This is a genomic window from Arthrobacter psychrolactophilus (assembly GCF_003219795.1).
GTDB lineage: Bacteria > Actinomycetota > Actinomycetes > Actinomycetales > Micrococcaceae > Specibacter > Specibacter psychrolactophilus.
On sequence record NZ_QJVC01000010.1, the window covers coordinates 1 to 56,014 of the forward strand.

Sequence of the window (56,014 nt, forward strand, 5' to 3'; positions counted from 1 at the left end):
ACCCCTCACCGTCTGGCGCGCAGAAACCCGACTCTACGCCGACAACTGCTTCCAAAACCCCACAGGAATCGGCTGCTGAATCCCCGCGCACGCAGCTCATACAGCAGAAGCGCCGGGTTGCCCCGACGCTTCCGTGTCATTCGACAGACTATTTACTTTTAGTGGGCTGCCATGCCTCCATGGTGCCCTTCTGCGTGCTGATGCATGCTCGGCTGCAGCGCCATGACTCCAGCGATAACTGCCACGCCGCCTGCAATCCACGATGTCCAGGACGCACCCATGAGGGATGTATACCCGGCAAACCACGGTGAAAGCACCAGTACCGCGCCGAGAATCATCTGGACCCATTCAGCGACGGGTTGCCCTGGGCTCATCAGATTCCACACGCCTGTTGCCATCAGCAGGACGCCGCATCCAATCATCATGACCATGGAGCTGTCCTGCTGCACGGTCCACAATGTCGACAGGGCGGCAAACATACCCGCAATCACAGCAACATAGTCTTGCCAACGATTCCACTTCTTCATTGATAACAACCTCCTTAAAGGTGGCTCCCAACAGTGGGGGTCATCTATAAATATACGTCCGCGTTGGCATCGTCACTAGGGGCTCAACATTGCATTCGTGCAGCATTTCACTGCAGCACCAGAGCCATCGCCGGATCCGACATGATCGCCCCGATATCCGCCAGGAAGCGGGAGCCTTGTTCGCCGTCGACCAACCTGTGATCGAAGGACAAGCTCAGCGTCATGACCTGCCGCAACGCCACCTGTCCCTGATACTCCCACGGCGTCCTGCGCACGGCTCCGAGCGCCAGAATCCCGGCCTCGCCTGGGTTGAGAATCGGCGTCCCGGCATCGATCCCAAATACCCCGATGTTCGTGATCGAAAAAGTTCCGCCCGCCAGATCCGCCGGAGGTGTCTTGCCCGAGCGCGCTGTCTCCGTGAGCTCGCCCAGCGCCGCCGCCAGCCCGCGAAGCCCCATATTTTGTGAGTCCTTAATATTGGGCACCAGCAGTCCCCTAGGCGTCGCGGCCGCAATCCCCAGATTCACGTACTTGAACGTCACGACCTCCTGCCGAGCCTCGTCCCAGTGCGAATTCAGCGCCGGATAGCGCCCAATCGCCAGAATCACCGCCTTCGCCGCCAGCGTCAACGGGGTGATCTTGACGCCGGCAAATTCCTTCTGCGAGCGCAGCTTCTCCAAGAATTCCATGCCAGCGGTGACGTCGACGGTGAGGAATTCGGTGACATGCGGCGCCGTGAAGGCGCTCTCCACCATGGCCTGGGCCATAAATTTCCGCACCCCCTTGATCGGAGTCCGCTCTTCCCGCACCCCTGTTTCCGGTGCTTTCACCGGAATGGACGACGGCGTATCCCCCACCGCGCCCCTGTCTCCTTGAGTGGCGTTCCCGGCAAAGCTGAGGACATCTTGGCGCGTGATGATCCCTCGCTCCCCCGAGCCACTGAGGATTTCAAGATCAATCCCCAGATCGTGGGCGAGTTTGCGCACGGGAGGTGTGGACCTTGGTCGCTCTGCCTGGACCTGTACCTGGCCCGAGGCGGATGGTTCCGCTGGCACTGGCGTGAGTGCCGCCGTCGTGCGTTGCCTGCGAACGGGGGCCGACGACGATTCCGGATCGGCCCCATAACCCACGAGGGTGGGGACGCGAACGGCTGCGGCTTCCCCCTCATCGGCCACGTCGAAGGCAATGATGACCTCACCGACCTCGACGACCGTGCCGGGTGCATGGGTAATGGCGGTGACGACGCCGCTGTAGGGAGACGGTAATTCCACGACGGCCTTAGCCGTTTCCACTTCGCCAATGATCTGGTTGAGCTCGACTGTGTCGCCGACAGCTACCTGCCAGCTGACAATCTCGGACTCCGTGAGGCCCTCACCCAAATCGGGGAGCTTAAATTCTGCAAGCATGCCTAGTCTTCCATTCCAGAGTGCGAGTTAGGGCGCCCCAAGGCGCGGTCGACGCCGTCGAGTATCCTGTCCAAATCAGGCAGGTGATGCTTCTCCACCTTGGAGGGCGGATAGGGAATGTCAAAGCCGGTGACGCGGACCGGCGCTACCTCGAGGTAGTTAAAGCAGCGCTCGGTGATCGTGGCGGCAATTTCGGCGCCAAGTCCCAGGGTTTGACCTGCCTCGTGGCTGATCACGAGGCGGCCCGTGCGCCTAACCGATTCCATGACGGGGAGGTAATCGATGGGTGAGAGCGAGCGCAGGTCAATGACCTCGATCGAGATACCCTCTGCCGCTGCTGCGCTGGCCGCGTCGAGGGCGGTCCGAACGAGCGGGCCATAGCTGACTAGGGTGACATCCGTTCCGGCAGCAACCACACGAGCAGCACCCATAAGCGGGGCCGTCGAGAGCGGGGCATCGAGCATGACCTCATCTTTGGCGTGGTAGCGGCGCTTGGGCTCGAAGTAAAGGACGGGGTCATCGCTGGCGATCGCCTGGCGCAGCATGGTGTAGGCGTCCTGCGGATTGGAGGGACTGATGACGCGCAGACCCGAGGTGTGCACAAAGTACGCCTCCGGTGACTCGGAGTGGTGCTCGGGAGAACCGATGCCACCACCAAAGGGAACCCTGATGGTGAGCGGCATGCGAACGGCCCCCCGAGTGCGGGCATGGAGCTTCGCCACCTGGGAGACGATCTGGTCAAAGCCCGGATAGATGAAGCCGTCGAACTGAATCTCGCAGACGGGTCGGAAGCCCCGATAAGCGAGCCCCACGGCGGTGCCGATGATGGCAGATTCAGCCAGCGGCGTATCGATCACCCGGTGCGATCCGAAGTCCTTCATGAGACCGTCGGTAACGCGGAAAACGCCACCCAAGGTCCCAATATCCTCGCCCAACAAGACGACTTTGGGGTCATCTTCTAGTGCACGGCGCAGACCGGCGTTGATTGCTTGGGTCAGGCTCAGCTTCATGATGCTCCTCCTTGTGCCGCCGGGCTGCTTCCCTCGAAGAGCGATAGATACGCCAGGTAGTGATCGCGCTGACGCGCCAGAATCGGATGGTCGTCAACGTAGACGTGCTCAAACACGCTCAGGGGTTCCGGATCCGGGAAGTTGATACACGCTGCCCGAAGCTCGGCGGCCACAGCGTCAGCCTTCGCCGCCATGGCTGACTCGGCCTCGTCGTCGAGCTTTCCTGCATTAGTTAGGAAGGTGCGCATGCGCGTCAGTGGATCCTTGGCACCCCATTCCTCCAATTCGGTGACGCCACGATAGCGCGTGGGGTCATCGGCCGTGGTGTGCGCGCCCATGCGGTAGGTGACGGCCTCGATGAAGCTCGGGCCACCACCGGTGCGGGCCCGATGGGCGGCCCAGCGCGTCGCGGCAAGCACGGCCAGGACGTCGTTGCCGTCCACCTGCAGGCTCGGAATGCCATAGCCCGGGGCTCGCCCGGCGAGGGGAACATGCGATTGCAGGCCCACCGGTTCGGAAATGGCCCAGTGATTGTTCTGGCAAAAGAAGACGACAGGAGCCTGGAAGCTTGCGGCGAAGACCATGGCCTCATGGACATCGCCCTGGCTCGTGGCGCCGTCGCCAAAGTAGGCCAGCGACAGGGATTCCTTGCCGTCTAGCACTAGCCCCATGGCATATCCGGTGGCGTGCAGCGTTTGAGAACCAATGATGATCTGCGGTGTGGCCATATTGAGCTCATATGGATCCCAGCCGCTATTGCTCACCCCGCGCCACACGCCCAAGACACTTCCCATGGAGGCGCCGCGGCAATAAGCCACACCGTTCTCCCGGTAGGTGGGGAAAATGAAATCGTCGTGCTCTAGCGCGCGAACGGATCCGATCTGTGAAGCTTCCTGCCCCAGCAGCGGCGGCCAGAGGGCAAGTTGTCCCTGACGCTGCAGGGCGGTGGCCTCGGCATCGATGCGGCGGACGATGAGCATATCTTCATATAAATTCCGGAGCGTTTGATCGTCGAGATCGCTCACAAATTCGTCTAGCAGCTCATCGGCGACCCGGGTTCCGGATGCCGTAACGAGCTGATGAAGGGGCATGGCGGAGTGAGCCATAGGGTCTTGGCGTGAGTGGGTCAAGATGTTCGCCTCCCAGCAGGGTAATGCGGATGGTTCCTATGAATGTGACCCTACTCACACCAGTCATTCGGCGCAATCACCTGCAAATAAACTAATCAATTTGCCCTGTGGGGAATGATTTGACCGTGCTAGTCTGCGCATTATGCCTACTTTTGACGGAACCGACGCCCGCATCCTGCTCGCCTTGATTAAGGATTCCCGGCAAACCGTTGTGGCCATGGCCGAACGCCTGGGCTTATCCCGCAATACCGTTCAGGCCAGGATGGCCGCCCTCGAGAAGCGCGAGGTCTTCCTGAACTTTGATCACCGGGTCAATACGGCGGCACTCGGTTACCCCTTGACGGCCTTTATCTCCGTCCACGTTCAACAGCAAAAACTCCAACAACTAGGCACGGCGCTTGCCGCCATTCCAGAAGTTGTGGAGGCTCATGGGCTCAGCGGGCGTGCCGACTTACTGGTCCGAGTGGTTTCCAAGGGTGCCGAGGATCTCTTTCGTGTCAACGGCAAGATCCTGGCCTGCGAGGGTGTGGAGCGCACCGAAACCTCGCTGGCCATGAACGAGTTGGTTCCATTTCGCCTCACTCCGCTCCTTGAACGGGAACTGGATAAATAGTTAGTCCAACACCCAATCCAGAAGCCCAGCCGGCTCCGAAGCACTGTCATGGGTTCACATCGAACCCTGTCAGGACACGACGAAGGGGATCATTATTCGTCGTCAGGAAAAGGACTAGTCATCATGCGCACTTCACCAAATAGATTGCTTGCCACCGTTTTCGGCGCTGTTTACCTCTTGGTTGGCATCGTGGGATTCTTCGTCACCAGTGGGATCGGCTTCTTCGCTACCGAGGGCCGGAACTTGATCATTTTTGAGGTCAACCCACTGCACAACATCATTCACCTTGCCATCGGCGCAGCACTATTGACGGCTGGCTTGTCCTCGGTGGCAGCTGCCAAGACCATGAACTCCACCGTGGGTTCGGTTTACCTGCTCGTGGGAATCGTGGGGCTGTTCCTACCCGGGACATCGTTGAACATCATCGCCTTGAACGGCGCTGATAACGTACTGCACCTTGGCAGCGCGTTGGTTCTGCTGGCAGTGGGTCTCTCTCAGGACCGCGCCGTAGCCGCTCGAACTATCTGATCATGACAAGCGCCCAGCACACGGGAGCCCCGTCCCTTAACGGACGGGGATCTTCCAAGTTTGCAACCACGAGTACGAAATCAGTGGAGCGCATGAGCCAAACCGGAACCCAGTTGTCTTCGCTGTACATAAGTTTGGCTCTGCTGGGCATCGCTGCCTTGGCGAGCGCCGCCACATCGAGTTTGCTCCCCGGACTAAGCGGCGATATGACAGTTCTCGCAAGCGCCGCAGAAACCACAAGCTGGATCTTCGCCGCTTCTTCATGGGCTGCAGGAATTCTCTCGGGTGTCTACTGTTTGGCCTCGCTTGCCTACGCATTTGTGTCGTTCCGGAGAGGAGCCCTACCGAACACCGCAACACTTCGGCTGGTAGTTGGCTTGGCAGCTGGCGTGCACCTAGCTGGTTTACTGGAGGGCCTGTGGCGCGCTCCATCGTCGACGCGAACCTTCGATGTCACCTTGGCCTCACTGGTGATCCTGGAACTGTCAGTGATAGCCGTTCTTGGTTGGCGCAAGAACTCTGAGCTGCGGGTGAGTCGGTCCATCAAGGTTCACAAGGAGCATTCTGCCATGGCCGTAGTTGGCACCCTATTTGTGGCCGCGATTCTTGTTGCCACGATCACCACGGTGGGCATGGCAGCATCTACGGCAGGGGAACTTGCGGTGCCGCACTCCGGACACACGGGCACAGAAAACGGTCCCGCCGTTCCTAGCAATATAGAGCAATTGAAAAACCAAGGCCACCACCACTAGGGCGGAAGCCTCCACGGTGCTGGCAGATAGAAGGCCCTGTTCCTGCGCGTCAGCGCAAGGACAGGGCCTTCTTGTCTCAAAGAGTACGACGGCGCCTCCCACCATGGTTGGCGGGCTAGGCCGGCGTGGGTGGGACCCACAGCTGCGAGGAGCCCCGAGGGGAGACGCGCCAGCGGATCCCCTCGGGGCCCGGGACTAGTGGTCCACTGCTTTCTCTGCACCAATGCCGGTCAGGGATCGAACGTCCATCTCGGCCTGGATCCGCGGATCCTCGGTGTTCTTATCGAGCACGGTACCCAACCAGCCAAGGAAGAAGGCCAGGGGGATGGAGACGATGCCGGGGTTAGCCAGCGGGAACCAGGAGAAGTCGACGCCGGGGATCATGGCTTTGGCGTTGCCAGAGACGACCGGCGAGAAGCTGATCAGCAAGATGGCCGAGGCCAATCCGCCGTACATGCTCCAGAGCGCGCCCTGAGTAGTGAACTTCTTCCAGAACAGCGAGTAGACGATCGTGGGAAGGTTGGCTGACGCGGCGACGGCGAAGGCCAGGGCGACAAGGAAGGCGATGTTCTGACCGTTGGCCAGGATACCGCCGCCGATTGCGACAACGCCGATGACGATCACGGTGCGACGAGCAACCTTGACTTCCATCTCCGGCTTGGGTTCGCCCTTGACGATGACGTTGGAGTAGATGTCGTGGGCGAAGGACGCTGCGGCGGTGATGGTCAGGCCTGCCACAACGGCCAGGATCGTGGCGAAGGCTACGGCGGAGATGAAGCCCAGGAGTACCGGTCCGCCGATCACGAAGGCCAGCAAGGGGGCCGCCGAATTCACGCCACCCGGAGCGGCAAGGATGGTTTCCTTACCGATGAGTGCGCCTGCGCCGTAACCGAGAACCAGGGTGAAGACGTAGAAGCCACCAATGAGCCAGATAGCCCACACCACTGACTTACGAGCTTCCTTGGCCGTGGGGACGGTGTAGAAACGCATGAGCACGTGGGGCAGAGCCGCGGTGCCAAGGACCAGGGCAATAGCCAAGGAAATGAAGTCCAACGGAGCCTTGCCGTACTGGGCGCCCGGGTTCAAGAGCGCCTCGCCCACGCCGCCTTCATTGATGGAGGTCTGAACGGCCGCATCCATGAGGGTTGAGAGGTTGAAGCCGTGCAGGGCCAGCACAATGATCGTCATGATCGCCGCACCGGTGATCAGCAGGAACGCCTTGATGATCTGAACCCACGTGGTGCCCTTCATGCCACCGATGAGTACATAGACAATCATCAAGACTCCGACGACGGCAATGACCACGTTCTGTCCGGCCTTGTTGGAGCTATCCAAGCCCAGGAGCAAGGAGACGAGACCACCGGCACCGGCCATCTGGGCCAGCAGGTAGAAGAAGCAGACCACCAGTGTCGTGGTGGCCGCGGCAATACGCACGGGGCGCTGCTGCAGACGGAAGGACAGCACATCGGCCATGGTGAACTTACCGGTGTTGCGCAACAGCTCGGCCACGAGCAGGAGGGCAACAAGCCAGGCGACCAGGAAGCCGATGGAGTACAGGAAGCCGTCGTAACCATTGACGGCGATGGCTCCGGTAATGCCCAAGAAGGAAGCTGCGGAGAGGTAGTCACCGGCGATGGCGGTACCGTTCTGGCCGCCGGAGAAGGATCGGCCGGCAGCGTAGTAATCATCTGCCGACTTGTTGCCGCGACTGGCCCGGAAGACCACAATCATGGTGATCGCCACGAAGCCGACGAAGATCAAAATGTTAATCCACGAATGCTCCTTGGTTTGCTCGCTCAGCGTCGTTGCGAGCGGTGCAAGCTGGTGGAGTGCAGAGGGAAGGCTCATGGTTTAAACCTCTTCCTTGTTCATGTCGGCTTCTTCGATCTGCTGTTCCAAGCGCTGGCGGATGACTGCCGCCTGCGGATCGAGCTTCCGGTTTGCGTAGGTGACGTACCACGTGGTGATGCCGAAGGTGGAGACAAACTGCAACAGACCCAGGATCAGGCCAATGTTGATGTTGTCCCAGACCTTGATGGACATGAATTCATGGGCGTATGCGGCCAGTAAAACGTAGGCGAAGTACCAAACCATGAATCCGATGGCCACGGGGAAGACGAAACTGCGGTGAGATCTCTTGAGCTTCTTGAACTCGGGTGAGTTCTGTTCGGCTATAAAGTCCACCGGATTCTCGTGACGTGCGTGGGCTGAATTACCCATCATTCCTCCTTGAGTGATGTGATCCCTTTCACTATGAAGTGTTGTAGCTCACATTAAGCACGCTTGGCAGCCCTGCCGCGGTGAACGGCATGCAAGCTGCGCCGAATGGCACATTCCCCCGCTAGTCTTGTCTCCATGTCCTCTGCCGCCCTCAGTGATTCCACGCTTCTGCTCATCATGGCCATTGCCGCAGTTGTCGCCGCCATAGCCATCGTGGCCGCGATTGGATTCCGTTTGTCCCGCTCCCACCGCGAGCTCGGCACGGAAGCCGAACACGCCACCTTCGCGGCCCTTCACTCAGCGGCCGTCGCCGGGGAACAACTCCGCAATGGGCTAGAGCCGGCTGGCGCCTTGAAAGCCAGTAAGCAACTACGTGCCCTCCTGAATTGCGCGGCCTTCGCCATGACCGACGACGCCCGTCTCCTCGCCTGGGACGGCTCAGGTACCGCTGCCAAACAACCCGAGTCCGCCGTCGTTATGAAGTTGGCGGCCAAGGCGCTGAGCAATGGCCGCACCCAGGTGGCGACCCTTGATAGTTCGCTCCGCGTAGCCCTAGGCCTTCCCCTGCACGACAACGACCTCAAGGCCGCCGTGATCTCGCCGCTAAAGATTGATTCCCGAGCCGTCGGGGCCGTCATCATCTTGTCGAAATCCCCCACGGCGGGGCTGATTCGGGCGACGAATGAGGTGGCGGCGTGGGTGTCGGCACAATTGGAAATCGCCGAGTTGAGTTCCTCACGAACGCTCTTGGCCGAGGCTGAGGTCAAAGCTCTCCGCGCCCAAATCAGCCCGCATTTCATCTACAACTCGCTCAACGCCATCGCCTCGTTCATCAACACCGATCCGCAACGGGCCAGGGACCTCGTGGTGGAATTTGCCGATTTCACGCGCTATTCCTTCCGCCGCCACGGCGATTTCACAACCCTTGCGGAGGAGCTCCGCTGCATCGATCGTTACCTCCTGCTCGAGAACGCCCGTTTTGGCGACCGGCTTCAGGTGAGTTTGCAGATTGCCCCCGAGGTCCTCAGCACTGTCATTCCGTTCCTAAGCCTGCAGCCGCTCGTGGAGAACGCGGTGCGTCACGGTCTCGAGGCCAAGGTCGGCAAAGGGCTGGTGCAGATCTGCGCCCGCGACCGCGGCGCCTATACAGAGGTGACCATCGAGGACGACGGCGTGGGCATGGACCCCGAGCAGCTGCGGTTGGTCCTGGCTGGCCAACAAGAAGGGCACCACGTGGGGCTCCGCAACGTCGATGCCCGGCTGCGGCAGGTCTATGGCGAAGAACACGGGCTCACGGTCGACACCGGAGTGGGTCACGGCATGCTCATCACCATGACCGTGCCGAAGAACCAACCCGACCACGACGCCTAGCACCTAGCCGCCTCCCCAACTCGCTTCGCGAGCTTGGGGCCCCTCGGCGGCTAGGCTTAGGCTCATGATTAATGTCCTTGTCGCTGATGACGAGCTCCCAGCGGTTGCAGAGCTGGCTTTTTTATTGGGCCAGGATCCCCGTATCGGCCAGATTCACCGTGCGTCAAGTGGCGCGGAAGCCCTGGAACTGCTGGAGGAAAACACCGTTGACGCTGTTTTCCTCGATATCCATATGCCCGGACTCTCCGGTTTAGAACTTGCCGAAGTCATCGGGAAACGCACGAGCCCGCCTGTCGTCGTCTTTGTCACCGCCGACGATGATCGCGCATTGGAAGCCTTTGAGCTGGCCGCCGTGGATTACCTCCTCAAGCCGCTGCGCACCGAACGCCTCACCCGTACAGTGGACAGGGTCGTCGAGCTGGTCGCGCACCCCGCCGCCGTCGACGAAGTTGAACTGATCACGGTCGATCAGGGCGGGATCAGCCGCATCATTCGCCTCGATGAGGTGAAATTTGTTCAGGCTCAAGGCGACTACGCGCGGCTGCATACGGCCGAGGCAAGCTACCTCATCAGGGTTCCACTCTCTGATTTGGAACAGCGCTGGGCCGACTCAGGGTTCATCCGAATTCATCGCTCCTACCTTGTCTGCATGGGATTTGTGACCGCCTTGAAGCTCAGCGCAGCCAAGCCCACCGTCTCGGTGGGCAACGCCGTCCTGCCGGTCAGCCGCCGCCACGTTCCCGTCCTACGCGAACGCCTCCAAGTCACCCGCGTCCGGCCGCAGACATGAGTTGCGGATCTGAGCCATGAGCATCGGCCCCTCTCGGCCTCCGGCCCATGGCCGCGTGCGCGTGGCCTCGCCACGAAGCCAGGTCCACAGGGCAACCTCCGGCGTCAGTGTATCGCAGGAGGTCGCGGAGCAAACCGCGGTGGGTGAGGTCATGGTGCGCTCCTTGATTCGCTCCCAGCTGCGCCTAGCCTTGGTGGTCTCCGCCGGATTTATAGCGTCCATGTTGTTGTGCTGGATCGCAGTGCGCTGGGTTCCGGCCGTCGCGGATTGGCGCATCATGGGTATTCCAGCACCCTGGATTGTCCTCGGCGTCGGGGTTTACCCCATCATCGTTGCCTGCGCGTGGCTGTATGTCCGGGCGGCAACGAAGAACGAGGCCGCGTATCGAGACCTGGTGGATGAAAAATGAATCCGGCCATTGGCTACTCCGCCCTCATCCTAGTCTCCCTGACAACCACCATCATCGGTTTCTACGGTCTGCGCATCTCCCGAACCACAAGTGATTTTTATGTGGCCTCACGCACCGTACGGCCGTGGTGGAACGCCTCAGCCATCGGCGGCGAGTATCTCTCTGCCGCCAGCTTCCTCGGCATTGCCGGTCTTATCGTGGTGTCTGGCATCGATGCCCTGTGGTTCCCTATTGGTTACACGGCCGGCTACCTGATGTTGCTGTTCTTTGTTGCCGCTCCCCTGCGTCGTTCCGGAGCCTATACGATCCCTGACTTCGCTCAGGCCCGCCTGGAATCAACCACGGCCCGCTCCATTACGAGCCTGTTGGTCGTCGTCGTGGGTTGGTTTTATATCGTGCCGCAATTGCATGGGGCAGCCCTGACGATCCGCACCACAACCGGCTTGCCGTCCTGGGTGGGCGCGGGCGTGGTGGTCGTGATTGTCTGCCTGACCGTCGTGACGGGTGGAATGCGCTCCATCACCTTCGTGCAGGCCTTCCAATTCTGGCTCAAGCTCACGGCGCTGGCCGTTCCGGCCGTCTTCATGTTGCTCGTTGTCACGGGCGACCCCGATGCGGCACCAGCCGTCCCCGCGGCCGTTGAGCTCTTCCCGCCGGCCGATCCCTTCACAGGCGGTTCCACGTACCAGACGCTTTCCCTGATGATCGCACTGTTGTTTGGCACCCTGGGCTTGCCCCACGTCTTGGTGCGCTTTTATACCAACCCCGACGGCACCGCAGCCCGCCGTACGACCCTGATCGTCTTGGGGCTGCTGTCCGTCTTTTACCTCTTCCCCACTATCTACGGTGTGCTGGGAAGGGCCTACCTGCCGGAGCTCGCGGCAGCCGGATACCCCGATGCCACGGTGTTATTGCTGCCAGGGCGACTCATTGGTGGAGTGGGCGGCGATATGCTCTCGGCCTTGGTCGTGGCAGGCGCCTTCGCGGCATTCCTGTCAACCACCTCTGGGCTCGTGGTGTCCCTAGCCGGTGTCATTAGCCAGGATGTCATGGGCGGCAGCGTCCGAGGATTTCGCATTGCGGCAGTCTTCGCCGCCGTCGTGCCTTTTGGTGTTGCCATGATGACCGACTCGCTGGCACTGGCCGGGAGCGTGGGTCTCGTGTTTGCCTTCACGGCGTCGACCATTTGCCCGTTGCTATTGCTGGGGATCTGGTGGCGCGGGCTCACGGATGCTGGTGCTATCGCCGGCATGCTGACCGGTGGGGTGCTTTGCGGCACGGCCATCTTGGCAGGGGCTCAGATAGGAGCGGACTCGCCGTGGCGCGATATGTTGACTCAACCGGCTGCATGGACGGTTCCGGCAGCGTTCCTGGTCACGATCATCGTGTCCAAGGCAACGCCCCACCGCCGCAGTTCCACGGTGGCGCGCTTCATGAGTAAGCTACATGTTCCGGAGCGTCCGCTGGCTGTGGACAATCCGCGGAAGTAAGAACTACTTCGAGGTCAGCGGGTCAATGGCCGCCATGAGTTCAACGACACGATCCAAGAAGGCATCGACCTGGCTCTCGTCATATCCATTGGCACCCTTTTCCGCGGCAAAGACGGCACGGCGCACCACATCAACACTCAGCTCGCCGTTGTCCTCGATGTACACGAGCAGCTCACGGCACAGCACGTCGACGTCGTTGACGTTGTAGCTCTGGACGCTCTTGCGGCTGGGGCGGCGGAAGCGTTCGCCGTCGGGACGGTGCAGACGGGCGCGCAGCACGGAGGCCGTCTTGCCGATCTTCATCATCCACGCTTTTTCACCTTCGGCGGCGATTAGCAATTCCTTCTCGCGCAGAACAAACTCGTCCTCGATGCGGTCCATAGCGGCATCGACAGCCTGGGCGCTGTAACCGCCGCGGGCTGGATCGAAGGATGCCGTGCGTACATCAAGGCTCGTGATGGCCTTGCTGTTGCTCTCGGCGTTCAGGAAGTACGCTCGGGCGCGCTCCAAGAACACGTCAACCTGCTTGACGTTATAGCCAACTTCCTTGGGCCCAACCAATTTGAACTTGGAGTTGGTCCGGGGTTTCTCATCCACTGTCACAGTCATTCCTTGAACATTTCTCTACGGGGTGCACTCAACGACGCCAGGCACCTGGATGCGGCGGTCAGAGCTGACCCACAACGGTAAAGATGGCGTAGGCCACCGGTGCGGCAAACAAGATTGAATCAAGCCGGTCCATGACCCCGCCGTGGCCGGGCAACAAGTTACTCATGTCCTTGATGCCGAGCTCGCGCTTGACCATCGATTCGGCAAAGTCACCGCCGGTTCCAGCAAGAACCAGGCCGATGGCTAGGGCTAGGCCCACCCACCATTCCTGATCCAACAGGAACATAGCGGCCGGAATAGCGACCAGCGTGGCCCCGCCGAGGGAGCCGGCGAATCCTTCCCAAGATTTCTTGGGACTTATTTTTGGCGCCATGGGGTGCTTACCAAAGATTACGCCCACCAGGTATCCGAAGGTGTCATTAGCGACCACCAGCAGCAACATGATGAGAACCTCGAGGACACCGGGACTGATATTCGTCAGATCCAGGGTGAAACCAAGCGTTGGGCCGGCCTCGCCGCGCAGCATCAAGAACACGAAGCTGAGCAGGAAGGGAATCCACATGAGCGTGAAGACGCCCGCCAGAATGCTCTTGACGGCACCTGGCTCGGCGTCGAGGGAGCGCCAGAGCACCGTGGCTCCGGCGCTGGCCACGAGGGCGAACAGCAATCCCTCGGCCCCGGCAAAGTACGCCGACATGGGCATGGCCAGGGCACCCACCATGATGGGTGTCATCGGCGCCTGGATACCCTTTGTGGCGATGGCACGATGAACTTCCCACACACCAACGCAGGCGAAAGCCGTGGCCACGACCACGAAGCCTGCGGGGAAGAACAGCATGGATCCGATCACCAGAATCAGCAGACCCAGGCCCACCCCGATAGCTGCGGGAAGGTCCCGGCCTGCCTTCGGAGTGCGGGGGGCCTTGGGCGTGGTGGCCCCCTCCGGCATGGCTCCGACGGGGCCATCCGGCAGCGGAACCACGGGAAGCCCGGTCACCTTTACGGCCGACACGGGACGCGGGGCGACTGTCGCTTCGACTTCGGCGTCCGGCGTAGCTTGTTGTGCGGCAGGCTCGACGGCGGATCCCTCGCCTGACGGTGTGGCCAGGGAAGCATCCGGCGTGGCCGGCGCCTGCTCCGCTGGCTTTGCGTCCGCCTCTGTCTGTTCCACAGTGTCGGTGGGAAGAACGCCGGGATTGGTGACGCCGTCGTTCTTCTGATCCTTCGGCTCAGACTTAACCGGCTCCGGGGATTCCTTCGCGGCCGCGTTTTTGGGCACGATAATGGGAATCATGCCCGTCAGCTCGGCCTGACGGCGAGCCTTACGCGAGGCGAATTGGTAATCTTCCGGAGCCGGAATGAGCCCGCTCGTTGCACTGGACGCAGCCGGCTCCGGGGAGGAATCGGCCAACGTACTCTTGGGGTCTTTCATTAGACCTCGAGTAGCTCGGCTTCCTTGCGCTTGAGCAATTCGTCAATGTTATCGGTGTGCGACTTGGTCATCGCATCCAATTCCTTCTCGGCGCGGTTGCCTTCGTCTTCTCCGGCTTCGCCATCCTTGACGAGGCGATCCAGCTGCTCCTTGGCCTTACGGCGGATGTTGCGAACAGAGATCTTGGCGTCTTCACCCTTCGTGCGGACCACCTTGACGTATTCCTTGCGACGTTCCGTGGTCAGCTCCGGCATGATGATGCGGATGACGCTGCCGTCGTTGGACGGGTTGGCACCCACCTCGGAGGAGCTCAGGGCGCGCTCGATGTCGTGCAGGGAAGTCTTGTCGAACGGTGCGATCAGCAAAGTGCGAGCTTCCGGAACGGAGAAGGAGGCGAGCTGCTGCAGGGGTGTCGGGGAGCCGTAGTAATCCACCATGACCTTGTGGAACATGGCGGGGTTGGCACGGCCCGTGCGGACCGCAGAGAATTCCTCTTTGGCAACCTCAATGGCCTTGTCCATCTTTTCCTCGGCCTCGAGCAATGCTTCTTCGATCACGCGCTTCTCCCTCAATTAAATATCGATACTTCTGTTCCGCGGCATAGCTCACGGCAATTCTGTGACCATCTTACCGTGATCAACACGCAGTGACCGCCTAGCCACACGGCTAGGCGGTCACGACAGCTTGGTTACGGCGTAACCAGGGTGCCGAGTTCTTCGCCGAGAATGGCGCGGGCAACGTTGCCTTCACCTTCCATGCCGAAGACCAGCATCGTGACGTTGTTGTCCTTGCACAGGCTGAAGGCGGTCTGGTCCATGACACGGATATCACGGGCCATGGCCTCGTCGTAGCTCAACTTATCAAGCTTGACAGCGGTGGGGTCCTTCTTCGGGTCGGCCGTGTACACGCCGTCAACACCGTTTTTGGCCATGAGGACCACGTCAGCGTGAACCTCCAAGGCGCGCTGGGCGGCGACGGTGTCGGTGGAGAAGTACGGCAAGCCGGCACCGGCGCCGAAGATGACCACGCGGCTCTTCTCGAGGTGACGGATGGCACGCCGCGGGATGTACGCCTCGGCAACCTGACCCATGGTGATGGCACTCTGGACACGGGTGTCAACGCCGGCCTGCTCGAGGAAGTCCTGAAGAGCCAGGCAGTTCATGACGGTGCCCAACATGCCCATGTAGTCGGCGCGTGAACGGTCCATGCCAGACGCGGAGAGCTCGGCGCCACGGAAGAAGTTTCCGCCGCCAACAACGATAGCAACCTCAACGGTGTCCACGGTGCTTGCGATCTGCTTGGCAATGTCGCGAATGGTGTCCGGGTCAACGCCCAACTTGCCAGCGCCAAAGACCTCACCTGAGAGCTTCAGCAATACACGACGGCGCTTGGTCGCTCCTGCTACTGGGGTGACGGGCGCGTTCTGCGAAGTGTTCGTGGTCATGGTGCCTTCCGTGGGTACCGGCGTTTCTATGGGTCCGAGCGTCAATGATTGACGTGCAGTTTTGCAGTATTTAGCCAGCCTGAGGCCAGAAAAATGGGTGCGTCTAAAATCTTAGTCGACGATATGCGCGAAGAAGGGGCAACCGCAGTTTGCGATTGCCCCTTCTTCGTCACATCTTTTTAGAGCATTTAGTCTTACTTATGCTCCGACGCGGAAACGTGCGAAGCCAGCAGGCTTGACGTTGGCTTCCGCAAGAACAGCGCCAACGCTCTTCTTGGAATCCTTAGCGAAGGGCTGGTCAACCAGAACGATTTCCTTGAAGAAGCCGGTGAGGCGTCCTTCAACGATCTTCGTCATGGCAGCTTCCGGCTTGCCTTCTGCCTGTGCGGTTTCGGTAGCAATGCGGCGTTCGCTTTCAACAACGTCGCTTGCAACTTCGTCGCGGGTCAGGAACGTCGGGGACATAGCAGCAATGTGCACAGCTACGTCGTGAGCAACTTCCTGGTTGTCGCCGTCAACTGCGAACAAAACGCCAACCTGGGCCGGGAGGTCCTTGGAGGTCTTGTGCAGGTAAGCGTCAACAGCTGCGCCTTCAACGCGAGCAAGGCGGCGGATAGCAACCTTTTCGCCCAAGAGTGCGCCGGCTTCGATGACAACCTCAGACATGGGCTTGCCGTCTACGTCAACAGCCAACAGTGCTTCAACATCGGCTGCGCCGGAGGAGATGGCCGTGGCCAGAACCTTCTTGGAGAATTCGATGAAGGGAGCAGCCTTGGCAACGAAGTCAGTTTCGCAGTTAACTTCAACCATGACGCCAACGCCGTTTTCAACAGCTGCGGCAACGAGGCCTTCAGCAGTTGAGCGGCCTTCGCGCTTGGTGGCGCCCTTGAGGCCCTTGATGCGGATGAGCTCCATAGCCTTGTCGGCGTCGCCGTTGGCCTCGTCGAGAGCCTTCTTGACGTCCATCATGCCAGCGCCTGTGCGCTCGCGCAGAGCCTTAATATCAGCGGCGGTGTAGTTCGCCATATGAACCCCTCAGAATAGATATTTCAGTATGTAAATCAGTATTAGGCCAGCTCTGGCAGGACCGCTGTGCCTTGTGAGCGGTGCGATCCTGCCAGCATCTGGTTCCCTAACGTGGCTACTATCTACCGGCGTGAACCGTGCACATAGCTAGCCAGGAAAGGATGTTACTTCTCGGTTGCAGCTTCAGCCGGAGCTTCAACAACTGCTTCTGCCGGGGCAGCAGCCTTGTCGCCTTCGAGGAGTTCGCGCTCCCACTCAGCCAAGGGCTCAGCTGCGGCTTCGGTGTTGCCGGTTGCCTTGTTGTTGCGGGCGATGAGGCCTTCTGCAACAGCATCGGCGATAACGCGGGTCAACAGTGCAACGGAGCGGATGGCGTCGTCGTTACCCGGGATCGGGAAGTCAACTTCGTCAGGGTTGCAGTTGGTGTCCAAGAGGGCAACAACCGGGATGTTCAGCTTGTGAGCCTCGTCGATGGCGAGGTGTTCCTTCGGGGTGTCAACAACCCAGAGCACGGACGGTGCCTTGGTCAGGTTGCGGATACCACCGAGGTTGGTCTGCAGCTTGGTGAGTTCACGCTTGAGGAGCAAGAGCTCCTTCTTGGTGTGGCCCGAGCCAGCTACGTCTTCGAAGTTGATCTCTTCGAGTTCCTTCATGCGAGAGATACGCTTGGAAACCGTCTGGAAGTTGGTGAGCATACCACCCAACCAGCGCTGGTTTACGTAAGGCATGCCAACGCGAGTAGCCTGCTCGGCAATTGCTTCCTGAGCCTGCTTCTTGGTACCAACGAAGAGTACGGTGCCGCCGTGTGCAACGGTAGCCTTCGTGAACTCGTATGCGCGGTCAATGAAAGACAGTGACTGCTGCAGGTCGATGATGTAGATGCCGTTGCGCTCCGTGAGGATGAATCGCTTCATCTTCGGGTTCCAACGACGGGTCTGGTGTCCAAAGTGGACGCCGCTGTCAAGCAGCTGGCGCATTGTTACGACGGGCATGCCGACGCTCCTTTAATATAATTTAACGGTTATTTAGCGTATAGAACCATTCAGTCACCTGAGTGATTCATTAGCTCCTAGCACCCATCGTGCATTCCATAAACCGCAGTCAAGCGGACCGTATGGGCGCGATCCATCAGCAGTGTCTAAGAAAATTCTTAAGACCTCATCAGGGTGGGGTGCGCGTAGTCAGTGCACAAACAGCACACTGCTCTGTCAATGTTACTACAAGTGGGCAACAGTGGCTGACCATAGAGTGCCCTCCACAGGGATGACACCTGGCCTCCTTGTTCACAATTTCATTCAAGAGCCCGCCGTCAGGATGTTCGCGGTCAAGCTGTAGCTATGAATGACTTCGCGATTCGCCGATACTCACGCGTTTTCACCGTGGCCCTAATGCTTGTGGCTGGGCTCACGGGGCCTATTGGGCCAGCGGCGCCTTCGGAGCCGAGCACCAGCAATCTGCCCAAACTCTTCCTATCTACTGCCACTCCCCTGCCCGCATCCTTGGCATGGGGTTGGCCACTTACCGGCACTCCCGAGGTGGTTCGGGCCTTCGATCCACCTGCTCAACCCTGGCTCAGCGGACACCGTGGCGTGGATTTGCTGGCACCACAGGGTGTGGAGGTCCTCTCGCCAATTGCCGCGGTGGTGACCTTTTCCGGCGTCGTGGTTAATAGGGAGGTCCTGACACTCATGACCGACGAGGGGCTACGGTTGAGTTTTGAACCTGTCGTCTCATCGCTGAGGGTTGGTGATCTGGTGGCTCGGGGTCAGGTCATCGGGCAGGTGCACGGTCCCACTCATTGCGAGAACTCCGTCGTAACCAGCTGCCTTCACTGGGGAGTGCGACGTGGGGAGGTGTATCTAGATCCGCTGCAATTCATCCTGGATCAGCGCCCGTCGGTGCTACTCCCACTCCCCTAGCTCTCGGTCAACAACAAACCCGCCGTAGCTGGCAAGTTTCCTTAGCTAACTACAGCGGGTCCGTTCAATGGTGCGTTGTGGCTAGACGATGGCGGAGATTCCCGTGATGGCGCGGCCCGTCACGAGGGTGTTGATCTCGTAGGTACCTTCATAGGAGTAGATGGCCTCGGCATCAGCAAAGATTTTTGCCATTTCATAGTCGGTCACGATGCCGTTGCCACCGAGGAGGTTGCGCCCCATAGCCACCGTCTCGCGCATGCGCGCCGTCGTGAAGGCCTTAGCCAGGGCGGACTGCTCATCCTTGGCGACGCCCTGATCCTCCAGCTGCGCGAGTCGCACCATCATGCCCATGGAGCTGACGGTGTTGCCCAGCATCTGCACGAGCTGATCCTGCACCATCTGGAAGGAGGCGATTGGGCGACCGAATTGCTGACGCTCCACGGCGTAGCGGCGGGCCACATCGAAGGCGGCCAACTGCTGGCCGACAGCCTGCCAGGCTACGGCTAGGCGGGTGACCTTGAGAACCTTATTCGTATCGCGGAAGCTATTGGCGCCCGCCAGCTTGAATTCATGCGGAACCACCACGTTATCTAGGACAATGTCAGCGTTCTGCACGGTGCGCAGTGAGATCTTGTTTTCAATCTTGGTGGCGGTGTAGCCCGGAAGCTTGGTGTCGACCATGAACGCCTTGACCTGGTTGTCGGCAAGATCGCGAGCGTAGATCACTACCCAGTCGGAGAAGGTGGCGTTGCCGATCCAGCGCTTGGCACCATTGAGGATCCAGTTGTCACCATCGCGCACTGCTGTGGTACGCGTACCGCCAGCAACGTCCGAACCACCCAGCGGTTCCGTCAGGCCAAAGGCGCCGATCTTCTTCATGGCGTAAATATCCGGCAACCAGGCAGCCTTCTGCTCCTCGGACGCCAGCGCCTCGATGGAACCCGTGAACAGTCCATCGTGAACACCCATGAAGGTGGCAATGGAGGCATCGGCACGCGTGAATTCAGCGTGAACAATGCCGGCGAAAACATTGGAGTAGCCCTGGTTGCGCACCGGGCTCATGAGATTGGCTTCGGCGAGCTTGGGAATCAGTTCCATGGGGAATTCGCCACGGTTCCAGCAATCGACGGCAATCGGCTTGACTTCCTTGGCGAGGAAATCACGAATTTCCTGCAGGCGTTCCCGCTCCTTCTCGGAGAGCAGCTGCTCAAATCCATAGAAGTCACCGTCGGCGTAAGGAAGGTTGTTGAGGTCTACTGCTGCCTTGGACACGGGCATTCCTTTGCTTGAAATCATCATTGACAGTCATGGTCCGACCGCGATCGAATCATGTTACTCATCAGTAACATACCGTAGCTACGTGATCTGAGCAACATTTCGCCCCTTGTCCCCGCTGCGCCCACCGAGATGGGTCCGCGCCAAGGCAAAACTCCCACCAAACACGAAAAAGCCGCAGGCCAGATTCCCTCGAAAGGGTCTCTGACCTGCGGCTTTACATGTAGGGCCACTCGGACTTGAACCGAGGACCTTAGGATTATGAGTCCCGCGCTCTAACCAGCTGAGCTATGGCCCCATGCAAGGTGCTTCCCTAATCGCAGCACGAAAAATGCTACATCCAGAAAAAGCACTTCACCAATCCTAAGGGGTCAACGCTCAAACTGCGTGATCTTCGTAGCTTCCGCCACGATAAATGTCCTCAAATGTATCCAGGGTCTTCTGCAATCCATGACGGGCAACCATGTCGTGGCTGGCTGCACCCATCGCGGCACGATCCTCAGGAGACAAGCTCATGATGGTCGTGATCTTCTCCGCAAGGTCAGCCTTGTCATTAGGCTTGAAGAGATAACCGTTGACGCCATCCTCGACAAGGTGCGGCAGAGCCATGGCGTTTGCCAAGACCACCGGGGTGGAGGCGCTCATGGCTTCCAAGGTCACCAGCGACTGAAGCTCCGCGGTGCCCGGCATGACGAATAGATCCGCCTTGAGGTAGACCTCGCGCAACTCCTCATCACTGACGAGTCCTGTGAACTCCACTCGAGATTCCAGTCCGAGCTTCGCGGCCTGGGCCTTGAGAGCGGTCTTTACCTCGCCACCACCCACGACGACGAGGTGCAGGTCTAGTTCCTTCGGCGTTGCGGCGATGGCATCGATCAGGACGTCGATGTGCTTCTCTTCGGCCAGGCGGCCTACGAAGGCGACCGTGGGGTAAGGATTGCGTGGCGTTTCTTCGCCGGCAGCCAGTTCATAGTTGCCTGCTTCGATGCCATTGGAGAGCGGCAAGACGCGGCGCAAGAATGCGTGCTCGTGCATGGCCTTTGCGGCAAGCGGAGTAGGCGTTGTCACAACGTCGGCCCGGCTCATGACCTTGCCCATGTCGCGCCAGGACACGCGTCCCACGATGTTCTTGAACCACTGCGGGAACGGCAAGAATGGATTTAGATTTTCCGGCATGAAGTGATTCGTCGCCACGATGCGGATTCCGCGGCGGGCTGCCTCATACACAACGTGTTCACCGATCATGTAGTGGCTTTGCACGTGCACAACATCCGGCTTGATCTCATCAAAGATCCGGACGATGTCTTTCTTGATTTCCCACGGGAGGGAAATCCTGAAGTATTCGTGGGTCGGCACGGCCCGTGAGCGCAATCGGTGGACGATTGCCTCGGAACGCTTTTCGGTCACCTTGGGACCGCTGTCCGCGCGGCACGCTGCGACGTGCACCTTATGCCCGCGTGCAGTCATACCGGTGGCCAAGCGAAAGCAAAACTGTGCGGCACCGTTGATATGGGGAGGATAAGTGTCGGCCGCGATCAAGATGGTGAGCGGCTTTGAGGCACTATCGCTCGGCGTGGATGTCACGTTTAGAAACTCCTGAAGGCTGGTTTGCCGGCCTGTGCGCGGCTTTACTTACGTTGCTCTTTCTTCGCAGCTTTTCGCTGCTTCACCACATCCGGATGATGTCTGGACAACGCGATTACCCCAACGATAGCAAGTAACGCTGCTCCCGCCATGGCAATCGCCACGACAGGCGGCACATCGTCGCGAAGCTCACCCAAAATAACAATGCCGATGGCGACACCCACCATGGGATCGATCACGGTCAGGCCAGCGATGACCAAATCCGGGGGCCCGCTTGCATAAGCGCTCTGCACAAACCAGCTGCCCAATCCTCCCGCCACGGCAATCGCAAGAATCGAGTACCACTGAACATTCAGTAGGAACAGTCCATTGTGATCGAAGATTTGCTTGGCGATGATGCGTGTCAGGACGGCCACAAATCCAAAAAGCACTCCGGCACCCAGGATATAAAAGAAGGCTTTGAGACGGTGTTTGAACAGGACCAGGCAACCACCAAAGACAATCACGACGGCGGCCAGCAGCATGACAACTGTCAGCTCCTGGGTGGCATCGACGTGAGTATTTTCACGCACGACGCTCACTGCCATGAGGACAAATAGGGCACTTCCGGCGACACAGGCGGTGATGGACACCACCGTTGCCCGGTTCAGGCGAATGCCTTGGTCCCGCGAGTTCACCACTGTCGTAATGACGAGGGCGATGGCACCAATGGGCTGAATGACGGTCAAGGTTCCCAGCGTCAGCGCGACAACGTTGAGGAGGGTACCCGCACCCAGGAGCAGGAGCCCGAGGACCCAGCGGGGATTGCGCAAGAGCCGGACAAACCCGGATCCGCCGAGGGCAAGGCCACCGGTGTTGTTTTGCACGGCGCTGCCTTGACGCTGTGCACCAAAGGCCAGGAAGAAGGCACCAGCCACGGCACACAACACGGCAAGCCACATCATGGGCGGCCCTGTTCGGGCGAGTGCTGCCCGAAATCATCGGAATCAGCAGCCCCGGGGTGGTGGAGTGCTCGGTGTTTTGCCGTCACCTTGATGAAATACTGCGTAAAAGCAATGACGTGCAAGACCATGCCAGCGCCAAGGAACACCCAGGCGAGGACGGCCACGAGCTCAGAATCCATGGCCTTGGCCAGGAGCAGCATCGGCGTGCCGATCATGAGCGCCGCTGTCCGCGTCTTGCCCAGCATCGTGACCTTCAGATTTGCGTCTCCGCGAAAGAGGTACAGGGTGACGCTCAGAAGCACGACGTCGGGAATCACCAAGAGCAGGAGCAGCCATAATGGCAGCAACTTAGCCACGACTAGGGTGATGGTCACTGCAACGAGCGCCACCCGGTCAGCGAGCGGGTCCATAATGCGCCCGAGCTGAGAGGTCTGGTTCAATTTGCGGGCAACGTACCCGTCAATCCAATCCGTACAGCCCATGAGCGCCAGAACAAAAACGCCCCAACCATATTCGTGCTCAGAGAGCACCAGCCACACGAATAACGGCGTGCCAAGAAATCTCACGACAGTGATGAGATTGGGGATGGTCAGGATCGCAGTGGAATTCTCCGGGCGGGTACTGGAACTGCCGGACATCTCGGTCACCTCCCTGCTCATTGGTCGTGCCGGACTATCCAGCACAAGGCACCGCTGATCTTCCAACGGCCTTGAATCCGCGCACAGGGCAACGGTCGATCAAACTACTTCTTGACTAACTTTCGCAGTAAGAGCACGCAAACAGTCGCTGACAAGGCAAGAATTGCCAATGGCTTCCACCGCTCCTTCGCAGTTTCCACGGCCTGCCCGACAGCTCCAACGGCTGCCTTATTCACAGTTTCCCGAGCCTTGGTCACGGCAGTATCTACCAGATATGTCGTCTGCTTCTTCACGTCGGCCTCGCTGACAAGTTCCTCGCGCAGGCTCAGCAGATGCTCACGGCGGGCTGTGGTGCGTTTGATCAGCTCGTCAGCGGTAGCCTTTGGACCGCCTTCAGCGTCCTTGGCATCGCGCTCGGCATGTGCCTTGGCCTTGGCCTGCTCTGATTCAGCCTTCGCGGCCTTCTTTTCTTCGCGGGTCAGTGGCTCCGGATCCAAGGTCGCCGGGTCAAAGGCGCGCCCCTCTTTTACGATGCCAAGATCGTGCCGCACTCCACGCCACGCATGCTCCGGAAGAACAGGGAGTAGGGACTTGAACTTCTTATATGCCACCAAGGCGCTGATGCCGATCACGATCAGCAGCGCGGCGCTGACTAGCAACGCGGACAGCCACAAGGGAAGGACGGTTCCAAGTCCTGCAATTGCAGCAACCACCAGAGCAACGACGAGCAGCGCCAGGAAGACCAGCGCCATGACCGCCGAGATGGCGACCCCGCCCACACGAGACTTCTTGTCGCCGAGTTCCAGCTTCGCCAGCTCAATTTCATCATTGAGCTGGCGTGGGACTAGACGAATCGATGTCTTGACTGCGTCCACTAATCCTGAACCAGGTGCTTTCGGGTGTTCATCCGCTGCGATTTGCGCATCTTTTTGCACAACCGTCACTGAGACCGCCTCCATCATGTGGGCACCGCTACTCCCGGAGGACTGCGCAACCCGTAAATTCTTCGCAGACTCACTTCCCGTGACGCTGCCGTAATGTCAAAATTACCATCCACGACGCCTGGGCCGCGCCGTCCCATACCGTGCTTAGGTTGCGGAATAGTAAAGGACATCGCGGTGTTGTCGGTTTCGAGGGCTTGCTGAAACATTTCAACGACCGTTTTTACTTTCGTTTGTTGGCACTAGCATGTTCCATTGGGGGCCTATTTTTTCCATCCCCGACACCGCGCGCACCACATATGCATAGAGGAATTAAGTCTTGACCACCACCGCTCATCCAGGCGATGCCCTTACCCGTCGGCAAAAATTGATGTACGTTCTGGTTCTGGGGTTGCTCACCGCCCTTGGCCCGTTCACGATTGACCTGTATCTCCCCGCTTTCCCCATCATTGAACATGAAATGGGTGTGACAGCCACCGCTGTTCAGCTCACACTTACCGCCACCACCATTGGCTTCGCAGCCGGTCAGCTTGTCGTGGGCCCCTTTAGCGATAAATTTGGCCGCCGGATGCCGCTCATCTTGGCGACTGCTCTTCACGTCGGCGCCTCCATAGGTGCGGCCATGTCCACCGACATCACGATGCTTGGCGTCTTCCGTGTCTTGCAGGGCATTGGCGCCGCAGGTGGTGGTGTGGTCGCCATGGCCATGATCCGAGACCTCTTCGGCGGTTACCGTTTGGTCCGCATGCTGTCCTACATGTCACTCGTCAACGGCATGGCACCAATTCTCGCCCCGGTGATTGGTTCTCAGCTTTTGGGCATCATGGACTGGCCCGGCATCTTCTGGTTCCTCGCTGGCTACGGCGCTTTGGTCGTTGTGGCAGCCTTTGTCTTCATCATTGAGACCCTGCCCCCTGAAAAGCGCCAGTCCGACGGCGTGAGTGTCGCCGACCGATATAAGGCCGTGTTCAGCGACAGGATCTTTGTCGGCACACTCCTGGTGGGCGGCCTGAACTTTGCCGCGCTCTTCACCTACCTCTCAGCCTCCACCTTCTTGTTCCAGAAGACCTACGGCTTCTCACCTCAGGAATATGGCTACCTTTTTGCCATCAACTCTCTTGGCGTCGTGCTGGGTGTGCAGGTGGCCTCACGGATCATGCGCCGCACAGGACCCCAATGGGTGATTGCGTGGGCCACGGTGGCTCAGGTAGCCGCAGCGATTGCCATGGTGATCTGCGACCAGCTGGGAACTGGTTTGTGGGGCGTGGCCATCCCGCTCTGGTTCTTCATCTGCGCCACTGGTTTCATGTTCCCCTCGGTCCAGGTTATGGGTCTGGCCCGCAACGGCAAGCAGGCCGGTACCGCCGCATCCCTGCTCGGGGCGGCGACCTTCGGCTTTGCCGGGGTCATCACGCCCATCGTGGGTTTGGTGGGAGTCAAGACGGCAACCCCCATGGCGATCATCATGGGTGGGTGCATCCTGCTAGCCATGGCGGCCCTGTGGATCATCGTTCGACCCCGCATGGTTCCAAAGATTTAGTACCCCGCCGTGTGTGACTACTTTTAAATGTGAGTAGTCACACACGGCATTTTTATGGGCTGCCACAATCGATATTAAAGACAAATAAAAAAGAACCCCATACTCATTACGAGTACGGGGTTCTTTAGTGAATGGCTCCCCCACCTGGACTTGAACCAGGAACCTTTCGATTAACAGTCGAACGCTCTGCCAATTGAGCTATAGGGGAATGAAGCGATATAAATCTTAGCAGTAATAACTGAGAAAATCAAAACCGTCATTTTTTCTACACGAGAACAATAAATTGTCTCCGGCCTACAACGAGACCGGAGACAATTTTTTGCCTTTGGCTCCCCCACCTGGACTTGAACCAGGAACCTTTCGATTAACAGTCGAACGCTCTGCCAATTGAGCTATAGGGGATCGTGCAGGAACAACAATAACAAAGCCTTGGCACTTTGTGAAATCGAGTGTCCCTGCAGGCTTATCCGTCTCCTCGCAGCTGCCGACGAGCCGTTTCCAGCTCCATCAATTCCCGCTGCAAGAGCTGGTAACTCTCGGGGTCGACCGAGGGATCCATGCGCTGCAACGCCCCCAGCCGCTCCTCCTTCAAACGTGTGATCTGAAGTTCGAAGAGGCGGTTCAAAATGTCACGGCAGTACCGCGTCAGCGTCTCCTCCCCCGTGGCCGGCAATGGGCTCAGTGCCAGTTCTGCCACGAGCGACTCCAGTTCAGGGGGCACATTGGCCCGAACAGCCTCAAGCCACTGCGAAGACGCCACCTGCGACTGTCCCGCCAGGCCCAGCCCCTGCTGCAACGCCTTGTAGGCCGGCACCACGAATTCCGTCGCGGCAAAATGCTGCCAGTTTCCGGCCGTGAGAATTCCAGGATGCTGCAGCACCACCTCTAGGGCCTCGCGCTCCATCCGCCCCTGAGGCTCCCGCGGGTTCGGGCGCTCGATCGCCGCCCGCACCTCGGGCTGCGGGCTCACATCGGCCCGGGACGGCTCGTGCGGCCTGCCCTGGGTGGTCTGGGCGGGAGGTACGACGGCGGGACTCGGCTGGTGCTGGCCGCTCCCCTTGCTCTCGGGCTGGCTATGGAGTCTGCGCTCGGCGTTCTTGACCGCCCGCAGCACTTCATTGGGGTCGGCCATGCCCAGCCAGCCGGCCAGCTCCTGGCTGTAGCCCATTCGAGTTGAGCCATCACGGATGGCCGCCACAACAGGAGCCGAGGCCCGGAGTCCACTGACCCGGCCCTCCACCGTGCTCAAATCAAATTTCGCCAGAGTCGAGCGGATGGCAAATTCGAACAGGGGCCTGCGGGATCTAATGAGTCCATGCACGGCCTCATCGCCCTTGCGCTGGCGCAGCTCACAGGGGTCAGCTCCCGATGGTTCAACAGCGACAAAGGTTTGTGCCGTGAAACGCTGATCCTCGTCGAAGGCCTTCAGCGCAGCCTTTTGACCGGCGGCGTCGCCGTCAAAGGTGAACACCACCTCGCCGCCCGTGCCGTCGTCGGAGAGCAGGCGCCGGGCGACCTTGATGTGGTCCGCACCAAAAGCGGTGCCACACGTGGCCACAGCGGTGTCCACGCCGGCGAGATGGCAGGCCATCACGTCCGTGTAGCCCTCAACAACCACGAGCTGACGCTTCGAGGCAATATTGCGCTTCGCCAGGTCGATGCCATACAGCACCTGGGATTTCTTATAGAGCGTGGTCTCGGGAGTGTTGAGGTATTTGGGGCCCTGATCGTCATCGAACAGTTTGCGGGCACCAAAGCCCACGGTGTCCCCGGCAATATCCCGGATGGGCCAGATGAGGCGCCCACGGAAGCGATCATAAATGCCGCGATTGCCCTCGGAGAACATTCCCGTGAGCTTCAATTCATCCTGCGTAAAGCCCTTACCGGTGAGGTGCTTGAGCAGGGCATCCCATCCCTGCGGTGCGAATCCCACACCAAAGCGCTCAGAGGCCTCGCGGTCGAAACCCCGTTCGCTCAGGAATTGCCGCCCAACAGCGGCGGCCGGGCTCAGGAGTTGCTCGCGGAAGAATTCACCGGCAATTTTATGCGCGTCCAAGAGGCGTTGACGTCGGCCAATATCTTCGCGGCGAGGTCCGGTTCCACCGTCCTCATAACGCAATTCATAACCAATACGACCGGCTAATTTCTCCACCGCTTCGGAAAATGAAATATGGTCCATTTTCTGAATAAAGGAAATAACATCGCCGCTTTCCTGACAGCCAAAACAATGAAAATATCCCATTTGTGGGCGCACATGAAATGAGGGGCTGCGCTCATCATGAAATGGGCATAGTCCCTTGAACGATCCAATTCCCGCCGATTTCAAGGTGACGTAGGCGTCAACTATTTCCTTGAGGTCAGTGCGCGTTCGTACTTCATCAATATCTTCACGTTTTATCAGGCCAGCCACTCTTTCAGTTTACGGGAGATTCCGTCCCGTCGGGGCCGAGCAGCCTCGCCTGTGGACAACTCTCTCGTGTTCGGAATCACCCCACTTCTGGCGGGTGCAGGTGGAATCGCGCCGATAGAATTAGGTGGCCCCCAACGGCGCGGACTTCAGGTTGATTTTCATCTGAATATTTTCTTTTCCGCATCCTCTAGGGAGCTTCACCTTGTTTCACACCACACGCCATAGTGTTGGATCCGACATTTTGCTGGCACGTCACGGCAGCGCCATTTCCTCGCTGCGATTTGATCGCGCCAGCGGCCAGATCGTCGCCCGATTGCAGGATGGTTCCTTTGATTCGGCCCCGAACCTGATCGACCCATCCCTGAACATGCCGGGACGAGTCGATGAGGAAACCCGGATTATCGTCATCGCCTTCATCGCAGCCGTTGCACTGTCCGTGGTTCTCAGCGTGGCCGTGGCCACTATCTACGCGATGGCCAGCCCCGATCAGCTCGAGAACATCACCTCCATGATGGCCGGTTACACCCCCGCCATGTAGCCCAGGACTCACTCCAGAGGGCTACAACAGCGTCCGCTCCACTCCCACCAAACGCTCATGCAGCGCCAGCGCCGATACATCGGTGAGTGAAGCGATCTGGTCGATGACCACCCGAAGCCGGGCGTCGTCGTCGTTCGCGGCACGCCAATCCGCGGCGAACATGGTCTCCAAGTGGGCGTCACCGGTGGCACTGAGCACGGCCACCAGCTCGCTGAGGATGTCCTTTTGACGCTGATAGATGGGCTGGCGGTGGTCGGTGGTCATGACGAACGTCGTGGCGAGGCCCTTCATGACGGCGATCTCCAGCAGCGTCTCGTGAGGCACGACGACGTCACCTGCGTAACGCGCCAATCGTCCGGTCCCATAGATGGACTGGGTGGCGGCGACGGCGCTCTGGCAGAAACGCCCGATCAGCTGGCTCGTCATATCCTTCAGTGCCGCCATCGAGGCGCGGCTGCCATCGGCATGGCGCACCCACACATCGGTGGCCTCGAGGCGATGGAGGGCCGCATCGATTTCGGCGGTAGCCACACCCGGCAGGTACCACTGCTGCGTGTAGCCAAGCACGCGATTGCGCTGATCCTGGTTTGTCAGCCACTTGAGCTGGACATGCCCAGCCACGATCGCATCCTCCACGTCATGGACGGAGTAGGAAATATCGTCGGCGAGATCCATGACCTGAGCCTCGATGCAGCTCTTGCCCTCCGGGGCACCCCGGCGCAGCCATTCAAAGACGGGAAGATCGTCGGTGTAGGCACCAAATTTGCTCGTGCGCGAGCCATTGATGAGGGGCGCATTGGGGGCCGTCCACGGGTATTTTGCCGAGGCGTCCAGGGAGGCGCGGGTCAAATTCAAGCCAGCCGAACCGCCGTCGGCCGTTAATACCTTGGATTCGAGGCGGGTCAAAAGACGCAGGGTCTGGGCATTGCCCTCAAAGCCGCCGATCCCGTGGGAGAGCTCATTGAGCATCGATTCGCCGTTGTGACCGAAGGGCGGGTGGCCGAGATCGTGCGCTAGGCAGGCCGTGTCCACCACATCGGGGTCACAGCCCAGCGTGCGACCCAACTCGCGGCCGATCTGCGCCACCTCGAGGCTGTGGGTGAGCCGGGTGCGGACAAAGTCATCGGTATCCGGGGCAACGACCTGCGTCTTGGCGCCGAGGCGACGCAGGGCGGAGGAGTGTAGAACCCTGGCGCGATCACGCTCAAATACCGTACGGAGAGTATTTTTCGGGATCTCCTGCACCCAGCGCTGTTCATCGTGGGGCAGGTACACTTGCTGCGATTCGGAGGCCATAACCCTTAGTTTAGGGCCAACGCGGTGACGGACGGGGACGTTATGCACAGGCGGCCGCGGCCACGCCGGTGGGACAGCAAAAATGCCATAGCTGGGGTTTCTCGCTATAGGTCTACCTGTAGCGAGAAACCCCAGCTATGGCATTTTCCACGGCTGGCTGAATTTAGCCGCCCGAGACGTCCAGTTCGGCGCCAACGAGCTCATCCTTTTGCCCGCCACTGAGCGTCCGGGCGTCCAGCCAACCGGCCGGAAGTGCGGTGCGCTTGGGTGTGCCGGCGCGACCGCGGGGGCCTTCAGCATCGACGCCTGGGTAACCCTCGGACATATCCAGCTGATCCAGCAACTCACGCAGGGCGTCCAGTGTGGGAACCGTGGAGAGTTTGGCGCGCAGCTCGCCACCCACGACGTAGCCCTTGAAGTACCAGGCCATGTGCTTACGGATGTCGCGCAGGGCCTTGTTCTCGTCGTCGAAGGTGTCAACCAGCAGCTCGGCGTGACGGTACACGGCGGCGGAAACCTCGGCCATGCCGGGCTTGTGGCGCTCATCGCTGCCCTCGAAGGCGTTCATGAGGTCGCCGAACAACCACGGGCGACCCTGGCAACCACGGCCCACCACTACGCCGTCAACGCCGGTCTGGCGAACCATGGCGATGGCGTCTTCGGCGCTCCAGATGTCACCGTTGCCCAGGACCGGAACATCCGGCAGCGCTTCACGCAGGCGGGCGATGGAGTCCCAGTCGGCCTGGCCGGAGTAGAACTGGTTGGCAGTTCGGCCGTGCAACGCCACGGCGGCCACACCGGCGTCGCGCGCAATGCGGCCAGCCTCAAGGTACGTCAGGTGGTCCTCATCGATGCCTTTGCGCATCTTGATGGTCAGCGGCAAGCCACCCTTGGAGGCCTCACGCACGGCCGTCTGGACGATCGAGGTGAACAGGTCAAGCTTCCACGGCAGTGCCGCACCGCCACCACGGCGGGTCACCTTGGCCACGGGGCAGCCAAAATTCAGGTCAATGTGGTCTGCGTGATTTTCCTCGACCAGCATGCGCACGGCCTTACCCACGGTTTCGGGGTCGACGCCGTACAGCTGCACGGAGCGGATTTTCTCGTCCTCGTCATGGCTGATGAGGCGCATGGACTCCGGGGTGCGCTCCACGAGGGCGCGGGAGGTCACCATTTCGGAGACAAAAACGCCGCCACCATGTTCGCGGCAGAGCCGGCGGAAGGCGGTGTTGGTAATCCCAGCCATGGGGGCAAGAATCACGGGAGTATCCACCGTAATGTTGCCAAGTTTCAGGGGCGGGAGGTCCAGTTTGGTGTCGCTCGTGGGGAGATCGGTAACAGTCACCAGATAATTCTCTCAAATCCCTGCAAATTAAGCGCCCTCGTTCTCCCTGCCAGAATGCCCCGGCACAGTTTCACCGCGACCCAGCCCGGTCATTCCGGGCCAGGGCCGGGCCCAAAGTGAACAAGTTCACGCTCCATCCACGCCGGTGCCGGGTGAATGAGGAAGGCACAAGTGGACTTCATCCGTAGCGGACTGGTGAACTAGACTCCGGGTAGAAATCAAAGCTCCCTCTTTGCTGACCCCAGCCCGCAAAAGTTTAAGGAACCCAGTGCCCCGCATCTCCCCCACCAAGAAAGCCATTTTGGCCTCTGCGCTGGAACTCAGTGCACTGCACGGGATTTCCGGGACCACGATGGAACAGGTGTCGGAGCGGGCAGGCGTGGCCAAGGGCAGCGTTTATTACAACTTCTCCTCCAAGGACAAGCTGTTCGAGGAACTCCTCATCACCGGAATCGGCACCCTCTCAGAGACCCTGCGCACTGCACGCACCTCTGCCGCAGGATTTGGCGCCATCGAGGCCATGGTCCACGACGTGCTGACGCTCATTTCCGAAAACCGTTCGCTGGCCAAACTTGTGGTCTCGGAAATCTTCCGGACGGATAGGCCGTGGCAAGACACCATGCAGATCCTCCGCCGCGAGGCCGTGAGCGAATTTGGCACGGCACTGGTCCCGCTCGTCCCGGCAGGAACCTCCGAGAGCAGCCGCCTATTGATGGCCGGAGGAATCTTTGGGGCGACCCTCATGGGCGGTTTGGAATGGCTTCTCTTCAACCCCGAGACGCCTGCCGCAGAAGTCGCCGCGGCGATTCTCTTCACCTTCTCTGGCCAGCTCGCCTCCCCCACCGCCTGACATCGGCAGGTGGGGAGGACGTTGGGCTATAGCCCCAGAATGCTGGTGGCGATCAGGAAGTAAATGATCAGCCCCGCCGCATCTACGAAGGTTGAGATGAACGGGTTGGAGAACACGGCAGGATCGGCTTTGACCGCTTTGCCGAGCAACGGCATGAGGCCGCCGATGCTGGCCGCCATGGTGCACACGCCCAGAAGGGTCAGGCCGATCACCAGCCCCATGGGCAGCGAGAACGCCAGTGTTGCGATGATGAACCCCAAGCTGCCCAACAGCAGGCCGAGGAAGGCGCCGACGCGAACCTCACGAGCGAAGACCTTGAGGGCATCTTGGGGCCTCACATCACCCAAAGCTAAGGCGCGTGTCAAGGTCGTGGCAGCCTGGTTGCCCGTGTTTCCACCCGTGCCAATCAGCAAGGGAATGAAGAGCGAGAGCACGACCTGCTGCTCCAAGGTTGCCTCAAAAGCACCAATGACCTGCACTGTGAGTGTTGCACCAACGGCCAAGACTAAAAGCCACACGACGCGGGCCTTCACGATGGCGCGGACGGGTGTTGCGAGATAGGGGCTTCGCAGGGGCTCGGTACCGCCGGAGCGGGCAGCGTCCTCCGTCTCGGCGTCCTCAAGGATCTGGAGGGCATCGTCAACCGTGAGAATACCGACCAGGCGATCCTCGGCGTCGACAATCGGCAGCACGAGAACCTTTGCATCGGCACAATAGCGCGCGGCTTCCTCAGCATTTTCGGCCGCACGAAAGCTCAAGGGCTGCTTCATGAGGTCACTGATGAGTGCCGAATCTTCGGCCCGGAGGACATCGCGCAACGAGATGACACCGACGAGGTGACGTCCGGCGTCTGTCACGGGAATCGTGTAGATGCTCTCGGCGTCATCGAGCTGCGCGCGAACGCGGCTAAAGGTTTCCGCCACCGTCAGATGGGGGTGTGTCGTGACGAATTCCGGACTCATGTAGCGGCCCACGGCTCGATGCGGGTAGCCCAACACCGTGCTGGTCAGTGCCCGTTCCTTCTCATCGAGTCCGCTGATCAAACGATTCGCCACGGACGCCGGGAGCTCGTCCATCAGCGCTACCCGGTCATCCGGGCTCAATTGTTCAAAGACGTAGGCGACGTCTGCCTCTTGCAGTCCGGTCAGCAGATCGGCCTGGACCGCCGCATCTAGCCGCTCGAAGACCTCAATGGCCCGTCCCTTGGGCAGTGTCCGGTAGGCAACTGCCCGCTCGATCGTATTCAGGCGTTCCAATTGTTCGAGCGTTTCAGAGGTGTTCAGCGGCGCTAAAGCCTGCGACACGGCTGTGAGATTGTGCGCTGCCAAGGCTCTGGCCAGAAGCCCTGCGCTGTCGTCAAAGGTCTGAGTGGGGTACTTAATCATGGTCCGAATCCCTCCGGTGGTGCACACGTCAGCAGGCCCCGGCAAGCGCCGGGGCTGTGTGCAAAAAATGAGTGTGTGGCGTCGTGCTGCGAAACCGCTACCGCAACGAGATCGCGGCCGCCAGAGATACCTCTCAATGACCCGAGTAAAGTTCTCGGGTGCCCCATCCAGCGCAGCGAGCGGTTTAAACCGAGGGTCGCTACGGGTTTTGGGAGTTACAGGGAGGGTATTGTCCTGGGGCGCAGGCGAGGCTCGCGCGGTGCGGTAGATCGACTATGCCCGTCTTCCATGCGCGGCTCACCTCCATCTATACCAAGCCCCACGGGGCGAATCGACTTCTCGCACCGGGCATCATGGCGAAACCGGCCGTCCTTCTTATCTTAGGGCACGGCGCCACGTGCCCACGAACCAGGGTGGCACCCACAGGAGCAAGTCATTGCGTTCTGTGCCGTGGGCCACTAAGAATGGACTATGACGGTCATATTGAGGTCCTTGGAAACCGCAGTTCCGCCCACCATTTTGATTCAAGAGCAGGCCAGGGATGTCTTTGCCGCCCAACCTGGGCTGACCCGACTCGGCCAGAGGCTGGTGCGAACCTGCTTCGATGCGGCCGCGATCGACTCCCGGCACACGGCAGTGCGGGAATTGAGCACGGCCTTCCGCGGGGATGATCCTATGTTTTACGACGGCGTCTCCGGGCTGTTGCTCAACCCCACCACTCAGGAACGCAACGACCTTTTCGCCGCAGAGGCTGTCCCCTTGTTCATTGAGGCGGCCAGCAAGGCGGTGGCCGCCGCAGACGGGTTGACGGCCGCTGACATCACTCATGTTGTCACGGTGTCCTGCACAGGATTCTTCAATCCCGGGCCCGATTACAAGGTGGTCCGCGCCTTGGGCTTGCATCCCTCGGTGCAGCGTTATCACTTGGGATTCATGGGCTGTTATGCGGCGTTCCCGGCATTGCGCGCAGCCAAGGCCTTCTGCGAAGCAGATCCAGACGCCGTGGTCCTCGTGGTTTCCGTGGAGCTATGTTCCCTCCATGTGCGCACCTCCAACGACCCAGACACCATCATGGGCTCCTCACTGTTCGCCGATGGCGGGGCCGCCGCCGTGATCACCGCACGCGAGCTTCCCCTGTCCGCGCCAGCCATCAACCTTGACCATTTTGAAACCGTACTGACGCCCGTGGGCGAGGACTCGATGGCCTGGAACATCGGCGATCACGGCTTTGAAATGGTGCTCGACAGCTACGTTCCCAAGATCATCGACGAACACATTGTGGGCGCCTTAGAGCCCTTGTTGGCCAAATCTCCGGAACTTGCCGCACTCCCCTACGGCAATATCCGTCACTGGGCCATCCATCCCGGCGGTAGAAGCATCCTTGACAAGGTGCAGGCAAAATTGGAGCTCAGCGACGAACAGCTCATTCCGGCACGGGAAACCCTGCGCCGATACGGCAATATGAGCAGTGCAACTGTCATGTTCGTTCTCAAACACATTCTGGAGCAACCCGCCACGGAGCCCGGCGAGAGTATCTGCGCCATGGCGTTCGGGCCCGGGCTGACCGTGGAGACGGGGTTGTTCACGAAGCTCAGCCCGGCCGTGTCCCTCCCCCACGTCGCGGTGCTCGCGGCCCATGCCTGAGGCACTCCCCGCAACGATGGAGAGCTGGTTCCTATCAACACGGGATGCGGGCGCCGTTGAAGAGATGGACAAGCCCGGCTGTGATCCGGTCCGACTGGCCCGTACCTACGCCCAGTTCCCGCTCATTAACCGTGTGGTCTCGCGCTGGCACGGCGTTTACACACGGCATATCAAGCCGCTGCTTTCGCCCATGCGGGAAACCACCTTGCTCGATGTCGGCTGTGGCGGCGGGGACATCGCCATCAGTCTGGCCCGGTGGGCCGCCCGAGACGGCCTGTCTTTGGCCATCACCGCCATCGACCCTGACGCCCGCGCCATCCACTTCGCCCAGGCCAGCGCCCTCACCCACACCAACGTGCCGGCCGTGACGTTCCGCCGCACCCACAGCACCACCCTTGTCGCCGAGGGTGCCGTGTTCGACGTCGTTATTTCCAACCACCTGTTGCACCACCTCACGCCGAGGGAATTTCAGGGGCTACTCAACGACTCTGCCGTCTTGGCGCGTCGATCCGTGATCCACAGCGACATTGCCCGTAGCCCCCTGGCCTATGCCTTGTTTTCGGTGGGGACGTTGCCTTTCTTCCCGGGATCGTTCATCCGCACGGACGGACTGACCTCGATCCGCCGCAGCTATACGGCCCCTGAGTTGCGCGCCGTCCTGCCCCCGCAGTGGCGTGTGGCCTCCGCCCCGCCGTACCGGAATCTTGTGCTGCTCACTGCGCCGAAACACCATGTTTGACGTGATTATTGTCGGTGCCGGGCCGGTGGGCCTGTTCCTGGGCGCCCTGTTGCTACAGGAGGGGCTGTCGGTGCGGATTCTCGACAAGCGCGCCGAACCCAGCCAGCATTCGCGCGCCATCGGCATCCATCCCCCTGCCCTGCGGGCGTTGCAGCGCGTGGGTGTGGCCGAGTCCATGGCGGCCGAGGGCGTGCGGATCGAGTGCGGCGTGGCACGCAGTGGCGGGCGTGAGGTGGCGCGGTTGTCCTTCGCTCAGGCATCAGCGAGGTGGCCGTTTGTGCTCAGCCTCAAGCAGGCCCGCACCGAGGCGATCCTCGCCTCCCGGGTGGCCGAGCTCGATCCGGCGGCCCTGGTGCGCGGTGTGTGCATCACTTCCCTGCACGACGCCGGAACGCTTGTCACACTGACAGGTCACCATAGCGCTGAGGTACGGAGTGCTCGGGATCCTCGTGCTCAGGCAGTGTCCGCCACGGCTCCGGCTCCCACCTTTGCGGCGCGGCTGGTCGTTGGCGCCGACGGTGCCCGCTCAACCATTCGGACACTCACGGGCATTCCCACCACTGGGCGCGAGTACCCCGACAACTATCTGATGGGCGACTTCCCGGACACCGGCCGCGATGGTGCCTCTGCCATATTGCACCTGGAACCGGGTGGCATTGTGGAATCGTTTCCTGTGCCGGGCGGTCTGCGCCGATGGGTCGTTCACACCGACTCCCTGCTGGCCGACGCCGCGGCCACGGATCTGGCCGCACTGATCCAGCAGCGCACCGGGGCACATGTGGATGCCGAGGCCAACAGCATGCTCAGCGCGTTTGCTGTCCGTTCCACCATGGCCTCGCGGATGGTTGCGGGCCGGGTGGTCTTGCTGGGTGATGCCGCGCATGAGATCAGCCCCATCGGCGGGCAAGGCATGAACCTTGGCTGGCTGGATGCCGCTGCCCTGACCCCCATCATGGTGGCGGCCCTTCGCGGGGAAAACACCGGCGAGCGGCTCAAGACATTTGAGCGTCAGAGACGCGGAGCCAGCCACAAGGTCGCACGCCAAGCGTGGCTGAACATGGTGCTGGGACGGGCCCGTCCGACGTCGTTCCTGACAATGATGCACGCCATCCTGCGGCCGCTCTTCCGGCTACGCTGGGTCCAAAACCTTACTGTCCGCCGCTTCACGATGCACGGGCGGGACTGACGGGGACTTCCCGGTGGCCTTGACGACGGCCACGGCCACCGCCGTCGTGACGGGAATGGCCAGCACGAGGCCGATCGAGCCGACCAGAATGTGCACAATTTCCTCGGCCAATTCGGCGCCGGTGAGGGCGGTGAGCAGCGGCTGATCGAAGAGCGAAACCATCAGCAAGACAGGCAGGGCGCTCCCCGCGTAGGCGAAGGCGATGGTGTACACCGTAGAGGCGATATGGTCGCGGCCGATGCGCATCGCTGAGGTGAACAATTCTCGGGCGCTCGTGTGCGGGGCCAGCTCATGCAGCTCCCAGACGGCCGAAGATTGGGTGATCGTGACGTCGTTGAGGACTCCGAGGCCGGAGATGACCAGGCCACACAGGATCATGCCGGAGAGCGACATGCCGTCGGTCAGATTTGCCAGCTGATAAGCGTTGTGTCCGGTGGTTCCGGTCAGCGCCGCCGCATCCACCGACCAGGCCGCCAGCCCCGCTGTCACGCCCAGGCCAAAGAGCGTCCCGAGTAATGCCGTGGAGGTGCGGACGGAAAAGCCGTGGGCAAAATACAGCACGCCAAACATGATGGCCGAGGAGCCAACGAGGGCGACCAGGAGCGGCGGCTGCCCCTGAGCCAGCGCGGGCAGGATGAACCAAGCGAGGACCGCAAAGGCGCCGCCCAAACCCACCATGGCTCGCAAGCCTCGCCAACGCGCCACGGCAACAACCACCACGGCATACACCAGAGCGAGGAGGCCCATGGGGAAGGTTCGGACGAAGTCCATGAACACATATTTGGCACCGTTATTGTCGGCGCCGGTGATGCCCGGAAGCTTGGAAAGGTCGAGGTAGCTGATCTTATCGCCGGCTCGAACCGGGCGGGAAGCCTCGATGTCGGGGCTGACCACGACCGGAACGTCCGCGCTGCCCTCGACTGCCGTGTAGGCGATGAAGCAACTGGTACCGGCCAGCCCACCGGCGTTGAGTGAGCAGTCCTCAGAGATGGTGCGCTGCACACTTCCGGTCACGATGCTGGCACCGGGAGCTGCGGAATACGGGTTCGTGGCGGGAGCCTTGCCGGTATCGGCATTGGGCCACATGAACAGCATGGCGACGGCCGTCAAAACGGCCAGGGGCACCAGGATCCAGCTCAGCAGCACCACGGCTCGACGGCGTAATGCCTTCCGTCGGCGCATTTGTGGCCGCGTCAACGGCGCTTCCTCGGCATGTGAATGTGAATGGCCCATGAGCGGCGCGCGCCTCTTCCGTGGTTGCGTACGTCTGGATACTGCTAACTAAAAATCTCAAGGGGCCCGGCCTCGGATCTGTGTGGCAGTTGTTACTGAAAAACCACCGAAATTCGATGATTTTCTGTATCAACTGCCACACAGATCCGGAGCGGGCGCCGCTGAGGCGGCGAAGCCCCAGCTTCCCGCGACGGCTAATTACTCGCCGACGACGAGTGTTTCGGTGCCGCGTACCTTGGCCGCACCCACGGAAATCATGGGGTTGACCACGGCCGCAAGGGCTTCCATGGAGTCGTCGAGTTCCAACAGCACGGGGTACTGGTGGGTGATGAGCGCGAGCAGATCGTAGACAGCCTGCACCGCCTCATCACGTTCGAGTGACGGCTCCACGCCAAGGAACACCTCGGAGGCGGCCGCGGCTACCTCTTCGCTGCTCTCGATGCTGCCCTGTGAGTAGCTCAGCGCAAAGGCCTGGATCTTGCCCTTTTTGCTCGGGGCAACGCCAGAGCCAAAGGCGCTAGCCGGCTCGGCACGCAGGACCAGAGCACCATGGGCGCCGGTGAGGTCATCCAAGAACATGCGCTGGACCAGGCCCGGGCTCAGCGGACCTGTGGGGTCCCACTGATTCACGGACTCGTAGTAGCGGCCCACTACATCGGTCAGCTCAACCGATCCGGTGGCCAGATCCTGCACCCGAGCCTCGGCTTCTTCCTCGGTGCCCTCACCAAACGTGGGCAGCTTCAACGCGCCGGGGCCCACTTCCACAATCCTGTTGCGCTGCAGGACAGCCAAGCCCATCGTCTCGGCGAAGGCCGCGCCCGAGGTGCCGGGGGCAACCTTGGTGCGTAACGCCGTCGTACTGACTAGGCCTGAGGCCAAGGCACCGGCGGCCTCGCCACGCAGCATGGTCAGCAAGGTAGCGCCAACGCCTGCGCGCCGATGATCCTTGGCAACCTCGACGAAGACCCAGAGTCGGGCGGGGTGCAGCTTGGTGGAATAGACGACGCCGGCCGCAACCGGAATGCCCTGATCCTCGGCCACGATGGTGCGTCGCCAGGGGTTGGCATCAGTTGCCTCAGTCAGGGCCGCCCGGAATTGCCCGGCCGGGGCCGAATCAGCGTCTCCCCAAATCTCCAAGAGAGTCAGATCGTCGCCGTCTGCCCACGGCCGGTAGACAAGTTCAGCCATGCTTAGGCACCCAGAAGGCGGGTTGCCAAGTAAGCCTGAACCTGATCCAGGGGCACGCGCTCCTGGCTCATGGTGTCGCGTTCGCGGATGGTCACGGCGTTGTCTTCGAGGGTGTCGAAGTCAACGGTGATGCAGAACGGGGTTCCGATCTCATCCTGGCGACGGTAGCGGCGGCCGATGGCGCCGGCGTCGTCGAACTCGATGTTCCAGTGCTTGCGCAGCGTGTTGGCGAGTTCCTTGGCCTTCGGGGACAGGTCCTCGTTGCGGCTGAGCGGCAGAACGGCAGCCTTGACGGGGGCCAGACGCGGATCCAGCTTCAGAACGGTGCGCTTGTCCACGCCGCCCTTAGCGTTGGGGGCTTCATCCTCGACGAAAGCGTCCACGAGGAAGGCCATCATGGAGCGGGTCAAACCGAAGGACGGCTCGATCACGTAAGGGGTGAAACGCTCGCCCGTGGCCTGGTTGAAATAGCTCAACTCGGTACCGGAGCCCTTGGTGTGTGAGCTCAGGTCGTAGTCGGTGCGGTTAGCGACACCCATGAGCTCGCCCCACTGGGAACCCTGGAAGCCAAAGTTGTACTCGAAGTCGATGGTGCCGGCGGAGTAGTGCGCGCGCTCGTCCTCGGGGACATCGAAGCGGCGCATGTTCTCCGGGTTGATACCCAAGTCAATGAACCAGTCCCAGCACAGCTCGACCCATTCCTTGAACCACTTGTCGGCCTCTTCGCCGGGCACAAAGAACTCGATTTCCATCTGCTCGAACTCGCGCGTGCGGAAGATGAAGTTTCCGGGCGTGATCTCGTTGCGGAACGCCTTACCGATCTGGCCGATGCCGAACGGGGGCTTCTTACGGCTGGTAGTCAGCACGTTGTTGAAGTTCACGAAGATGCCCTGGGCGGTTTCCGGACGCATGTAGGCCATGCCGGATTCGCTGTCGACCGGGCCGAGGAAGGTCTTCATCAGGCCGGAGAACAGCTGCGGTTCGGTCCACTGACCCTTGGTGCCGCAGTCGGGGCAGACGATGTCGTCCATGCCATTTTCGGGATCGCGCTTCTTCTTCGCTACGAACGCCTCGATGAGGTGATCCTGGCGGTGACGCTTGTGGCACTGGGTGCACTCGACCAGCGGGTCGGTGAACGTGGCGACGTGGCCCGAGGCTGCCCACACGGCCTTGGGCAAGATGATGGAGGAGTCAAGTCCCACCATGTCTTCGCGTCCGCGAACGAAGGACTGCCACCATTCGCGCTTGATGTTTTCCTTCAGCTCAACACCGAGGGGGCCATAATCCCAGGCCGACCGTGAACCGCCGTAGATTTCACCGGCCTGAAAAACAAAGCCGCGACGTTTCGCGAGTGAGATGACCAGATCAAGCTTGGACTGAGGCGCCACTTAATTACTCCTATTATTTACGAGGCCGCTGGGTGCGGTCCGTCCGTTGCTAACACTACCGGTGGGTTTGGGTTTGCGGGAATTATTTGCCCGGTTGTGTGCTGGTTGACACGTGTGCACGCCACGAGCCGCCGCGGGGGGCGCCGCGGTGGCGAGGCGGTGGCCCCGCCACCGGCGAGTCCCCAGTTTCCTATGCTTATTATGGTCAGACTCATCTCCATCGACGTCACGAGGGAACAGCAATGACACGATCCAGGCACCAACAGGTGACTCGCGCATGATCGAACTCAATGAGTGGTTCGACAGCAGTGACCCAGCGGTCGTGCAACGAATGAACGAGGGAAAACAGCTGCGCGAGGGGCTGGCCCGCTTCATGCTCAACTACCAGTTCGCGATTGAGGAGGTCATGACAAAGATCAACATCCTCAAAACTGAGTTCGAGCATCTGCATGATTACAGTCCCATAGAACACGTTAGTTCGCGCCTGAAATCCCCCGAGAGCCTGCTCGAGAAGGCCCGGCGCCGCGACATCCCGCTCACTTTCGAGTCGTTGAGCGCGAACGTGCTCGATGTGGCCGGGGTGCGGATTGTGTGCAGCTTTCAGTCGGATGCCTACTGGCTCGCCAAGATGATCGGCTCACAGCAAGACATCACCGTGGTGGCGATCAAGGATTACATCGCCAACCCCAAACCCAATGGGTACAAGAGCCTTCACCTCATCGTCCGGGTGCCGATCTTCTTATCGGAATCCATCCAGAACATGCACGTCGAATTGCAGATCCGCACCGTGGCGATGGATTTCTGGGCGAGCCTCGAGCACAAGATTTACTACAAGTACGATCACGCCATCCCGGCCTCCATCCTCGCGGAGCTCAAGGATGCGGCCGCCGTGGCCAGCCGACTCGACACCAAGATGGAACGCATCCACGAGGATGTCCAAGGCAAGATCCCACGGAGCACATCCAGCTAAATCGCGAGTTCCCCACGCTGCCTTGCGGGGTTACACCGCAAGGCAGCTGAAGATTTTGGGGCTAGGCCAGCACGATGCAGGTGGGGCTGCCGAATTCCACGGACTGCACGGGCTCCGCGCCCGGCAAACCCTGCTCGTCGAGCGCGAACACGGCAACGGTGTTGGAGAGCTGGTTCGCCACATAGATCCTGTTCCGGAGCGCATCCACGGCAAAGTGGCGCGGCCAGTTACCTCCGCTGGCGACACCTCGAAGGAAACGCGGCGGCGTTCCCGTGCGCCCGCTGACCTCGGACCCCTCGGCAGCTAAGCCACTGACGTCTAACACCACCAGTGTGTTGGGGCCACGAACAGCGGCATACAACTTGCTGCCGTCCTCCGAGAGTTGAATATGGGAGGGGAAGAATTCCGTAGCGCTCTCTACCGCGGCGACGTTTTCGGCCAGCGGAGTTCTCAGGAGCCAGCGCCAGAAGTAATCGCCTCCGTCGTCCCGCGGGGTGCGCTTGAGAACGTGCAGGTGCCCATCCAGCTCTCCGGCCACGAGGAGATAGTCCCCCTTTAGCACCAGATGCCGAGGCCCTGTTCCCGGTGGCAACTGCGCCGAACCCAACAAGGCAAAGTTGTGGGCAGCGAGCGAGTACTCATCCACACGATCCGCTCCCAAATCCGCCACGAGCGCTGTCCCCCACTCCGTCGGCACCACCTGATGCGCATGAGATTCTCCTTGGCGGTCGGGAACCGGGCCACTGCCGGGGTGCGCCAGAATCCGCGGAGCCACCGCATCACCACTGAGCACACTCGCCAACGGAATGACAGATGCCGTGCCCGATGAATAGTTAGCCACCCATGCCTGATCCTCGAGCAAGGCCACATGGCAAGAATCGGCACCGCCCGTAGCTGCCCGCCCCACAACATCGAGCGTCAGCGGGTCGACCGCGACAACATGGCCGTGCGGGCCTTCTTCAGCGGCCAGCAAATACTCGCCCGCGGCAATGACGAACGACGGATTCACCAGCGCTGAACCCGTGGCCAGCGGCTCGCCCACCATTCCCTCGGCCGTAGCGCCAAAGCGAATCAGCCCAGGACCGGCCCCATAGCCTTCTTCGGTATAGCCGCTGACGATAATGTCCAGGTTGTGGGGCATGAGAAGTCTCCTCGTCGTTGAATGCTGTGTCCACGCTATCGCGTCTCATCGCTCAAAGCATTGCACCATATGCACGTCACAAGGTACCGTGCATTGCATGGTACCCAATGACAGCGTCAGTTCTAACCTCCGCAAGGGGGTTTTGGAGTACTGCGTCCTCGCCATGATCGGCGGCGGCGACATGTACGGCCTGGACATCGCCAATGGTCTCCAGCGCCGCGGTCTACTCACGAGCGAGGGCACTCTATATCCGCTCCTGGCTCGACTGCGCCGCAATGGCCTCGTCGACACGAGCTGGCGGGAATCGCTCCAGGGCGCGCCTCGTCGTTACTACACCCTCACCGCCGCGGGGCACGATTCGCTCGCCACCTTCGCGAGCATCTGGGACACCTTTAGCGCCTCCGTCACCGAAATCCTCACCTCAACTCCGGGAGAAACGCCATGAATCACGACACCGACATCCCTGAGGTTCGTCACTATTTGGCAGCCCTGGAAACTCGACTGGCCCAGCTCCCTCCCGAGCAATCCGAGGAGATCGTCTTTGGTGTGCGCGAGCATATCTCCGATGCCTTGAGCCGGGATGATCGCTCTCTCGCCGAGATCTTGGCGGCTCTGGGAACGCCCGACGACGTCGCCTCGGGACTGGCTGACACGGCGCCTCCGCCGCCCCTCACCTCATACCCGCAGCCCGCCGCGGCACTGCGCCGGCAATCCTCAACGCTCTGGGTGGTCGCAACCGCTATCTTGCTTCCCTTTGGCGCATTCCTCGCAGGCGTTGGCTGGCTCTTCGGAGTCGCCGGGCTCTGGATGGGCACACGCTGGAGGACCTGGGAAAAGATCCTAGGTACCTTGGTTCTGCCTTTTGGCGTTGTGGGAGCGCGGTACCTAGCGTTCTTGCCTCTCTGGGGGCCGCTGGGCACTGATGCACAGACCAGCAATCCTCTGGAGGGCGCCGTGTTCCCGGGCTTGTCGTTGGGTGGAACCGTTGCCTTGGCCTGTGTGCCTCTTGCCGTCGCCAGTTACCTCCTGATTGTGGGGCTACGGCGCACGCCGGCACGGCCCTGAGCCTTCGGATTTGCGCGAGCGTCCCGCGCAGTCCGCTCGATACGGCACAATTAAGGTATGAGTTCACATGAGATCATCGAAATCCCCATCCGCGACGACATGATCCGCCTAGGCCAGCTGCTCAAGCTTGCCAGCCTGGTCGAGGACGGCGTTGAAGCCACCGAGCTCATTAAGAATGGCCTAGTTAAGGTCAACGATGAGATCGATGACCGCCGCGGCCGCCAGCTCCACCCGGGCGATACCGTCACGGTTAACGGCGAAACTGTTCGCATCACCACCGGGGGCTAACTCCCCCGGCCAACGACCGAGCGAAACGGCGGCACCCCACGTGGGTGCCGCCGTCGTTCTTTAACAAAGCGTTACTTGGCGTTGAGGACCTTGAACTGCAAGAACTCGCCCACATGGGAGATTTCCTGGGCGTTGATGCCATGCATAATCCCCGCGTACAGGACCTTGGTGAGTTTCACGTGAGCGTGCGCCCAGGTGTTCGTCGACTCGATGGCCGCCGCAGGAATGACGGGATCGGCCTGGTCGCGGCCCCAGAAAAGCTCGGGCTTGTGCGCTGCCACGGCGGCGTCGTCAAAGTACAGATCCCCCTCGGCCTCGACCACGAAGCCGGACAGGCCCACCACGGCGGCATAGTCCGCGGGTCGGTGACGCATAAGCGTCGTGGCCATGCACATGCCCTGCGAGAAGCCCAGCAGGCTCACCGAGGTGTGGTTCGTGCGCACGCTCTCAATCCACAGTTCGACGGCGGACGCGGACTCGGTCACGGTCGTCACCGAGTAGCCCAGATCGTTGCGCAACGGGAACCAGGAGTAGCCCGGACCTGCCTGGAGCGGGGCGCGCACCGAGGCGACGGTGAATTCTGCCGGGAGCTGTTCGGCCAGCGAGAACAGGTCAGCCTCATCGGCTCCGTAACCGTGGAAAATGACCAGCAGGGGCGTTCCGGGGCGCTCATTTTCGGGGCGGGACCAGAGTACTGTGGGAGATTCTTTCATGGTGCCATCTTTCCATGAGCGCCAGCCCCAGCAGAAACGAGGGTAGCCAAAAAGGTTAGTTCCCGGGCAGTATTAAGTATGTGAATGAATCATTAATACAGCATCCCTGGACCCGCTATGTCGCCATGGGCGATTCCTTCACGGAAGGCATTGGCGACCCGGAACCGAGCAGCCCCGGGGGCCACCGCGGTTGGGCCGATCGCGTTGCCGAACAGCTCGGCCAGAAAACAGAAGACTTCAAGTACGCCAATCTTGCCATTCGCGGCCGACTCCTCGGACAGATCTTGAGCGAGCAACTGGAACCAGCGCTGGCCCTGAAACCAGACCTCATCAGCATCTCAGCTGGCGGTAACGACCTTATCCGCCCCGGCTCGGATCCGGACGCTCTCGCAGATCAGCTCGACCAGGCGGTCGGCACGATGGCAGCTAGCGGCGCCACCGTGTTGCTGCTCAACGGCCCCGATATTCGCGACACCCCCGTGCTGGGCATGGTGCGCGGCCGGGTGGCCATCTATAACGAAAACCTGCGCACTATCGCCGCCCGCCATGATGCCATCGTGGGCGATATGTGGTCGCTGCGACAGCTGTCCGACACCCGGATGTGGGATGCGGACCGGCTCCACTTCTCGCCTCTTGGCCATCACACGATCGCCATGATGGTCCTGGAGGCGCTCAACGTTGAACACACCCTCCTGCCGCAGGAACCCATCGCTTTGCCGCCGCGTCGCTGGCAGGAAGCCCGGACCGAGGATCTTGTCTGGGCCCGGGAATTCTTGTTCCCGTGGGTGCTGCGCCGACTGCGCCACCAATCCTCCGGCGACGGGATCTCCGCCAAACGTCCCCTTCCCGGACCCGTATTTGGGCCCGAGAAGTAGCCACCTCCGCAACACGGGAAGTTTGCTGATTTTCCGGGCTAGGATGAGGGTAGGCGCCTATTTTGGCACCCTATCTAGAAGAGGTGCGTTGTGCCGGTCATGATCGATTCCTTGGCGATGGATACCGCTGCTTCGTCTTCTGGTTCCTTTAGCATCCAACCATATTTTGTCTTGGTGATTATTGCCGTTGTCATGATCAGCTCGTTCCTTAAAGCTGCGGCACGCAAGAAGCGGGCCCGCCAGACGAATGTCATGCCAACCATCACCAGCGTGCCGGGGCGTGCGGGCGTTGCGCACCAGCCGATGGCCGCCCCCTATGTTGGGACGCTTCTCAACGGCGTTCCGCTGGCGAACTACGATTCGTCCCACGGCCATCAGACCACAGGTTTTGCCAATGAGCGGATGCGCGCCGAGGCCGAGCTCAAGCGCCAGCTCGATGCCCTAGACACGGCCCGACGCGCGGGACAGGTCACGGCCGAGCAGTATGCCGTCCACCGCGAGGCAATCTTTAAGAACTTCTAGGGCCGACGGCGGAGGCTGGCTTGGCTAGGGGCACCAGCAAGAGGGGCACCACCGCGGGAATTTTTCCTCCCGCAGAGATGCCCCTCTTGCCCTCGCTTGTCCCGCAGGTTAGTCCTTGACGAACCATTCGCGCAGGAACTGCCCCACCGCGCCGACCTCCGTCAGGAAGCCGTCGTGTCCAATGGGCGAATCGATGCTCCGCACCGTCACCGCACCCGGAAGCGCCGCGGCCAAGGTTGCAGATTGTGCCGGGAAATACAGCCGATCGCTGTTGACGGCGGCAACGATAAATTCAATCCCCTGGGTCACGGCCAAAGCCTCAACAAGTGTTCCGCGACCGCGGCTCACATCGTGACTCATGAGCGCCTCGGAAATGACGATGTAGCTATTGGCATCAAAGCGGCCCACGAGCTTATGTGCCTGGTGATCCAAATAGCTCTCGACCTGATACCTGCCCAAAGCGTTAGCCGCCGTGCGCTCGTGCGTGATGGTCCCGCCGTCGTCCTGGGCCTTGCGAGCAAAGCGATGCTCCAACTCCGCCTCGGAGCGGTAGGTGATGTGGGCAATCCGGCGCGCCAAGCCGAGGCCTGTGGTGGGGGCCGCGCCGTCGTAATAGTCGCCGTTGGCAAAGTTCGGGTCCTGGCGAATCGCGAGCACCTGGGCCTGGGCGAAGGCGATCTGCTCAGCCGTGCTGGCAGCGCAGGACGCCACCACGGCACAGCGCTGCACCCGCTCCGGGTACGTGGCAGCCCATTCCAGGGCACGCGCACCGCCCATGGAACCGCCGATGACCGAATGCCATGTTGAGATCCCCAACTTATCGGCCAATCCAGCCTCGGCCTGCACCGAATCTCGGATCGTCACGAAGGGGAACCGGGATCCGTAGGGGTGACCGTCCTCGGCGATGCTGGAGGGGCCGGTCGTGCCATAGCAGCCGCCGAGCATGTTAGCGCTAACCACAAAGTACTTCGTGGTGTCGATGACCTCGCCCGGGCCAACGAGGCCCTCCCACCAACCGTCTTCCTCGGACTCGCCGCGGCTGACGTGGGTGCTCCCCGTGAGTGCGTGCTGGATGAGCACGGCATTGTCACCGGCCGCGTTGAGCGTTCCCCAGCATTCAAAAGCCATCGTCACCGACGGCAGAACTCCCCCGGCCTCCAGCTCGAGCGAGCCGATGGAGACCGAACGCAGCACGCCGCCACCGGGCCCGACGGCGACCGACCAAGGGCCGCCGTCGGATCCGGGAGAAGCCAGTTCAACGTCAGGGGAAAACGAGTTCCGCTCCGATGCCGAGTGAATCACTTGAGTCACTTAGTTCACTGAAGACTTTGCTGCGCGGAATCCGGCCTCAAGGTCAGCGATGATGTCGGCGATGTTTTCCAAGCCCACCGAGAGGCGAACCAGGCCCGGACGCACACCAGCGGCCAGCTGCTGCTCGGGAGAGAGCTGAGCGTGGGTCGTGGACGCCGGGTGGATGACCAAGGAGCGCACATCACCGAGGTTGGCCACGTGGGAGTGCAGCTCCAGGCCATCGACAAAACGCTTGCCAGCCTCGGCGCCGCCCTTGATATCAAAGGCCACCACCGCGCCGGTGCCCTTAGAGCTGTACTTCTGGCCACGCTCAAACCACGGGCTCGACGGGATGCCCGCGTAAGCCACAGCCTCCACGTTTTCATTTTCTTCAAGCCAGGTGGCAACCTCGACGGCGTTACTTACGTGACGCTCGACGCGCAGGCTCAAGGTTTCGATACCCTGGGCGATGAGGAAAGCGTTGAAGGGCGACACAGCGGCACCGAGGTCGCGCAGCAACTGCACACGAGCCTTCAAGATGTACGCCAGGTTCGCACCCAAGGCGCTACCAACACCCAGATCGCGGGCGAACACCAAACCGTTGTAGGTCTCGTCCGGGGTGTTGAAACCGGGGAACTTTTCCGGGTTGGCAGCGAAGTCGAACTTGCCGCCGTCGACAATCACACCAGCGATGGCGTTACCGTGACCGCCCAGGTACTTGGTGGCGGAGTGGATGACAATGTCGGCACCCCATTCCAGCGGACGGATCAGGTACGGGGTGGCGAGGGTGTTATCCACGAGCAAAGGCACGCCGGCCTCGTGAGCGACGGCGCTGACACCCTCGATGTCCAAAATGTCCTGGCGCGGGTTGGAGACAACCTCGCCGAAGAATGCCTTGGTGTTGGGGCGAACCGCTGCACGCCACTCATCCAAGTTATCGGGATCGGAGACGAAGGTGACCTCGATGCCCAACTTCTTGAAGCTGTGCGCCAGCAGGTTGTACGAGCCGCCGTAAATGCTGGGGCTGGAGACGATGTGGTCGCCAACTTCGGCAATGTTCAGCAGGGCAAAAGTGGTTGCGGCCTGACCCGAGGCCAGCAGCAACGCGCCCACACCGCCTTCGAGGTTGGCAACACGCTGCTCCACGGCGTCGGTGGTGGGGTTACCAATGCGGGTGTAGATCGGTTCCAGCTCGGCTAGGGCAAAGCGAGCCGCAGCACTTTCTGCGGAGGGGAATACAAAGGACGTCGTCTGGAAGATCGGCAGGGCCCGGGCGCCGTTGGCGGGATCGGGCTGCTGGCCTGCGTGGATCTGACGGGTTTCAAATGACCAACCGTTACTCATTGGATGGATTCCTTCACACTAGAGGCCTGCGGCAAAGCGCTCCTGTAGTCACTACTACGGAGGGCTTTGTCGTCGATGGCCCGCGCTTGCACCAAAACCGGTCGGTTTGGCGCCAGGTCTTCACCCGGGGCACCCCGCCGCGGAAGGAGGGTTGCCGGTCAGCAAGCCGGGGCTTTTTGCTGACACTCATGACCTACATCTAGTGTGGGAGATCCGGCCGTGAAGTCGCAAGAATATGACGAATTTGTGACTACCGGCGAATATCTGCTTGAAATTGTGCCAAGAAAGTGCCACGTGGCGAATATCTGCACATTCCCGGAGTGTTGGGTGCCGAATCGTCGGTTCCGAGCGCACCACCGCTATAGCTGGGCGCGCTCGCTATAGCTGGGGGTTCTCGCTATAGCGCGACCTATAGCGAGAACCCCCAGCTATAGCGAAAGCTCCCAATCATGGCATTTTTCGACGCTGCCGCCGGCTATCTGTCCAAACCCGCCTATTTGCCCAACCCTGCGCGGCGCAGCGCCTCGGCCATCGCAGTGTTGGCCGCTGGAGGGGTGGTTGCCGGGCGGGCCGGACGATTCCCACTGTGCGAGCCGCCACGGGCGCCGCCCTGGTGACCACCCTGTCGAGGTGAGGGCCGACCGGACGTGCGGGAGCCGACGTCGGACGTGGCAGTGTCCGCAGGAGACGCGGACCCCTTAAACGCAGTAACCGACGTACCGGAAGGAGCTCCCGCCGTGTCATCCAGGCGCAGGGTGAGTGAGATGCGCTTGCGGTCGGGCTCCACCTCGAGCACCTTCACGCGCACCACCTGGCCGGACTTGACCACGGTGCGCGGGTCCGAGACGAAGAAGTTGCTCATGGCCGAGACGTGCACGAGCCCGTCCTGGTGCACGCCGATGTCCACGAACGCCCCGAACGCGGCCACATTGGAGACCGTCCCCTCGAGAATCATGCCGGGGCGCAGATCGGTGATCTTCTCGATGCCGTCGGTGAAGGTGGCGGTCTCAAAGCGCGGACGCGGATCACGGCCGGGCTTCTGCAGCTCGGCCACAATGTCGGCCACGGTAGGCACGCCAAAATCGCCCTCGACGAAGTCGGCCGGATTGACGGCGGCCACGGCCGAAACCCCAGCGGTAATCTCACTCGGCATGGCCCCCACCGCGGCGAGGATCTTGCGCGCCACCCCATAGGCCTCGGGGTGCACGCTCGAGGCGTCCAGCGGCTCGGATCCCCCTGTGATCCGCAGGAATCCGGCACATTGTTCGTAGGCCTTGGGGCCGAGCCGCGCCACCTTGAGCAGCTCGCGACGCTTGCCGAACGGGCCGTGTTCATTGCGGTGAGCCACGATGTTTTCGCTCAGGAGAGGCCCGACGCCGGCCACCCTCGCCAAGAGCGCGGGCGAGGCCGTGTTGAGGTCAACGCCCACGGCGTTGACACAGTCCTCCACGACGGCACCCAGCGAGCGCTCGAGTTTCGCCGGGGTGAGATCGTGCTGATACTGGCCGACGCCGATGGACTTGGGATCGATCTTGACGAGCTCAGCCAGCGGGTCCTGCAGTCGACGGGCAATCGAGACGGCGCCACGCAGGGACACGTCCATGCCGGGCAGTTCGGCACTGGCCAGCGCCGAGGCCGAATACACGGAGGCCCCCGCCTCAGACACCACGAGCTTGGTGACCTGACGCTCGGGAGCGAGGCGCTTGAGCTCGGCGACAAGTTCCGCGGCGAGCTTGTCGGTCTCCCGGCTCGCGGTGCCGTTGCCAATCGCCACGAGCTCCACCTTGTGGGCTTGCGCGAGCGTGACGAGCGTTGCCAGCGCCTCATTCCAGCGCTTGGCCGGGGCATGCGGGTAAATCGTGTCCGTGGCGGCAACCTTGCCCGTGCCATCCACGACGGCCACCTTCGTGCCCGTGCGCAGGCCCGGGTCCAGGCCCAGAGTCGCCCGGTTACCGGCCGGGGCCGCCAAAAGTACGTCACGCAGATTTGCCGCGAAGACCCGGACGGATTCTTCCTCGGCACTTTGGAACAAACGCACCCGGAGGTCAACCGACAACCGGGTCAGAATACGGGTGCGCCAGGCCAGCTTGGCACTTGTCATGAGCCAGCTATCGGCAGCCCGGCCGGAGTCACTGATGCCCAGGGATCGCGCCACGGCATTTTCATAGCCAGCCCGGGCCTGCGCCTGTGCCTCCGCATCGCGCGGATCGGCTTCCGATAGATCGAGTGAGAGGACGCCTTCCTTCTCACCGCGCAGCAGCGCTAGGACCCGGTGGCTGGGCAGCGTGTGCGGAGGCTGCGCAAAGTCAAAGTAATCCTTGAACTTTTCGCCCTCCCCCGACTTGCCGGCCTTGACCGCAGAACGCAGCCGCCCCTTCTTCCAGAGCCGCTCACGCAAATCACCTACGAGCGACGCATCCTGCCCGGCCCGTTCGATGAGAATCGACCGGGCACCGGCCAGCGCATCATCGGCCGAGCCCACACCACGGGACGCATCGACGAAGGCATCGGCCTCAACCGCAGGGAACCTTGAAGTATCTCGCAACAAGACATCCAACAGCGGCTCCAGGCCGGCCTCACGGGCAGCATCAGCCTTGGTCTTGCGAGTGGATTTGTACGGCAAGTAAAGATCTTCGAGCTCTGACTTCGTCGCTGCATCCTCGACGGCGCGACGGAGCGCCGCCGTGAGCTTACCCAGCCCAAAGATCGTTTCCAGCACCACGATCCGACGCGCCTCGAGATCACGCAAGTACCGCAGGCGCTCCTCGAGCTCTCGCAGCTGGGCGTCATCGAGGGTCCCGGTCGCTTCTTTCCTGTACCGGGCAATAAAGGGTACGCTCGCGCCGTCGTCCATCAAGGTGATGGCAGCGCGAACCTGGGCTGGACGCACGCCAAGTTCCGCGGCAATCGCGGCACTGATGCGGGCTTCTTGGGCAGCGGCGGTGGGCAAGGACAGGGGTGCGGCGGAAGTGTCAGTCACACCCCAATTCTGCCCCACGCGGGGCGTGCCTGGCTCCTCACGAGATAGCACGTCCTATGTGGCTTAGGTAACACTAAGTCGAGAGCCCGATCACAAAGTGCCAAGATGAAGTTATGCGAATGGATCATGTTTCTTATGCCAGTGAATCAGATGGATTAGCTGCCACCACGGAGCGAATCGCAACAGCCCTCGGGGTCGATGCAGTGCGCGGCGGAGTTCACCCGCGTTTCGGCACCCGCAATATGATTATTCCCCTTACGGACCACCACTATGTCGAGATTGTGGAGTGCCTCAATCACCCGGCATCGGACAAGGCTCCGTTCGGCCAGGCCGTCAAGGCGCGCTCGGCTGCAGGCGGAGGGTGGATGGGTTGGTGCGTCGCTGTCGAGGATTTGGCTCCCTTTGAGGAGCGCCTGGGCCGCAGCGCAGTTCCGGGCAACCGCAAGTTCCCCGATGGTCAGGAGTTGGTCTGGCAGCAGATCGGCATCAAGGGCCTCATCGCGGATCCGCAGGTTCCCTACATGCTCAAGTGGGAAGGCGATCCGGCGTTGCACCCCTCCCAGGCCCGCCCGTCCTCCGTGCGCCTGTCCTCGCTCACCATCGCCGGAAGCGCCGAGCGCGTGACCGAATGGTTGGGCGAGCCGGTCGAGGCGCCCCTGAACGACGTAGCCGTGGAGTGGATTGCACCTCGCGGGACCCCCGGCATCATGTCTGTCACCTTTGAAACGGCCACTGGCCCGGTGACGATCTAGTTTCCACCCGTCGACCCGTCAGCTAACGCCCTTTTGAACGCTCAAAAGGGCGTTAGCTGACGGGTCGATGGGCATTTAGCCCCCAAAGCCCAGCGCGGGCCCCAGAGTGAATGCCGCGATGTCGATCAGGGCGTGCGCCACGACCAGCGGAGCCACGCGGCCGTACTTTTTGTACACCCACCCGAACAGCAGCCCCATGGCAAAGTTCCCCAGGAACGGCCCAAATCCCTGGTAGGCGTGATAGGCGCCGCGCAACACGGCGCTCAGCACAATCGCCACCCACGGCCCCAGCCCGATCTTCTGCAAGCGCCCGATCAGATAGCCGTTGAGCACAACCTCCTCGAGCACGCCGGCCCGGATCGCCGAGAGCACCAGCACCGGAATGGTCCACCAATACTGATTCAGGGAGCTCGGGACGATCTCCAGCGTCACACCCAGCGCCCGCCCCGCCGCGTAGAGCCCCAGCGACGGCACCCCGATGATGACCAGCAGCCCCAGCGCCCCGAGCCCGTCGCGCACGGGATGCCGCAAGTCCAACCCGATCGTGCGGAACACGGATTTCCCCGGCTCGGCCAGTAGATACAACACGAGCATGACCGGCACCAGGGCGAAGAAAATGTCCATGAGTTGGTAGCTGAGATCGAAGAACTCCCGGTTGTTGCGGACCACGTTTAGCTGCGCGGTCCCCTCCGCGAGCGGCGCCCGGCTCATCGACTCCAGCAGCGACATGATCGAAAACGCCGCCGATTTCCCGAGCGAAACACCCAGCACCAGCAGTACCTCGAAGATCAGCCGCTGCCGCGATTTACTCCCCCAGCCCTGATGGTCGACGTCGAACCCCGCACCTTGCGCTGGTGGCGCGCCGGTCCCCAGGGTGGTTGCCACCGGGATGGGAGCGCCCGGAACGGATGGCGTGAGGGCGGGCACAGGTTCAGTCATATAGGCAATCATGCCTGTCGCAGCGGTTTTTCGCATAGGCTCGGTGGCATGAGCGCTCCCCGACAAATCATCATGATCCGCCACGGACAGTCTGAAGCCAATGTAGATCAGACGCTCTACAACCGGCTGCCCGACTATCGCATCCCCTTGACCGAGCTGGGCGTCGCTCAGGCCAAGGCGACGGGCGAGCAGGTGCGGCGGCAGCTGAACGGGGAAAAGGTTCGGGTGTATGTTTCCCCGTATCTGCGTGCCTATCAAACGCTGGAGGCCATGGATATCGGCGATCTCATCGAGACCACCATGGAGGAGCCCCGCCTGCGCGAACAAGACTGGGCGAACTTTCAAAACCCAGCGGAGATCGCCGATCAAAAGGAACTGCGCAACGCTTACGGGCATTTCTTCTATCGCTTCCGCGAGGGAGAGTCCGGCTCGGACGTGTACGACCGCGTCTCGTCTTTCATGGAAACCCTCTTCCGCCATTGGTCCCGCAGCGATACCACCCCCAACACCTTGCTGGTCACCCATGGCCTGACCATGCGCTTGTTTTGCATGCGCTGGTTCCACTGGTCTGTTGAGTACTTTGAGTCGCTCAACAACCCTGGCAACGCCGAAACCCGAACCTTAATCAGGGACGGCAACCGCTATGTTTTGGATGTCCCCTTCGATCAGTGGACGCCGGCGGAACCCGGAAAGACCGTGCTCGACGCTCCCGAGCACATCTGGTAGCGAACAATACGCAACGCCTTGCTGGCCTAATTATTATTTTCGGGATCATAAGGGTAGCCTTGCCTGAGAGCTGAGGCACACCACAGCTTCTCTACCTCTTTGGATCCCGGAGTATTTGGGTGCTTGCAACACTTGTTATCGGTCTGCGCGAAGGACTCGAAGCCGCATTGATCGTCGGCATGATCGCCGCATTCCTACGCCGCAATGGCGTCTCCCTCAAGCCCATGTGGCTCGGCGTGGGAGCCGCCGCGCTTCTGAGCGCCCTCGTCGGCGTCATCTTGGAAGTCGTCTCCGCCGCCCTGCCGCAACAGCAGCAAGAAGCCATGGAAACCGTCATCGGCGCCGTGGCTGTGGTGATCGTGACGTTCATGATCCTGTGGATGAGCAAGAACTCGCGCTCCATGAAATCCACCCTCGAGGCCCATGCGGGATCTGCCCTCAAGGGTGGCTCCGTGCTAGCTCTGGCCGGCATGGCCTTCCTTGCCGTCCTGCGCGAGGGCGTGGAAACGGCCGTCTTCATGGTGGCCGCCTTCCAATCCTCGCTCAGCCCCCTGGCCGCTGGCATGGGCGCCGTGCTCGGACTGGGCATCGCCAGCGGCATCGGTTTCCTGCTCTTCCGCGGCGCCATCAAGCTCAATCTCGCGAAATTCTTCAAGGCCACGGGCGTCTTCCTGGTCTTCGTCGCGGCCGGCCTGGTCATGAAATCCCTCCGCACGGCGCACGAAGCCGGATGGGTCAACGTCGGCCAGGACCTCACCGTCAACCTCGCCTGGCTGGCCCCCAACGGCAGCGCCCGAGCCGCCATCCTCACCGGCGTCTTCGGCATCCCGAGCGACCCGCGCCTCGTGGAACTCCTCGGCTGGGCGCTTTATCTGATCCCCATGCTCGCGTTTATCCTATGGCCCGCCACTTTCCGCCCTGCCGCCGTATCCCTCCCCCGCCTGCAATTCATCGCGGCCGGAGCGCTCGGCGCCGCCGCCTTGACCCTGATCGTCACGGCCCCCTTGGCCATTCCGCATGCCCCTCTGACGGCAAGTTCGACGCCGATCACCTCCTCCGCATCACAGGCGCAGCTTTCGCTGCGCCTCCTCGCGAGCGACACCTCCGCGGCGGCTGCATCCGGTCTCCAGGCAGGATCCGGCTCGGCCGGCTCCGCCAAGACCCTCATCGTGACCGGAGCCGACGGCACCGAAACCAGCTACCCCCTCACCGCCCAGGGCACCGAGTCGCACGCCGGCCGCACCACCAAGGTGTACACGGCAGAATCCGCCAGCACCGACGCCACGGAGCCGAGCTCGCTGACCGTCAAGGCCCTCGCGGAGATCAACGGCGGCCGCATGCCGGTGGGTATCAGCGCCTCCAATAACCCCGGCCCCTTCGCCGCCGCCTGGACACATCAGGGCAGCATCACCCTCTGGCTCGTCCAGGATTCCATCGTCGACGCTATCAATACTCAGGGCGCCACACTGACCCTGAGCGGTGGCGGTCTGAGCACTCCCCGCACCGTGACGGTCTCCGGTCAAGATGGTTGGGCCGTTCCCGAGGAACATGTCACCGCCGCCGTGAGCGAACTGAACACCTTTGAAGCGGCCAGCCGCGAGAACGTGCT

At 61.3% G+C, this 56,014-nt stretch carries 53 protein-coding genes, 3 tRNA genes and 1 riboswitch (1 of these 57 cut by a window edge); of the genes, 23 read left to right on the forward strand and 33 right to left on the reverse strand.

Annotated features, from left to right (window positions below; translation table 11 throughout):
* Positions 1–158 precede the first annotated feature (158 nt).
* From CVS30_RS10870 to pdhA, 4 genes are all read right to left on the reverse strand, one after another.
* Entirely contained in the window at positions 159–527 is a 369-nt protein-coding gene (locus CVS30_RS10870; RefSeq protein ID WP_110485365.1) for an SPW repeat protein, read from the reverse strand.
* 107 nt (positions 528–634) lie between these two features.
* Positions 635–1,933 (reverse strand): dihydrolipoamide acetyltransferase family protein, encoded by a 1,299-nt coding sequence (locus tag CVS30_RS10875; RefSeq protein ID WP_110485366.1) that lies wholly within the window; start codon positions 1,931–1,933, stop codon positions 635–637.
* Between the two features lie 2 nt (positions 1,934–1,935).
* Positions 1,936–2,943, reverse strand: a complete 1,008-nt coding sequence (locus tag CVS30_RS10880) for an alpha-ketoacid dehydrogenase subunit beta (RefSeq protein ID WP_370800855.1) — start codon at positions 2,941–2,943, stop codon at positions 1,936–1,938.
* Positions 2,940–4,049, reverse strand: coding sequence for a pyruvate dehydrogenase (acetyl-transferring) E1 component subunit alpha (gene pdhA / locus CVS30_RS10885; RefSeq protein WP_110485368.1), 1,110 nt, complete (start codon positions 4,047–4,049; stop codon positions 2,940–2,942). Before pdhA ends, CVS30_RS10880 begins: the two co-directional genes overlap by 4 nt.
* Positions 4,050–4,215: 166 nt before the next feature.
* Between pdhA and CVS30_RS10890 the strand changes: the two genes are divergently transcribed.
* The 3 genes from CVS30_RS10890 to CVS30_RS10900 all read left to right on the forward strand — a co-directional run bounded on the left by CVS30_RS10890 (position 4,216) and on the right by CVS30_RS10900 (position 5,966).
* Positions 4,216–4,686 carry an Lrp/AsnC family transcriptional regulator gene (locus tag CVS30_RS10890; protein WP_110485369.1) on the forward strand — a complete coding sequence of 157 codons (471 nt, stop codon included), beginning with the start codon at positions 4,216–4,218 and terminating at the stop codon, positions 4,684–4,686.
* Between the two features lie 123 nt (positions 4,687–4,809).
* Positions 4,810–5,214: a DUF4383 domain-containing protein gene (locus CVS30_RS10895; RefSeq protein ID WP_110485370.1), complete on the forward strand. Its 405-nt coding sequence runs from the start codon at positions 4,810–4,812 to the stop codon at positions 5,212–5,214.
* Between the two features lie 92 nt (positions 5,215–5,306).
* The gene (locus CVS30_RS10900) at positions 5,307–5,966 is read left to right on the forward strand and encodes a hypothetical protein (protein ID WP_110485371.1); all 660 of its coding nucleotides are present in this window, start codon (positions 5,307–5,309) and stop codon (positions 5,964–5,966) included.
* Positions 5,967–6,161: 195 nt separating this feature from the next.
* On the opposite strand, the gene CVS30_RS10905 is transcribed toward CVS30_RS10900, so the two are convergent.
* Both CVS30_RS10905 and CVS30_RS10910 read right to left on the reverse strand, forming a co-directional pair.
* On the reverse strand, positions 6,162–7,814 hold the full coding sequence (locus CVS30_RS10905) for a monocarboxylic acid transporter (protein ID WP_110485372.1): 1,653 nt from the start codon (positions 7,812–7,814) through the stop codon (positions 6,162–6,164).
* 3 nt (positions 7,815–7,817) lie between these two features.
* Positions 7,818–8,186: a DUF485 domain-containing protein gene (locus tag CVS30_RS10910; protein ID WP_181419773.1), complete on the reverse strand. Its 369-nt coding sequence runs from the start codon at positions 8,184–8,186 to the stop codon at positions 7,818–7,820.
* Between the two features lie 135 nt (positions 8,187–8,321).
* Here CVS30_RS10910 and CVS30_RS10915 point away from each other — a divergent pair, with 135 nt between their 5' ends.
* From CVS30_RS10915 to CVS30_RS10930, 4 genes are all read left to right on the forward strand, one after another.
* The gene (locus CVS30_RS10915; RefSeq protein ID WP_181419774.1) at positions 8,322–9,557 is read left to right on the forward strand and encodes a sensor histidine kinase; all 1,236 of its coding nucleotides are present in this window, start codon (positions 8,322–8,324) and stop codon (positions 9,555–9,557) included.
* Positions 9,558–9,621: 64 nt separating this feature from the next.
* The gene (locus tag CVS30_RS10920; RefSeq protein WP_110485374.1) at positions 9,622–10,347 is read left to right on the forward strand and encodes a LytR/AlgR family response regulator transcription factor; all 726 of its coding nucleotides are present in this window, start codon (positions 9,622–9,624) and stop codon (positions 10,345–10,347) included.
* 16 nt (positions 10,348–10,363) lie between these two features.
* Entirely contained in the window at positions 10,364–10,756 is a 393-nt protein-coding gene (locus tag CVS30_RS10925; protein ID WP_245934556.1) for a hypothetical protein, read from the forward strand.
* Positions 10,753–12,246, forward strand: a complete 1,494-nt coding sequence (locus CVS30_RS10930; protein WP_110485375.1) for a sodium/solute symporter — start codon at positions 10,753–10,755, stop codon at positions 12,244–12,246. Before CVS30_RS10925 ends, CVS30_RS10930 begins: the two co-directional genes overlap by 4 nt.
* Positions 12,247–12,249: 3 nt before the next feature.
* Here CVS30_RS10930 and CVS30_RS10935 read toward each other — a convergent pair whose 3' ends face one another.
* The 6 genes from CVS30_RS10935 to rpsB all read right to left on the reverse strand — a co-directional run bounded on the left by CVS30_RS10935 (position 12,250) and on the right by rpsB (position 17,749).
* On the reverse strand, positions 12,250–12,849 hold the full coding sequence (locus CVS30_RS10935; RefSeq protein ID WP_370800892.1) for a DivIVA domain-containing protein: 600 nt from the start codon (positions 12,847–12,849) through the stop codon (positions 12,250–12,252).
* 64 nt (positions 12,850–12,913) lie between these two features.
* Positions 12,914–13,804: a phosphatidate cytidylyltransferase gene (locus CVS30_RS18580; RefSeq protein WP_110485441.1), complete on the reverse strand. Its 891-nt coding sequence runs from the start codon at positions 13,802–13,804 to the stop codon at positions 12,914–12,916.
* A 482-nt stretch (positions 13,805–14,286) separates the two neighbouring features.
* A complete protein-coding gene (gene frr / locus CVS30_RS10945; protein ID WP_110485377.1) occupies positions 14,287–14,844 on the reverse strand; it encodes a ribosome recycling factor in 558 nt (185 codons plus the stop codon).
* 131 nt (positions 14,845–14,975) lie between these two features.
* Positions 14,976–15,731, reverse strand: coding sequence for a UMP kinase (gene pyrH / locus CVS30_RS10950; RefSeq protein WP_110485378.1), 756 nt, complete (start codon positions 15,729–15,731; stop codon positions 14,976–14,978).
* Positions 15,732–15,929: 198 nt separating this feature from the next.
* Complete coding sequence (gene tsf, locus CVS30_RS10955; protein WP_110485379.1) at positions 15,930–16,757, reverse strand: translation elongation factor Ts; 828 nt, start codon at positions 16,755–16,757, stop codon at positions 15,930–15,932.
* Positions 16,758–16,921: 164 nt separating this feature from the next.
* A complete protein-coding gene (gene rpsB, locus CVS30_RS10960; RefSeq protein WP_110485380.1) occupies positions 16,922–17,749 on the reverse strand; it encodes a 30S ribosomal protein S2 in 828 nt (275 codons plus the stop codon).
* Between the two features lie 345 nt (positions 17,750–18,094).
* Here rpsB and CVS30_RS10965 point away from each other — a divergent pair, with 345 nt between their 5' ends.
* A complete protein-coding gene (locus CVS30_RS10965; RefSeq protein WP_110485381.1) occupies positions 18,095–18,676 on the forward strand; it encodes a M23 family metallopeptidase in 582 nt (193 codons plus the stop codon).
* Positions 18,677–18,757: 81 nt separating this feature from the next.
* Here the strand turns inward: CVS30_RS10965 and CVS30_RS10970 are convergent, their stop codons facing one another.
* The 6 genes from CVS30_RS10970 to CVS30_RS10995 form a co-directional block, all read right to left on the reverse strand.
* The gene (locus CVS30_RS10970; protein WP_370800895.1) at positions 18,758–19,954 is read right to left on the reverse strand and encodes an acyl-CoA dehydrogenase family protein; all 1,197 of its coding nucleotides are present in this window, start codon (positions 19,952–19,954) and stop codon (positions 18,758–18,760) included.
* Positions 19,955–20,175: 221 nt separating this feature from the next.
* Positions 20,176–20,249 (reverse strand) — tRNA-Ile (locus CVS30_RS10975).
* 80 nt (positions 20,250–20,329) lie between these two features.
* Entirely contained in the window at positions 20,330–21,535 is a 1,206-nt protein-coding gene (locus tag CVS30_RS10980) for a glycosyltransferase (protein ID WP_110485382.1), read from the reverse strand.
* A gap of 44 nt (positions 21,536–21,579) precedes the next feature.
* On the reverse strand, positions 21,580–22,479 hold the full coding sequence (locus CVS30_RS10985) for a DMT family transporter (protein ID WP_110485383.1): 900 nt from the start codon (positions 22,477–22,479) through the stop codon (positions 21,580–21,582).
* A complete protein-coding gene (locus CVS30_RS10990; protein ID WP_110485443.1) occupies positions 22,476–23,117 on the reverse strand; it encodes a CDP-alcohol phosphatidyltransferase family protein in 642 nt (213 codons plus the stop codon). The genes CVS30_RS10985 and CVS30_RS10990 overlap by 4 nt, the downstream gene beginning before the upstream one ends.
* Positions 23,118–23,221: 104 nt before the next feature.
* A complete protein-coding gene (locus tag CVS30_RS10995) occupies positions 23,222–23,992 on the reverse strand; it encodes a phage holin family protein (protein ID WP_245934557.1) in 771 nt (256 codons plus the stop codon).
* Between the two features lie 436 nt (positions 23,993–24,428).
* On the opposite strand from CVS30_RS10995, the gene CVS30_RS11000 reads away from it, so the two are divergent.
* On the forward strand, positions 24,429–25,598 hold the full coding sequence (locus tag CVS30_RS11000) for a multidrug effflux MFS transporter (protein WP_110485445.1): 1,170 nt from the start codon (positions 24,429–24,431) through the stop codon (positions 25,596–25,598).
* Positions 25,599–25,730: 132 nt separating this feature from the next.
* Here CVS30_RS11000 and CVS30_RS11005 read toward each other — a convergent pair.
* The 3 genes from CVS30_RS11005 to dnaG form a co-directional block, all read right to left on the reverse strand.
* A tRNA-Asn gene (locus CVS30_RS11005) sits at positions 25,731–25,806 on the reverse strand.
* 118 nt (positions 25,807–25,924) lie between these two features.
* Positions 25,925–26,000: transfer RNA gene (locus CVS30_RS11010), tRNA-Asn, on the reverse strand.
* Between the two features lie 61 nt (positions 26,001–26,061).
* Positions 26,062–28,008, reverse strand: a complete 1,947-nt coding sequence (dnaG, locus tag CVS30_RS11015) for a DNA primase (RefSeq protein WP_110485384.1) — start codon at positions 28,006–28,008, stop codon at positions 26,062–26,064.
* A 202-nt stretch (positions 28,009–28,210) separates the two neighbouring features.
* On the opposite strand from dnaG, the gene CVS30_RS11020 reads away from it, so the two are divergent.
* On the forward strand, positions 28,211–28,546 hold the full coding sequence (locus CVS30_RS11020) for a hypothetical protein (RefSeq protein ID WP_110485385.1): 336 nt from the start codon (positions 28,211–28,213) through the stop codon (positions 28,544–28,546).
* Between the two features lie 21 nt (positions 28,547–28,567).
* Here the strand turns inward: CVS30_RS11020 and CVS30_RS11025 are convergent, their stop codons facing one another.
* On the reverse strand, positions 28,568–29,842 hold the full coding sequence (locus CVS30_RS11025) for a deoxyguanosinetriphosphate triphosphohydrolase (RefSeq protein WP_110485386.1): 1,275 nt from the start codon (positions 29,840–29,842) through the stop codon (positions 28,568–28,570).
* Between the two features lie 163 nt (positions 29,843–30,005).
* Positions 30,006–31,187: a tRNA dihydrouridine synthase DusB gene (dusB, locus tag CVS30_RS11030; protein WP_110485387.1), complete on the reverse strand. Its 1,182-nt coding sequence runs from the start codon at positions 31,185–31,187 to the stop codon at positions 30,006–30,008.
* Positions 31,188–31,455: 268 nt separating this feature from the next.
* On the opposite strand from dusB, the gene CVS30_RS11035 reads away from it, so the two are divergent.
* Entirely contained in the window at positions 31,456–32,037 is a 582-nt protein-coding gene (locus CVS30_RS11035) for a TetR/AcrR family transcriptional regulator (protein ID WP_181419775.1), read from the forward strand.
* Between the two features lie 26 nt (positions 32,038–32,063).
* Here the strand turns inward: CVS30_RS11035 and mgtE are convergent, their stop codons facing one another.
* Entirely contained in the window at positions 32,064–33,422 is a 1,359-nt protein-coding gene (mgtE, locus tag CVS30_RS11040) for a magnesium transporter (protein ID WP_110485389.1), read from the reverse strand.
* A gap of 471 nt (positions 33,423–33,893) precedes the next feature.
* Between mgtE and CVS30_RS11045 the strand changes: the two genes are divergently transcribed.
* The 3 genes from CVS30_RS11045 to CVS30_RS11055 are packed head-to-tail and all read left to right on the forward strand — an operon-like array spanning position 33,894 to position 36,991.
* Complete coding sequence (locus tag CVS30_RS11045) at positions 33,894–35,066, forward strand: type III polyketide synthase (RefSeq protein ID WP_110485390.1); 1,173 nt, start codon at positions 33,894–33,896, stop codon at positions 35,064–35,066.
* Positions 35,059–35,805: a class I SAM-dependent methyltransferase gene (locus CVS30_RS11050; protein ID WP_245934559.1), complete on the forward strand. Its 747-nt coding sequence runs from the start codon at positions 35,059–35,061 to the stop codon at positions 35,803–35,805. Before CVS30_RS11045 ends, CVS30_RS11050 begins: the two co-directional genes overlap by 8 nt.
* Entirely contained in the window at positions 35,798–36,991 is a 1,194-nt protein-coding gene (locus tag CVS30_RS11055; RefSeq protein ID WP_110485392.1) for an FAD-dependent oxidoreductase, read from the forward strand. Before CVS30_RS11050 ends, CVS30_RS11055 begins: the two co-directional genes overlap by 8 nt.
* Here the strand turns inward: CVS30_RS11055 and CVS30_RS11060 are convergent.
* The 3 genes from CVS30_RS11060 to CVS30_RS11070 all read right to left on the reverse strand — a co-directional run bounded on the left by CVS30_RS11060 (position 36,935) and on the right by CVS30_RS11070 (position 40,800).
* Positions 36,935–38,224 carry a YibE/F family protein gene (locus tag CVS30_RS11060; protein ID WP_110485393.1) on the reverse strand — a complete coding sequence of 430 codons (1,290 nt, stop codon included), beginning with the start codon at positions 38,222–38,224 and terminating at the stop codon, positions 36,935–36,937. The genes CVS30_RS11055 and CVS30_RS11060 overlap by 57 nt on opposite strands.
* A 198-nt stretch (positions 38,225–38,422) precedes the next feature.
* A complete protein-coding gene (locus CVS30_RS11065) occupies positions 38,423–39,412 on the reverse strand; it encodes a GNAT family N-acetyltransferase (RefSeq protein ID WP_110485394.1) in 990 nt (329 codons plus the stop codon).
* 2 nt (positions 39,413–39,414) lie between these two features.
* Entirely contained in the window at positions 39,415–40,800 is a 1,386-nt protein-coding gene (locus CVS30_RS11070; RefSeq protein WP_110485395.1) for a glycine--tRNA ligase, read from the reverse strand.
* A 277-nt stretch (positions 40,801–41,077) separates the two neighbouring features.
* On the opposite strand from CVS30_RS11070, the gene CVS30_RS11075 reads away from it, so the two are divergent.
* Positions 41,078–41,770: a GTP pyrophosphokinase gene (locus CVS30_RS11075; protein ID WP_245934560.1), complete on the forward strand. Its 693-nt coding sequence runs from the start codon at positions 41,078–41,080 to the stop codon at positions 41,768–41,770.
* 61 nt (positions 41,771–41,831) lie between these two features.
* Here the strand turns inward: CVS30_RS11075 and CVS30_RS11080 are convergent, their stop codons facing one another.
* On the reverse strand, positions 41,832–42,911 hold the full coding sequence (locus CVS30_RS11080; RefSeq protein WP_110485396.1) for a lactonase family protein: 1,080 nt from the start codon (positions 42,909–42,911) through the stop codon (positions 41,832–41,834).
* Between the two features lie 97 nt (positions 42,912–43,008).
* On the opposite strand from CVS30_RS11080, the gene CVS30_RS11085 reads away from it, so the two are divergent.
* The 3 genes from CVS30_RS11085 to CVS30_RS11095 are packed head-to-tail and all read left to right on the forward strand — an operon-like array spanning position 43,009 to position 44,264.
* Positions 43,009–43,356, forward strand: coding sequence for a PadR family transcriptional regulator (locus CVS30_RS11085; RefSeq protein ID WP_110485397.1), 348 nt, complete (start codon positions 43,009–43,011; stop codon positions 43,354–43,356).
* Positions 43,353–43,976, forward strand: coding sequence for a DUF1700 domain-containing protein (locus CVS30_RS11090; protein WP_110485398.1), 624 nt, complete (start codon positions 43,353–43,355; stop codon positions 43,974–43,976). Before CVS30_RS11085 ends, CVS30_RS11090 begins: the two co-directional genes overlap by 4 nt.
* 57 nt (positions 43,977–44,033) lie before the next feature.
* The gene (locus CVS30_RS11095; protein ID WP_110485399.1) at positions 44,034–44,264 is read left to right on the forward strand and encodes an RNA-binding S4 domain-containing protein; all 231 of its coding nucleotides are present in this window, start codon (positions 44,034–44,036) and stop codon (positions 44,262–44,264) included.
* A 71-nt stretch (positions 44,265–44,335) separates the two neighbouring features.
* Here CVS30_RS11095 and CVS30_RS11100 read toward each other — a convergent pair whose 3' ends face one another.
* The gene (locus CVS30_RS11100; protein WP_110485400.1) at positions 44,336–44,977 is read right to left on the reverse strand and encodes an alpha/beta hydrolase; all 642 of its coding nucleotides are present in this window, start codon (positions 44,975–44,977) and stop codon (positions 44,336–44,338) included.
* A gap of 125 nt (positions 44,978–45,102) precedes the next feature.
* On the opposite strand from CVS30_RS11100, the gene CVS30_RS11105 reads away from it, so the two are divergent.
* Together CVS30_RS11105 and CVS30_RS11110 are read left to right on the forward strand one after the other, a co-directional pair.
* Positions 45,103–45,852 carry an SGNH/GDSL hydrolase family protein gene (locus CVS30_RS11105; protein ID WP_110485401.1) on the forward strand — a complete coding sequence of 250 codons (750 nt, stop codon included), beginning with the start codon at positions 45,103–45,105 and terminating at the stop codon, positions 45,850–45,852.
* Between the two features lie 99 nt (positions 45,853–45,951).
* Complete coding sequence (locus tag CVS30_RS11110) at positions 45,952–46,374, forward strand: hypothetical protein (protein WP_146233387.1); 423 nt, start codon at positions 45,952–45,954, stop codon at positions 46,372–46,374.
* A 108-nt stretch (positions 46,375–46,482) separates the two neighbouring features.
* On the opposite strand, the gene metX is transcribed toward CVS30_RS11110, so the two are convergent.
* The 3 genes from metX to CVS30_RS11125 form a co-directional block, all read right to left on the reverse strand.
* On the reverse strand, positions 46,483–47,628 hold the full coding sequence (gene metX, locus CVS30_RS11115; RefSeq protein ID WP_110485447.1) for a homoserine O-acetyltransferase MetX: 1,146 nt from the start codon (positions 47,626–47,628) through the stop codon (positions 46,483–46,485).
* A 57-nt stretch (positions 47,629–47,685) separates the two neighbouring features.
* Positions 47,686–49,008, reverse strand: a complete 1,323-nt coding sequence (locus CVS30_RS11120) for a bifunctional o-acetylhomoserine/o-acetylserine sulfhydrylase (RefSeq protein ID WP_110485403.1) — start codon at positions 49,006–49,008, stop codon at positions 47,686–47,688.
* A 77-nt stretch (positions 49,009–49,085) separates the two neighbouring features.
* Positions 49,086–49,202: riboswitch (SAM riboswitch) on the reverse strand.
* 299 nt (positions 49,203–49,501) lie between these two features.
* Positions 49,502–51,988 carry a Tex family protein gene (locus CVS30_RS11125; protein WP_110485404.1) on the reverse strand — a complete coding sequence of 829 codons (2,487 nt, stop codon included), beginning with the start codon at positions 51,986–51,988 and terminating at the stop codon, positions 49,502–49,504.
* A 113-nt stretch (positions 51,989–52,101) separates the two neighbouring features.
* Between CVS30_RS11125 and CVS30_RS11130 the strand changes: the two genes are divergently transcribed.
* Positions 52,102–52,740, forward strand: a complete 639-nt coding sequence (locus CVS30_RS11130; protein WP_110485405.1) for a VOC family protein — start codon at positions 52,102–52,104, stop codon at positions 52,738–52,740.
* Between the two features lie 75 nt (positions 52,741–52,815).
* On the opposite strand, the gene CVS30_RS11135 is transcribed toward CVS30_RS11130, so the two are convergent.
* Positions 52,816–53,679: a CPBP family intramembrane glutamic endopeptidase gene (locus CVS30_RS11135; protein WP_110485448.1), complete on the reverse strand. Its 864-nt coding sequence runs from the start codon at positions 53,677–53,679 to the stop codon at positions 52,816–52,818.
* Between the two features lie 48 nt (positions 53,680–53,727).
* On the opposite strand from CVS30_RS11135, the gene CVS30_RS11140 reads away from it, so the two are divergent.
* Together CVS30_RS11140 and efeU are read left to right on the forward strand one after the other, a co-directional pair.
* A complete protein-coding gene (locus CVS30_RS11140) occupies positions 53,728–54,405 on the forward strand; it encodes a phosphoglycerate mutase family protein (RefSeq protein ID WP_245934561.1) in 678 nt (225 codons plus the stop codon).
* Positions 54,406–54,524: 119 nt separating this feature from the next.
* Positions 54,525–56,014: the 5' portion of an iron uptake transporter permease EfeU gene (gene efeU, locus CVS30_RS11145; protein WP_110485407.1), read on the forward strand. 106 nt of this gene lie beyond the right edge of the window; 1,490 of the gene's 1,596 nt are visible here — the first part of the coding sequence; its start codon is at positions 54,525–54,527; its stop codon lies off the right edge, out of view.

What these genes read in the sequence shown, in the direction of transcription:
- CVS30_RS10925 (WP_245934556.1), top strand. Translation starts at nt 10,364, where the DNA reads ATGAGCATCGGCCCCTCTCGGCCTCCGGCCCATGGCCGCGTGCGCGTG.
- CVS30_RS11100 (WP_110485400.1), bottom strand. Translation starts at nt 44,977, where the DNA reads ATGAAAGAATCTCCCACAGTACTCTGGTCCCGCCCCGAAAATGAGCGC.
- CVS30_RS10890 (WP_110485369.1), top strand. Translation starts at nt 4,216, where the DNA reads ATGCCTACTTTTGACGGAACCGACGCCCGCATCCTGCTCGCCTTGATT.
- CVS30_RS10910 (WP_181419773.1), bottom strand. Translation starts at nt 8,186, where the DNA reads ATGGGTAATTCAGCCCACGCACGTCACGAGAATCCGGTGGACTTTATA.
- CVS30_RS10870 (WP_110485365.1), bottom strand. Translation starts at nt 527, where the DNA reads ATGAAGAAGTGGAATCGTTGGCAAGACTATGTTGCTGTGATTGCGGGT.
- pdhA (WP_110485368.1), bottom strand. Translation starts at nt 4,049, where the DNA reads ATGGCTCACTCCGCCATGCCCCTTCATCAGCTCGTTACGGCATCCGGA.
- CVS30_RS11130 (WP_110485405.1), top strand. Translation starts at nt 52,102, where the DNA reads ATGCGAATGGATCATGTTTCTTATGCCAGTGAATCAGATGGATTAGCT.
- CVS30_RS11105 (WP_110485401.1), top strand. Translation starts at nt 45,103, where the DNA reads ATGGGCGATTCCTTCACGGAAGGCATTGGCGACCCGGAACCGAGCAGC.
- CVS30_RS11110 (WP_146233387.1), top strand. Translation starts at nt 45,952, where the DNA reads ATGATCGATTCCTTGGCGATGGATACCGCTGCTTCGTCTTCTGGTTCC.
- CVS30_RS11060 (WP_110485393.1), bottom strand. Translation starts at nt 38,224, where the DNA reads ATGGGCCATTCACATTCACATGCCGAGGAAGCGCCGTTGACGCGGCCA.
- pyrH (WP_110485378.1), bottom strand. Translation starts at nt 15,731, where the DNA reads ATGACCACGAACACTTCGCAGAACGCGCCCGTCACCCCAGTAGCAGGA.
- CVS30_RS11045 (WP_110485390.1), top strand. Translation starts at nt 33,894, where the DNA reads ATGACGGTCATATTGAGGTCCTTGGAAACCGCAGTTCCGCCCACCATT.
- CVS30_RS10905 (WP_110485372.1), bottom strand. Translation starts at nt 7,814, where the DNA reads ATGAGCCTTCCCTCTGCACTCCACCAGCTTGCACCGCTCGCAACGACG.
- CVS30_RS11065 (WP_110485394.1), bottom strand. Translation starts at nt 39,412, where the DNA reads ATGGCTGAACTTGTCTACCGGCCGTGGGCAGACGGCGACGATCTGACT.
- tsf (WP_110485379.1), bottom strand. Translation starts at nt 16,757, where the DNA reads ATGGCGAACTACACCGCCGCTGATATTAAGGCTCTGCGCGAGCGCACA.
- CVS30_RS10965 (WP_110485381.1), top strand. Translation starts at nt 18,095, where the DNA reads ATGAATGACTTCGCGATTCGCCGATACTCACGCGTTTTCACCGTGGCC.
- CVS30_RS10970 (WP_370800895.1), bottom strand. Translation starts at nt 19,954, where the DNA reads ATGCCCGTGTCCAAGGCAGCAGTAGACCTCAACAACCTTCCTTACGCC.
- CVS30_RS10915 (WP_181419774.1), top strand. Translation starts at nt 8,322, where the DNA reads ATGTCCTCTGCCGCCCTCAGTGATTCCACGCTTCTGCTCATCATGGCC.
- CVS30_RS10875 (WP_110485366.1), bottom strand. Translation starts at nt 1,933, where the DNA reads ATGCTTGCAGAATTTAAGCTCCCCGATTTGGGTGAGGGCCTCACGGAG.
- CVS30_RS10930 (WP_110485375.1), top strand. Translation starts at nt 10,753, where the DNA reads ATGAATCCGGCCATTGGCTACTCCGCCCTCATCCTAGTCTCCCTGACA.
- CVS30_RS10895 (WP_110485370.1), top strand. Translation starts at nt 4,810, where the DNA reads ATGCGCACTTCACCAAATAGATTGCTTGCCACCGTTTTCGGCGCTGTT.
- CVS30_RS11090 (WP_110485398.1), top strand. Translation starts at nt 43,353, where the DNA reads ATGAATCACGACACCGACATCCCTGAGGTTCGTCACTATTTGGCAGCC.
- CVS30_RS11135 (WP_110485448.1), bottom strand. Translation starts at nt 53,679, where the DNA reads ATGACTGAACCTGTGCCCGCCCTCACGCCATCCGTTCCGGGCGCTCCC.
- CVS30_RS11055 (WP_110485392.1), top strand. Translation starts at nt 35,798, where the DNA reads ATGTTTGACGTGATTATTGTCGGTGCCGGGCCGGTGGGCCTGTTCCTG.
- CVS30_RS10985 (WP_110485383.1), bottom strand. Translation starts at nt 22,479, where the DNA reads ATGATGTGGCTTGCCGTGTTGTGTGCCGTGGCTGGTGCCTTCTTCCTG.
- CVS30_RS11000 (WP_110485445.1), top strand. Translation starts at nt 24,429, where the DNA reads ATGTACGTTCTGGTTCTGGGGTTGCTCACCGCCCTTGGCCCGTTCACG.
- CVS30_RS11085 (WP_110485397.1), top strand. Translation starts at nt 43,009, where the DNA reads ATGGTACCCAATGACAGCGTCAGTTCTAACCTCCGCAAGGGGGTTTTG.
- CVS30_RS10920 (WP_110485374.1), top strand. Translation starts at nt 9,622, where the DNA reads ATGATTAATGTCCTTGTCGCTGATGACGAGCTCCCAGCGGTTGCAGAG.
- CVS30_RS10880 (WP_370800855.1), bottom strand. Translation starts at nt 2,943, where the DNA reads ATGAAGCTGAGCCTGACCCAAGCAATCAACGCCGGTCTGCGCCGTGCA.
- mgtE (WP_110485389.1), bottom strand. Translation starts at nt 33,422, where the DNA reads ATGATTAAGTACCCCACTCAGACCTTTGACGACAGCGCAGGGCTTCTG.
- CVS30_RS11095 (WP_110485399.1), top strand. Translation starts at nt 44,034, where the DNA reads ATGAGTTCACATGAGATCATCGAAATCCCCATCCGCGACGACATGATC.
- CVS30_RS10990 (WP_110485443.1), bottom strand. Translation starts at nt 23,117, where the DNA reads ATGTCCGGCAGTTCCAGTACCCGCCCGGAGAATTCCACTGCGATCCTG.
- CVS30_RS18580 (WP_110485441.1), bottom strand. Translation starts at nt 13,804, where the DNA reads ATGCCGGAGGGGGCCACCACGCCCAAGGCCCCCCGCACTCCGAAGGCA.
- CVS30_RS11025 (WP_110485386.1), bottom strand. Translation starts at nt 29,842, where the DNA reads ATGGCCTCCGAATCGCAGCAAGTGTACCTGCCCCACGATGAACAGCGC.
- CVS30_RS11050 (WP_245934559.1), top strand. Translation starts at nt 35,059, where the DNA reads ATGCCTGAGGCACTCCCCGCAACGATGGAGAGCTGGTTCCTATCAACA.
- CVS30_RS10900 (WP_110485371.1), top strand. Translation starts at nt 5,307, where the DNA reads ATGAGCCAAACCGGAACCCAGTTGTCTTCGCTGTACATAAGTTTGGCT.
- CVS30_RS11080 (WP_110485396.1), bottom strand. Translation starts at nt 42,911, where the DNA reads ATGCCCCACAACCTGGACATTATCGTCAGCGGCTATACCGAAGAAGGC.
- CVS30_RS11120 (WP_110485403.1), bottom strand. Translation starts at nt 49,008, where the DNA reads ATGAGTAACGGTTGGTCATTTGAAACCCGTCAGATCCACGCAGGCCAG.
- CVS30_RS11075 (WP_245934560.1), top strand. Translation starts at nt 41,078, where the DNA reads ATGATCGAACTCAATGAGTGGTTCGACAGCAGTGACCCAGCGGTCGTG.
- CVS30_RS11140 (WP_245934561.1), top strand. Translation starts at nt 53,728, where the DNA reads ATGAGCGCTCCCCGACAAATCATCATGATCCGCCACGGACAGTCTGAA.
- rpsB (WP_110485380.1), bottom strand. Translation starts at nt 17,749, where the DNA reads ATGCCCGTCGTAACAATGCGCCAGCTGCTTGACAGCGGCGTCCACTTT.